The 57671-nt window shown below is 61.1% G+C and carries 53 protein-coding genes and 1 riboswitch (2 of these 54 running past the window's edge); of the genes, 19 read left to right on the top strand and 34 right to left on the bottom strand.

The window, feature by feature from the left end; all coding sequences use genetic code 11:
* Positions 1–117: the start of an alanine--tRNA ligase gene (gene alaS, locus ACIQAL_RS02710; RefSeq protein ID WP_401142085.1), read on the bottom strand. The gene continues 2502 nt to the left of window position 1, outside the view; 117 of the gene's 2619 nt are visible here — the first part of the coding sequence; it begins with the start codon at positions 115–117; its stop codon lies off the left edge, out of view.
* A 144-nt stretch (positions 118–261) separates the two neighbouring features.
* Positions 262–1266 (bottom strand): low-specificity L-threonine aldolase, encoded by a 1005-nt coding sequence (ltaE, locus tag ACIQAL_RS02705; RefSeq protein WP_401142082.1) that lies wholly within the window; start codon positions 1264–1266, stop codon positions 262–264.
* Positions 1267–1450: 184 nt separating this feature from the next.
* A riboswitch (FMN riboswitch) is annotated at positions 1451–1595 on the top strand.
* Positions 1596–1722: 127 nt separating this feature from the next.
* Between ltaE and ACIQAL_RS02700 the strand changes: the two genes are divergently transcribed.
* Positions 1723–2217 (top strand): 6,7-dimethyl-8-ribityllumazine synthase, encoded by a 495-nt coding sequence (locus ACIQAL_RS02700; RefSeq protein ID WP_166593293.1) that lies wholly within the window; start codon positions 1723–1725, stop codon positions 2215–2217.
* A 55-nt stretch (positions 2218–2272) separates the two neighbouring features.
* On the opposite strand, the gene astE is transcribed toward ACIQAL_RS02700, so the two are convergent.
* From astE to acs, 14 genes are all read right to left on the bottom strand, one after another.
* Complete coding sequence (gene astE, locus ACIQAL_RS02695) at positions 2273–3280, bottom strand: succinylglutamate desuccinylase (RefSeq protein WP_401142080.1); 1008 nt, start codon at positions 3278–3280, stop codon at positions 2273–2275.
* Positions 3281–3295: 15 nt separating this feature from the next.
* Positions 3296–3586 carry a topoisomerase II gene (locus tag ACIQAL_RS02690; protein WP_166593295.1) on the bottom strand — a complete coding sequence of 97 codons (291 nt, stop codon included), beginning with the start codon at positions 3584–3586 and terminating at the stop codon, positions 3296–3298.
* Between the two features lie 75 nt (positions 3587–3661).
* Positions 3662–5008 carry an N-succinylarginine dihydrolase gene (gene astB, locus ACIQAL_RS02685; protein ID WP_401142077.1) on the bottom strand — a complete coding sequence of 449 codons (1347 nt, stop codon included), beginning with the start codon at positions 5006–5008 and terminating at the stop codon, positions 3662–3664.
* A gap of 176 nt (positions 5009–5184) precedes the next feature.
* A complete protein-coding gene (gene astD, locus ACIQAL_RS02680; protein WP_401142075.1) occupies positions 5185–6654 on the bottom strand; it encodes a succinylglutamate-semialdehyde dehydrogenase in 1470 nt (489 codons plus the stop codon).
* Positions 6651–7676: an arginine N-succinyltransferase gene (gene astA, locus ACIQAL_RS02675; RefSeq protein WP_341959405.1), complete on the bottom strand. Its 1026-nt coding sequence runs from the start codon at positions 7674–7676 to the stop codon at positions 6651–6653. The genes astD and astA overlap by 4 nt, the downstream gene beginning before the upstream one ends.
* 90 nt (positions 7677–7766) lie before the next feature.
* Complete coding sequence (gene aruF / locus ACIQAL_RS02670) at positions 7767–8798, bottom strand: arginine/ornithine succinyltransferase subunit alpha (RefSeq protein WP_166593299.1); 1032 nt, start codon at positions 8796–8798, stop codon at positions 7767–7769.
* Between the two features lie 199 nt (positions 8799–8997).
* Positions 8998–10218 carry an aspartate aminotransferase family protein gene (locus ACIQAL_RS02665; RefSeq protein ID WP_401142071.1) on the bottom strand — a complete coding sequence of 407 codons (1221 nt, stop codon included), beginning with the start codon at positions 10216–10218 and terminating at the stop codon, positions 8998–9000.
* A 487-nt stretch (positions 10219–10705) separates the two neighbouring features.
* A complete protein-coding gene (gene argR, locus ACIQAL_RS02660; RefSeq protein WP_401142069.1) occupies positions 10706–11695 on the bottom strand; it encodes a transcriptional regulator ArgR in 990 nt (329 codons plus the stop codon).
* A gap of 149 nt (positions 11696–11844) precedes the next feature.
* Positions 11845–12609 carry an ABC transporter ATP-binding protein gene (locus ACIQAL_RS02655; protein ID WP_081569194.1) on the bottom strand — a complete coding sequence of 255 codons (765 nt, stop codon included), beginning with the start codon at positions 12607–12609 and terminating at the stop codon, positions 11845–11847.
* A 21-nt stretch (positions 12610–12630) separates the two neighbouring features.
* The gene (locus tag ACIQAL_RS02650) at positions 12631–13743 is read right to left on the bottom strand and encodes a succinylglutamate desuccinylase/aspartoacylase family protein (protein WP_401142065.1); all 1113 of its coding nucleotides are present in this window, start codon (positions 13741–13743) and stop codon (positions 12631–12633) included.
* 1 nt (position 13744) lies between these two features.
* On the bottom strand, positions 13745–14443 hold the full coding sequence (locus ACIQAL_RS02645) for an ABC transporter permease (RefSeq protein ID WP_341959415.1): 699 nt from the start codon (positions 14441–14443) through the stop codon (positions 13745–13747).
* Complete coding sequence (locus ACIQAL_RS02640) at positions 14440–15129, bottom strand: ABC transporter permease (protein WP_401142062.1); 690 nt, start codon at positions 15127–15129, stop codon at positions 14440–14442. Before ACIQAL_RS02640 ends, ACIQAL_RS02645 begins: the two co-directional genes overlap by 4 nt.
* Before the next feature lie 90 nt (positions 15130–15219).
* Positions 15220–15996 carry an ABC transporter substrate-binding protein gene (locus ACIQAL_RS02635; protein WP_401142060.1) on the bottom strand — a complete coding sequence of 259 codons (777 nt, stop codon included), beginning with the start codon at positions 15994–15996 and terminating at the stop codon, positions 15220–15222.
* Positions 15997–16718: 722 nt separating this feature from the next.
* Entirely contained in the window at positions 16719–18674 is a 1956-nt protein-coding gene (gene acs, locus ACIQAL_RS02630; RefSeq protein WP_401142057.1) for an acetate--CoA ligase, read from the bottom strand.
* 450 nt (positions 18675–19124) lie between these two features.
* Between acs and ACIQAL_RS02625 the strand changes: the two genes are divergently transcribed.
* Positions 19125–19391, top strand: coding sequence for a DUF2790 domain-containing protein (locus ACIQAL_RS02625; RefSeq protein WP_166593307.1), 267 nt, complete (start codon positions 19125–19127; stop codon positions 19389–19391).
* A gap of 94 nt (positions 19392–19485) precedes the next feature.
* Here the strand turns inward: ACIQAL_RS02625 and ACIQAL_RS02620 are convergent, their stop codons facing one another.
* Positions 19486–21039 (bottom strand): sigma-54-dependent transcriptional regulator, encoded by a 1554-nt coding sequence (locus ACIQAL_RS02620; RefSeq protein WP_401142054.1) that lies wholly within the window; start codon positions 21037–21039, stop codon positions 19486–19488.
* 282 nt (positions 21040–21321) lie between these two features.
* On the opposite strand from ACIQAL_RS02620, the gene phhA reads away from it, so the two are divergent.
* The 6 genes from phhA to ACIQAL_RS02590 all read left to right on the top strand — a co-directional run bounded on the left by phhA (position 21322) and on the right by ACIQAL_RS02590 (position 25810).
* The gene (gene phhA, locus ACIQAL_RS02615; RefSeq protein ID WP_401142051.1) at positions 21322–22140 is read left to right on the top strand and encodes a phenylalanine 4-monooxygenase; all 819 of its coding nucleotides are present in this window, start codon (positions 21322–21324) and stop codon (positions 22138–22140) included.
* Between the two features lie 14 nt (positions 22141–22154).
* Complete coding sequence (locus tag ACIQAL_RS02610) at positions 22155–22511, top strand: 4a-hydroxytetrahydrobiopterin dehydratase (RefSeq protein ID WP_166593310.1); 357 nt, start codon at positions 22155–22157, stop codon at positions 22509–22511.
* A complete protein-coding gene (locus ACIQAL_RS02605; RefSeq protein WP_401142047.1) occupies positions 22512–23708 on the top strand; it encodes an amino acid aminotransferase in 1197 nt (398 codons plus the stop codon). It abuts the gene before it with no gap.
* Between the two features lie 314 nt (positions 23709–24022).
* Positions 24023–24160, top strand: a complete 138-nt coding sequence (locus ACIQAL_RS02600; protein ID WP_341959434.1) for a hypothetical protein — start codon at positions 24023–24025, stop codon at positions 24158–24160.
* Between the two features lie 80 nt (positions 24161–24240).
* The gene (locus ACIQAL_RS02595) at positions 24241–24420 is read left to right on the top strand and encodes a hypothetical protein (protein ID WP_401142044.1); all 180 of its coding nucleotides are present in this window, start codon (positions 24241–24243) and stop codon (positions 24418–24420) included.
* Positions 24421–24595: 175 nt separating this feature from the next.
* Complete coding sequence (locus tag ACIQAL_RS02590; RefSeq protein WP_401142041.1) at positions 24596–25810, top strand: MFS transporter; 1215 nt, start codon at positions 24596–24598, stop codon at positions 25808–25810.
* Positions 25811–25987: 177 nt separating this feature from the next.
* Here ACIQAL_RS02590 and arfB read toward each other — a convergent pair whose 3' ends face one another.
* The 8 genes from arfB to ACIQAL_RS02550 all read right to left on the bottom strand — a co-directional run bounded on the left by arfB (position 25988) and on the right by ACIQAL_RS02550 (position 33301).
* Positions 25988–26401, bottom strand: a complete 414-nt coding sequence (gene arfB, locus ACIQAL_RS02585; RefSeq protein WP_341959436.1) for an alternative ribosome rescue aminoacyl-tRNA hydrolase ArfB — start codon at positions 26399–26401, stop codon at positions 25988–25990.
* Positions 26402–26560: 159 nt separating this feature from the next.
* On the bottom strand, positions 26561–27985 hold the full coding sequence (locus tag ACIQAL_RS02580; protein ID WP_401142038.1) for an amino acid permease: 1425 nt from the start codon (positions 27983–27985) through the stop codon (positions 26561–26563).
* A gap of 412 nt (positions 27986–28397) precedes the next feature.
* Positions 28398–29615: a 23S rRNA pseudouridine(2605) synthase RluB gene (rluB, locus tag ACIQAL_RS02575; protein ID WP_341959438.1), complete on the bottom strand. Its 1218-nt coding sequence runs from the start codon at positions 29613–29615 to the stop codon at positions 28398–28400.
* A 184-nt stretch (positions 29616–29799) separates the two neighbouring features.
* Positions 29800–29988, bottom strand: a complete 189-nt coding sequence (locus ACIQAL_RS02570) for a DUF1289 domain-containing protein (RefSeq protein WP_401142035.1) — start codon at positions 29986–29988, stop codon at positions 29800–29802.
* A gap of 176 nt (positions 29989–30164) precedes the next feature.
* Positions 30165–30962 (bottom strand): SMC-Scp complex subunit ScpB, encoded by a 798-nt coding sequence (gene scpB, locus ACIQAL_RS02565; protein WP_401142033.1) that lies wholly within the window; start codon positions 30960–30962, stop codon positions 30165–30167.
* Positions 30963–30979: 17 nt separating this feature from the next.
* Positions 30980–31678, bottom strand: coding sequence for a segregation and condensation protein A (locus tag ACIQAL_RS02560; protein ID WP_401142395.1), 699 nt, complete (start codon positions 31676–31678; stop codon positions 30980–30982).
* Between the two features lie 116 nt (positions 31679–31794).
* The gene (locus ACIQAL_RS02555; RefSeq protein ID WP_401142030.1) at positions 31795–32427 is read right to left on the bottom strand and encodes an L-threonylcarbamoyladenylate synthase; all 633 of its coding nucleotides are present in this window, start codon (positions 32425–32427) and stop codon (positions 31795–31797) included.
* 13 nt (positions 32428–32440) lie between these two features.
* Positions 32441–33301 carry a PHP domain-containing protein gene (locus tag ACIQAL_RS02550; protein ID WP_341959441.1) on the bottom strand — a complete coding sequence of 287 codons (861 nt, stop codon included), beginning with the start codon at positions 33299–33301 and terminating at the stop codon, positions 32441–32443.
* A gap of 65 nt (positions 33302–33366) precedes the next feature.
* On the opposite strand from ACIQAL_RS02550, the gene ACIQAL_RS02545 reads away from it, so the two are divergent.
* From ACIQAL_RS02545 to ACIQAL_RS02520, 6 genes are all read left to right on the top strand, one after another.
* Positions 33367–33975 (top strand): septation protein A, encoded by a 609-nt coding sequence (locus ACIQAL_RS02545; protein ID WP_166593323.1) that lies wholly within the window; start codon positions 33367–33369, stop codon positions 33973–33975.
* Position 33976: 1 nt separating this feature from the next.
* Positions 33977–34276 (top strand): YciI family protein, encoded by a 300-nt coding sequence (locus ACIQAL_RS02540; protein ID WP_341959443.1) that lies wholly within the window; start codon positions 33977–33979, stop codon positions 34274–34276.
* A gap of 340 nt (positions 34277–34616) precedes the next feature.
* Positions 34617–35036, top strand: coding sequence for a translation initiation factor 2 (locus ACIQAL_RS02535; protein ID WP_401142025.1), 420 nt, complete (start codon positions 34617–34619; stop codon positions 35034–35036).
* 7 nt (positions 35037–35043) lie between these two features.
* On the top strand, positions 35044–35721 hold the full coding sequence (locus tag ACIQAL_RS02530; protein ID WP_401142023.1) for a response regulator transcription factor: 678 nt from the start codon (positions 35044–35046) through the stop codon (positions 35719–35721).
* 235 nt (positions 35722–35956) lie between these two features.
* Positions 35957–36403, top strand: a complete 447-nt coding sequence (locus tag ACIQAL_RS02525) for an LTXXQ domain protein (RefSeq protein ID WP_166593327.1) — start codon at positions 35957–35959, stop codon at positions 36401–36403.
* A gap of 95 nt (positions 36404–36498) precedes the next feature.
* Positions 36499–37827 carry an ATP-binding protein gene (locus tag ACIQAL_RS02520; RefSeq protein WP_401142020.1) on the top strand — a complete coding sequence of 443 codons (1329 nt, stop codon included), beginning with the start codon at positions 36499–36501 and terminating at the stop codon, positions 37825–37827.
* Between the two features lie 225 nt (positions 37828–38052).
* Here the strand turns inward: ACIQAL_RS02520 and ACIQAL_RS02515 are convergent, their stop codons facing one another.
* Positions 38053–38613 (bottom strand): nitroreductase family protein, encoded by a 561-nt coding sequence (locus tag ACIQAL_RS02515; protein WP_401142018.1) that lies wholly within the window; start codon positions 38611–38613, stop codon positions 38053–38055.
* Between the two features lie 174 nt (positions 38614–38787).
* Here ACIQAL_RS02515 and ACIQAL_RS02510 point away from each other — a divergent pair, with 174 nt between their 5' ends.
* Positions 38788–40242: a TrkH family potassium uptake protein gene (locus ACIQAL_RS02510; RefSeq protein ID WP_401142015.1), complete on the top strand. Its 1455-nt coding sequence runs from the start codon at positions 38788–38790 to the stop codon at positions 40240–40242.
* Positions 40243–40365: 123 nt separating this feature from the next.
* Here the strand turns inward: ACIQAL_RS02510 and ACIQAL_RS02505 are convergent, their stop codons facing one another.
* Positions 40366–41373 carry an AraC family transcriptional regulator gene (locus ACIQAL_RS02505; protein WP_401142013.1) on the bottom strand — a complete coding sequence of 336 codons (1008 nt, stop codon included), beginning with the start codon at positions 41371–41373 and terminating at the stop codon, positions 40366–40368.
* Between the two features lie 135 nt (positions 41374–41508).
* Here ACIQAL_RS02505 and ACIQAL_RS02500 point away from each other — a divergent pair, with 135 nt between their 5' ends.
* Positions 41509–41820 (top strand): Mpo1-like protein, encoded by a 312-nt coding sequence (locus tag ACIQAL_RS02500; protein WP_401142010.1) that lies wholly within the window; start codon positions 41509–41511, stop codon positions 41818–41820.
* Between the two features lie 14 nt (positions 41821–41834).
* Here ACIQAL_RS02500 and ACIQAL_RS02495 read toward each other — a convergent pair whose 3' ends face one another.
* The 6 genes from ACIQAL_RS02495 to recQ form a co-directional block, all read right to left on the bottom strand.
* Positions 41835–42650: a UDP-2,3-diacylglucosamine diphosphatase gene (locus tag ACIQAL_RS02495; RefSeq protein WP_401142007.1), complete on the bottom strand. Its 816-nt coding sequence runs from the start codon at positions 42648–42650 to the stop codon at positions 41835–41837.
* Between the two features lie 250 nt (positions 42651–42900).
* Positions 42901–43800 (bottom strand): bestrophin family protein, encoded by a 900-nt coding sequence (locus ACIQAL_RS02490; protein ID WP_401142004.1) that lies wholly within the window; start codon positions 43798–43800, stop codon positions 42901–42903.
* 3 nt (positions 43801–43803) lie between these two features.
* Positions 43804–44103 carry a SelT/SelW/SelH family protein gene (locus ACIQAL_RS02485; protein ID WP_401142002.1) on the bottom strand — a complete coding sequence of 100 codons (300 nt, stop codon included), beginning with the start codon at positions 44101–44103 and terminating at the stop codon, positions 43804–43806.
* 3 nt (positions 44104–44106) lie between these two features.
* Positions 44107–46431 (bottom strand): FimV/HubP family polar landmark protein, encoded by a 2325-nt coding sequence (locus tag ACIQAL_RS02480; protein WP_401141999.1) that lies wholly within the window; start codon positions 46429–46431, stop codon positions 44107–44109.
* Positions 46432–46568: 137 nt separating this feature from the next.
* Positions 46569–47006, bottom strand: coding sequence for a MarR family transcriptional regulator (locus tag ACIQAL_RS02475; protein WP_166593337.1), 438 nt, complete (start codon positions 47004–47006; stop codon positions 46569–46571).
* A gap of 290 nt (positions 47007–47296) precedes the next feature.
* Positions 47297–49423 (bottom strand): DNA helicase RecQ, encoded by a 2127-nt coding sequence (gene recQ, locus ACIQAL_RS02470; RefSeq protein ID WP_341959454.1) that lies wholly within the window; start codon positions 49421–49423, stop codon positions 47297–47299.
* Between the two features lie 353 nt (positions 49424–49776).
* Here recQ and ACIQAL_RS02465 point away from each other — a divergent pair, with 353 nt between their 5' ends.
* Together ACIQAL_RS02465 and ACIQAL_RS02460 are read left to right on the top strand one after the other, a co-directional pair.
* Positions 49777–50364, top strand: a complete 588-nt coding sequence (locus ACIQAL_RS02465) for a YecA family protein (protein ID WP_166593339.1) — start codon at positions 49777–49779, stop codon at positions 50362–50364.
* A 10-nt stretch (positions 50365–50374) separates the two neighbouring features.
* Entirely contained in the window at positions 50375–50788 is a 414-nt protein-coding gene (locus ACIQAL_RS02460) for a YbaN family protein (protein ID WP_401141994.1), read from the top strand.
* A 614-nt stretch (positions 50789–51402) separates the two neighbouring features.
* On the opposite strand, the gene ACIQAL_RS02455 is transcribed toward ACIQAL_RS02460, so the two are convergent.
* Positions 51403–57243, bottom strand: a complete 5841-nt coding sequence (locus ACIQAL_RS02455) for a retention module-containing protein (RefSeq protein WP_401141991.1) — start codon at positions 57241–57243, stop codon at positions 51403–51405.
* Positions 57244–57664: 421 nt separating this feature from the next.
* Here ACIQAL_RS02455 and ACIQAL_RS02450 point away from each other — a divergent pair, with 421 nt between their 5' ends.
* Positions 57665–57671, top strand: the beginning of a protein-coding gene (locus ACIQAL_RS02450; RefSeq protein WP_401141988.1) for a TolC family outer membrane protein. Its footprint extends 1349 nt past the window's final position; the window shows 7 of its 1356 coding nt (coding positions 1–7); it begins with the start codon at positions 57665–57667; the stop codon falls past the right edge of the window.

Below are 57671 nucleotides of genomic sequence, written 5' to 3'. Positions count from 1 at the left end.
GTTGGTGAACAGCAGGGTCGGGTCGTTGCCCGGAATCAAGGAGCTGGAGGCTACTCGGGTGTGGCCTTGCTCTTCGAAGAAGCGAAGGAAGGCTTCACGGATTTCTGCGCTTTTCATAGGTTCTTCCACGGGAACTGCGGCCGGAGCCAACTGCATAACGTCATTCGACGAAACGACGGCAAAGGGCCGCATTATATAGGCGTTACTGCCACGGTACAGCGTCTTTGTACGATAGATGCCGCCAATTGGATTATCGGTCGGTTAGCGGCTACCGAATTCGGCAAACGCGGCGACCACCCGCTCCATTTGCGCCGCCGAGGCGTCAAGGTGCGTGACCATGCGCAAACGCGGGGCAGCACTGAGGACGATACCTCGCTCGGCACAGAAGGCTTTGAAACGTTCGGCACGGTCGCCGATGTGCACGTAGACCATGTTGGTTTGCACGGGCTCGACCTCGAAACCCAGTTCGCTCAGCGCCTTGCCAAGAAACGCCGCGTTGGCGTGGTCGTCGGCCAGACGCTCGACCTGATGCTCCAGCGCGTATAGGCCTGCCGCTGCAATCGATCCGGCTTGACGCATGCCGCCGCCGACCATCTTGCGTAACCGGCGTGCCTTGGCGATGAACTCCGCAGAGCCACACAGCACCGAGCCAATCGGCGCGCCGAGGCCTTTGGACAGGCAAACCGACACCGAATCGAAATGCTGGGTGATTTCTCGGGCTTCCACGCCCAGCTTGACGGCGGCGTTGTAAAGACGTGCGCCATCCAGATGCAGGGCCAGGCCCTTTTCGCGGGTCAACTTGCGGGCCGCCGCCAGATACTCCAGCGGGAGCACCTTGCCCTGCATGGTGTTTTCCAGGGCCAGCAGGCGGGTGCGTGCGAAATGGAAATCGTCGGCCTTGATCGCGGCCACCACCTGATCGAGGTCCAGCGTGCCGTCGGCCTGGTTGTCCAGCGGCTGAGGCTGAATCGAGCCCAACACCGCCGCGCCGCCCCCTTCGTATTTGTAGGTGTGCGCCTGCTGCCCAACGATGTATTCATCGCCGCGCTCGCAGTGCGCCATCAGGCCGAGCAGGTTGCTCATGGTGCCGGTGGGAACGAACAGCGCCGCCGCGAAGCCCAGACGCTCCGCCAGCCATGACTCCAGTTTGTTGACCGTCGGGTCTTCGCCGTACACGTCGTCGCCCAGAGGCGCACGGGCCATGGCGTCGCGCATGCCTGCGGTGGGTTGGGTCACTGTGTCGCTGCGCAGATCGATAACCGTCACGATGAAGCTCCCTGAAAGATGATTCGAACCTCAGTCTTGAGGCCGGGACCTCAGATAATCAAGGCTTCGGGCCGCGATGCCAAGATGGGCTTATAAGAAAAGCTGATGAAAACCATCAAAAAGGCTCCATGCACATTCTGAAAATCTGTGTTACAAACTGCACGCCGACGAATTATGCAGTCGGCAACGTTCTCAGGGCGGGGTGCGATTCCCCACCGGCGGTAATGGCGTGCAAAGCGTCTAGCCCGCGAGCGCTCGCGTTGCGAGGTCAGCAGATCTGGTGTGATTCCAGAGCCGACGGTCATAGTCCGGATGAAGAGAGAACGGGATAGGCACCACAGGATCGTCTCGCAGCCGTGTCACGGGCGTATGTTGCCCGGACGGTTGACGCTCGTACCCTGGCATCCCCTTCGATCCAAAGCGCCCTGTTTTTTAATTAAACAGGAGTCAGAACACATGCAACCTACCGCTATCCACGCTCACGAGCGCATCGCTTTCATTCAAGCTTGCTGGCACAAAGATATCGTCGATCAGGCGCGCAAAGGCTTTGTCGCCGAGATGGCCAACCATGGTTACGCCGAGAGCGACATCGATTTCTTCGAAGTCGGCGGCGCCTTTGAAATCCCCCTGCACGCCAAACTGCTGGCCAACAGCGGTCGCTACGGCGGTATCGTGGCCGCCGGCCTGGTGGTCGATGGCGGGATCTACCGTCACGAATTCGTGGCTCAGTCAGTCATCTCCGCATTGATGCAGGTTCAACTGGAGACCGAAGTGCCGGTATTCTCGGTGGTCCTCACCCCGCATCACTTCCACGCGGGCGAAGAGCATCACAATTACTTCTTCAATCACTTCGTGCACAAGGGCCAGGAAGCGGCGAAGACTTGCGCGGACACCTTGGCGAAGCTGCGTGCAGTGCGTCGTTTGGGCGAATCGCAAAAAGCGGTGGGATAAGAGAAACGTCTGTAGGAGCGCGGCTTGTCCCGCTCCTACAAGCCCACCCACTGCTTCAGCCCAACTGCTCATCCGTCGTCGGCACGATCAGAATCCCCGCCCGCAAACCGTTCTTGACCTTCGGGTTCGGGAAGATGATGCGGGCGCCCTCTTCTTCGACCACCCAGCGTGAATTGGACGCGTCCTCGGCCAGCAGGAAGCCTTTATCCAACTGGGTGAAGTTCTCGATGTCGTCTGGCAGGTGCAGACGAAACGCATCGCTGCGCTTGATGACTTCCCGCGCCACGCTGAACAGTTTCAAGCCATCGATCTGATCGCCCACCAGAGGCTCTGAGCCCTTGATCAGTAGCTCCAGCGTTGCCTTCAACGGCGCGAGGTTGACCTGCTGGTTTTGCCCGAACGGCCGCGCCTTGCCCAACTCCAGCGTGAAAGCCTCGGCCCCCAGCTTGTCGTAGGTGTAGGCACTGAACACAATCGACGGCTTGTTCTGCAACAACACCGCTTCCATGCCCGCCTTATGGAGACGCACCAGTTCACGGCGTGAATGCTGGCGCCCTTCCTTCCACGGGTAAAGCGCGAACTGCTCGATCTTCGAGCCACGGATCGCCGTGTGCAGGTCGTAATGCAGTCGATAACGGTCGGGAAGGCTGAAAAAGCTCGCAGCCAGACGTTCCAGCTCGCAGGCCCGCAGCGCTTCATTGCCTTCGGTTTGCTCGTGACGGCCATTGAACAGCCGATTGACGTCCTGCTCGACGTAGCGCGCGCCGCGACGCATCGCTTCGGGGTTGCCGAACAGAAACAGAATGCGCGCCCGAGGCTTGAGTTCGCCCCGGGCGATGGCGTGAATCAGCTCATCCAGCAATTCGATGGGGGCTGTTTCGTTGCCATGAATGCCCGCAGACAGCAGCAGGTCGGTGCCATTGTCCTTCGCGTCGGGGGGCCGGACTTCCAGCGCCCCTTCGGCCAGCCAGCGCAAACGCACGCCGTCGACGGTCAGTTGAGTCTTTGCTGCGGGTTCACGACCCGCCAGGGTCAGTTCAAGCAGTTTGCCGAGGGCGAGCATAGGACGAGCTCCTGCTTAGTGATTGCAATCCGGGCCGTGCACATGGCCTTCTTCGTCGTCGCCGCCAACGTCAGCCGGTTCCATTTCCAGCTGCAGACTCACGAGGTTGGTCGCCAGCGGGCGCAGCAGCAGGTTGGCGTATTCGGCGTCGCCCTCCTCGACGTCCACACCGATCAGCAACTGGCCACGGCCGTCTTGCTGAATCCACACTTCTTTGCCCTGCCAGATCACGGCGAAACGCGTGCAGGAGGTTTCCAGCTGAGTGCCGTCGGTGTCTTCAAGGATCAAACGCAGGGCGTCGGTCATAAAAATTCTCTCTGTAAAAGCAACGGCATCGCGGCCTGACGCCGCTTACGGATCAGGCGCGATGGAGGAAATGCATCAATTGAGTTGGAAAGGATAGACCGCGCCCAGCTTCAGGTGCTGCGTCAGTTCATCCAGTGCCGTGCGGCATTCGGTCAGCAGTTGCGGGTCCGCCAGGTCGCTTTCGCTCAGGCGATCGCGATAGTGCTTGTCCACCCACTGCGTCAGCGTGTCGTACAACGGCGCGGTCATGATAACCCCTGGATTGACCGCCGCCAGTTCCGTTTCATTCAGCGCCACCCGCAAACGCAGGCAGGCCGGGCCGCCGCCGTTCTGCATGCTTTGCTTGAGATCGAACACCTTGACCTCGCGAATCGGGCTTTCGTCCGCGATCAGGCGTTGCAAGTAATGCCATACGCGTTCGTTGCTGCGGCATTCTTCCGGCACGATCAGCAGCATCGAGCCATCCGGGCGCGACAGCAACTGGCTGTTAAACAGATAGGAGCGGACAGCGTCTTCCACGCCCACTTCGGTACGCGGCACGCAAATGGCCTGGAAACGGCCGCCGCGACGGCTGAGCTTGTCGTGCAGTTCGCTGAGCATGTGCTCGGTATTGAGGAAGGCGTCCTCGTGATAAAAAAGCACTTCGCCGTTGCCGACCGCGATCACGTCGTTGTGGAACACGCCCTGATCGATCACCGCCGGGTTCTGTTGCGCGTAGACCACGCCTTCATCGCTCAGGCCATGCAGACGCGCGACGGCTTGCGACGCTTCGAGGGTCTGGCGCGCCGGATACTTCTGCGGCGCCGGGAAACGGGTGTCGAACGCCGCACGACCGAACACGAAGAACTCGACGCCCGCCTCGCCGTAACTGCGGCAGAAACGCGTGTGGTTGGCCGCGCCTTCATCGCCGAACTGGGCAACGGCAGGCAAGGCGGCGTGATGAGCGAAGTGCTGCTGATCAGCAAACATGGCGCCCAGCACGCGGCTGGTGGTCGGGTGTTCGATGCTGCGGTGGTATTTGCAGTTGAGGTTCGCAGCGGTGAAATGCACGCGGCCGTCAGCGGTGTCGGCACTCGGGCTGACCGTCGCGGCGTTGGCCACCCACATGCTCGACGCCGAGCAACTGGCGACCAGCAGTGGCATGGATTCCTTGGCCGCACGTTCGATGACCTGGGCGTCGGTACCACCGAAACCCAGCTTGCGCAGGCCCGCGATGTCCGGGCGCTCCTGTGGCGCCAGCACACCCTGGGTGAAGCCCTGCTCCATCAGCGCCTTCATTTTCGCAAGCCCTTGCAGCGCCGCCTCACGGGGGCTCGACGACTGCTGGCAATTGCTCTGGGACGCGACGTTGCCGTACGACAGTCCGCCGTAGTTATGGGTCGGCCCCACTAGACCGTCAAAGTTGACTTCACAGGATTTCATCGGTGAGGCTCCGTGGATCTGTTTTTATAAACATCAATGTTCGGTTACACCGCGGCCATTGTAGGAGCCGGCTTGCTGGCGAACGGGGTGTGTCATCCAACACACCCGTGCCTGATACTCCGCCTTCGCCAGCAAGCCGGCTCCTATAGATCAACCGCAAGCCCGGTATTCCCGATTCAATTCAAGGTAATACCCGGCGTCAGGCTCGTCGGCAACGCGAGGGTCCCGCTCTCCAGCGACGCCACCGGGTACGCGCAGTAGTCCGCCGCGTAATAGGCACTGGCGCGATGGTTGCCCGAGGCCCCTACCCCACCGAACGGCGCGGTACTCGCAGCGCCGGTCAGTTGCTTGTTCCAGTTGACGATGCCCGCCCGGCTCTGCAACCAGAACTGCTGATAGCGCTCCTGTGAATCCGACAGCAATCCCGCCGCCAGACCGTATTGCGTGGCGTTGGCCTCTTCGATGGCCCCCGCAAAATCCGCATAGCGAATCACCTGCAACAACGGGCCGAACAGCTCCTCGTCCGGTCGATCGCTCACGTCGCTGACGTCCAGAATCCCCGGCGTCAGCAACGCTGAGTTCGTGTCAGGCTGGGTCATTTCCAGCAACGCCACTGCACCATTGGCCAGCAATTGTTCCTGAGCATCGACCAACCCCTGCGCCGCTCGCAGGGAAATCACCGAGCCCATGAACGGTGCTGGTTGCTCGTCGAACGCGCCCACCTGAAGGGTCTTGCTCACCTCGACCAGACGCGCCATGAACGCATCACCCCACGCCCCTTCAGGCACCAACAGGCGACGCGCGCACGTGCAGCGCTGGCCAGCGGAAATGAAGGCCGACTGAATCACGGTGTACACCGCCGCATCGACGTCAGCGACCTGATCCACGACGAGCGGATTGTTGCCGCCCATCTCCAGCGCAAGAATCTTGTCCGGACGCCCGGCGAATTGCTGGTGCAGCGAATTGCCGGTGCGGCTGGACCCCGTAAAGAACAAGCCGTCGATACCGGCGTTGGCCGCCAGCGCGATGCCGGTTTCCCGCGCGCCCTGCACCAGATTCAACACGCCCTTTGGCAGGCCTGCGTCGATCCAGCATTGCACCGTCAGCTCAGCGACTTTCGGGGTCAGTTCGCTAGGTTTGAACACCACGGCGTTACCGGCCAGCAGCGCCGGGACGATGTGGCCGTTCGGCAAATGCCCCGGAAAGTTGTAAGGCCCGAACACAGCGACCACGCCATGGGGCTTGTGCCGCAGCACGGCGGTGGCATCGCCCAGTGGGCCGCTCTTCTCGCCCGTGCGTTCGCGATAGCTCTGAATCGAGATCGCGACCTTGTTGACCATGCTGGTCACTTCCGTCGCCGATTCCCACAGCGGCTTGCCGGTTTCCTCACCGATGCAACGGGCGATGTCGTCGGCACGGCTTTTCAGCGTGGCAGCGAAGGCTTCCAGCACAACGATGCGCTCTTCCAGCGTGCGCGTTGCCCAGGCCGGGAAGGCCTGACGAGCTGCAATTACGGCTGCGTCGACCTGTTCGGCCGTGGCGCCCTGGCCTTTCCAGATCACCTGTTGCGAGACCGGATTCAGCGACTCAAACGCCTCCCCCTGCCCGGCTAGCCAGTTGCCTGCGATATACAACGTGTTCATCACACACCCTCCCGGGCTGGAGACAGCGGCACCGCACGCACCTGATCACCTGCGGTCAGGCGCAGGCGCTTGGCGGTCATCGGATCGACCACCAGCGTTCCGGCTGCGAATCGCGCAGGTGCAGCCGTGATTCGGCAGTCTTCGCGCTTGCGGTTGTGGATAAGGAACGGCGTCGCGTCATCGCCCGGCGTGCCGACCGCAAGGACCAGCGCCTGGCTGTCGCGAACGGCGCGGATCTTGGTGGTCTCGCACTCAATCGCAGGCCCTGCGTCGAAGATGTCGACGTAACCCTGATAGCTGAAGCCTTCGGCTTTGAGCATGGTCAGCGCGGGTTCGGTGCTGGTGTGCACGCGACCGATGACGTTGCGCGCCGCCTCCGACAGGAAGCAGCTGTACAGCGGGAATTTCGGCATCAGCTCGGCAATGAACGCTCGGTTGCCCACGCCGGTCAGGTAATCGGCCTGGCTGAATTCCATCTTGAAGAAGTGACGACCCAGGCTTTCCCAGAAAGGCGAATGGCCCTGCTCGTCCGACATGCCGCGCATTTCAGCGATGATCTTGGCGCCGAACAATTCAGGGAATTCGGCGATGAACAGCATCCGCGCTTTCGACAGCAGGCGGCCGTTAAGGCCGTTGCGGAAATCGGCGTGCAGGAACAGCGAGCACAGCTCTGAATTGCCGGTCAGGTCGTTGGCCAGAAACAGCGTCGGGATTTCACGATAGATGTTCAGTTCTTGAGAGGCGCTGACCGTCAGGCCGACCCGGTAGTTGTACCAGGGCTCACGCAGCCCCACCGCCCCCGCGATGGCGGAGATACCGACCACGCGCTCATCATCGTCTTCAAGCACGAACAGGTAGTCGGTGTCGCCCCGCTCGGCGTCGCCACGAAAGGTTTTTTCGGCCCAGCCGACCCGGTGCGCCAGGCGCTCTTCATTGGCTGGCAGCGTGGTCAGGCCTGCGCCGGTGCTGCGCGCCAAATCGATCAGCGCCGGTAGGTCACTGCTACGTACGGGACGAACGATCATGCTTTCTCCTCAAGCCGGTCTCGATCAGACACCGGCGAACTCGCGAACCTGCGACACGGCAACCGGTAGCGGTCGCCAATGACTCAACTGTCAAACCGGGACAATGCGCACGCTGGCGCCTTCACCCACACCCAAAGCCTCGGCGGCCGTCAGGCTCAGGGTCACGGGCTTGCCAGGGACCCAGTCCAGTTCCAGCATCACGGCGCGGTAATCCTGCAATTGGTTGTTGGCGACCAGATAAGGACGCCCGCCTTTCACGGCGTCGCCGCTGTCCACGGTGTCGACTTTCACCGGCACCACGCGGCTTTGCGCAATCGAACGAATCCCCGACACGCGGGCATGCAGCGTCGGACCGCCGTCAAAGATGTCGATGTAGTGATCGGTTTCGAAGCCTTCGCGCATCAGGATGTCGAACGTGATCTGGGCGCGAGGATGCACTTGGCCCATGGCTTCTTGCGCCTCATCAGGCAGCAGCGGCACGTAGATCGGGTAATGGGGCATCAGCTCCGCGAGGAAGGTCCGGCTTTTCAAGCCACAGATGCGCTCGGCCTCGGCGTAGTTGAGGTCGAAGAAGTTGCGACCGATGGCATCCCAGAACGGCGAATCACCGTTTTCGTCGCTGTAGCCGACGATCTCGGTCACCACCGAATCAGCGAAGCGCTCAGGGTGCGCCGCGACAAAGAGCAGGCGAGCCCGGGAGTTGAGTTCCGACCACAGCGTGCCCACCAGCTCCGGCAGCACATAGAAGCTGGTCAACAGACTGTTGCCGGTCAGGTCGTGGCACTGGGAAAGCACGTGAATCTTGTTGTGGATCTTCAGTTCGCGGGAGGCATGAACGAAGGTTTCGTTGCGGAAACTGTAGAACGGCTCGGAGTAACCCGCTGACGCGACGATCCCGGAGCAGCCCACCAGACGCCCGGACTCGGTGTCTTCCAGCACGAAGAAATAGGTTTCCTCGCCATTGAAGCTGACTTCGGCGGCGAACGACGCTTCGGACGCGGCGATCTTGTCGCCCAGACGGCCAGCGTCATCCGGCAGGGACGTGACACCAATCGGGCTGTCTGCGGCGAGTCGTTGGACCTCGCTCAGATCAGCCATTTGCGCAGGGCGCATTACCAGCATGGTGTCACTCCTTGAGAAAAACAGGCCGGCGAAATCCGGCATGGGAAAGAAAAAAATAAGGGAAGCTGGCGCCGGCCCCTGTCTTGCGTGGAACCTGTGGGAGCCGACTTGCTGGCGAAGGCGTCGTGTCAGTCAACATCGTTGTCTCTGAACGGACGCATTCGCCAGCAAGCCGGCTCCCACAGTCAAGCAGCGTTGCTTAGGCCTGGGTCAGCTTGGCCACGGCACGTTCAAAACGATCCAGACCTTCGTTGATGTCCGCGTCTTCGATCACCAGGCTTGGCGCGAAACGCACCACGTCAGGACCGGCTTGCAGGATCATCACGCCTTCGTGTTCAGCGGCGTTGAAGAAGTCCTTGGCCTTGCCCTTCCAGGCATCGGTCAGCACACACCCGATCAACAGGCCCATGCCGCGCACTTCGCTGAACACACCGTATTGCTGGCCGATCTTCTCCAGGCGCGCCTTGAACAGTGCATGTTTGGCATTCACGCCATTGAGGACTTCAGGGGTGTTGACCACGTCGATCACCGCCTCGCCCACCGCGCACGCCAGCGGGTTGCCGCCGTAAGTGGTGCCGTGAACGCCGACGGCCAGGTGCTTGGCCAGTTTTTCGGTGGTCAGCATCGCAGCCATCGGGAAACCGCCGCCGATGCTCTTGGCGCTGGAAAGAATGTCCGGCACCACTCCGTAATGCTGGTACGCGAACAGGTGACCGCTGCGACCCATGCCACTTTGCACTTCGTCGAAGATCAGCAGCGCGTTGTGTTCGTCACACAATTTTCGCGCGCCTTGCAGGTATTCCAGCTCGGCGGGCAGTACGCCGCCTTCGCCCTGAATTGGCTCCAGCACGACCGCGCAGGTCTTGTCGCTGACCGCCGCTTTCAACGCGTCGAGGTCGTTGAACGGCACGTGGGTGATGCCGGTGATTTTCGGGCCGAAACCGTCGGAGTATTTCGGCTGACCGCCGACACTCACGGTGAACAGGGTACGACCGTGGAAGCTGTTCAGCGCGGCGATGATTTCGTACTTCTCGGTGCCGTACAGATCGTGGGCCACGCGACGGGCCAGCTTGAAGGCCGCTTCGTTGGCTTCGGCGCCGGAGTTACAGAAGAACACGCGATCGGCGAAGGTGGCGTCTACCAGCTTCTTGGCCAGGCGCAGCGCCGGCTCGTTGGTGAACACGTTGGAGACATGCCACAGCTTGTTGGCTTGCTCGGTCAGGGCGCCGACCAGCGCCGGATGGGCGTGACCCAGCACGTTGACCGCGATGCCGCCGGAGAAATCGACCAGTTCACGACCCGCCTGATCCCAGACGCGGGAACCCTGACCGCGCACCGGGATGAACGCCGCAGGGGCGTAGTTGGGGACCATCACCTGGTCAAAATCGGCACGTTGCACCGGAACTTGCTCAACGGACATCGGAGTCTCCTGAAGAGGAACGCCTGCCTGGGACTGGCGAGCGATGGAAGGATTGTAAGGACTGATTTCGGTCCGGCCTTGCCGCCAAGCGACAACTTCTTATAGCGCAAAACCGGCTTTTTCCGAGGCTTTCGGCAATGCGACAAATAGCGTCGGAAAGGCGCAGTTTAAACGTTGGGAGGGCAGGATGCTCGTCTCAGTCACACGAGACGGGGCGCATACACACATGACGCGAACATCCCGCCCGCTTCTGCCGAAGGCGTGGGAGCTGCCGGGGTGGCGCTCCACCTTGCCTGCGATCTGGCGCGAAGCGGCAGTGAAACCAACCACCTCGTTGTGTCAGGTTGAATAAGTCGTCAGGTCTTACTGCCGCTGCGCAGCAGATCGCAGGCAAGGTGGAGCGCCACCCCGGCACTCCCACGGCCTCCGGCCAGAATCAACGGCGGACCGGGCTGTAGCAGCTACATCTTACGGCCTGAGACCGTGATCAACCGCGCTCGGCAGGCACCGACGACAGTTCAAACGGGCTGCTGCTGCGTCGCTGGTTGCGGTCTTCGCGGGGGGTGGCGCCGAAGAAGTTGCGGTAGGCGCTAGAGAAGTGCGGGCCGGAGGAAAAGCCGCAAGAAAGGCCGATCTGGATGATCGATTTGCTGGTCTGCATCAGCATCTGCCGGGCCTTGTTCAGGCGCAGCTCCAGGTAATACTGGCTCGGCACGCGATTGAGGTATTGCTTGAAAATCCGCTCCAGCTGGCGTCGGGACACGCACACATGCTGGGCAATTTCGTCGGTGGTCAGCGGCTCTTCAATGTTGGCCTCCATCAACAACACGGCCTGGGTCAGCTTCGGATGGCTGGACCCCAGTCGGTTTTGCAACGGAATGCGTTGACGCTCGCCCCCTTCCCGGATGCGCTCGACGACCAGCTCTTCCGAGACCGCGCCCGCCAGCTCGGCGCCGTGATCGCGAGCCAGCACGGCCAGCAGCAGGTCCAGCACCGACATCCCGCCACACGCGGTCAGGCGATCGCGGTCCCAATCGAACAGATGGCTGGTGGCGATGACCTTCGGGAAGCGCTCGGCGAAATCGTCCTGCCAGCGCCAGTGCACGGCCGCGCGGTAACCGTCGAGCAAGCCCAGTTGCGCCAAGGGGTAAACACCCGCTGACAGCCCGCCGATCACACAGCCTGCCCGCACGAGCTGCTTGAGCGCCCCGGCCAAGGCGGAAGCCATGGGCGCAGGGGGTTCGTCGGCAATGAGGAAAACTTTCTGACAGCCTTCAAGGCGACCGCCCCACGGCTCACCCGGCAATTGCCAACCAGCGCCAGCGCCTTCGGCGGTTGGCTCGGCTTGCATGAACGTCAGCTCATACACCACCTCGGGGTGAACGCGCTGAGCGACACGCAGGGCTTCCTCCGCCAGCGCCAGGGTCAAGGCTTTGGTGCTGGGCCAGATAAGAAATCCGATTCGATGGGCAGTCATGGCGTGCAATCCGAAACGTGTCGCTGTTGGGGGTCACACGCCGGGCGTGTGAAGTGAATCTGTTGCGTTCAGTTCATGGCAGCGGTCAAAGTGACGCGCAGCATGAACTGTTCCGAGACAAAACGCACCGTTCGAGACGGCACCAATCGTTACTTCAGGCTGCCCGAAAGAAACTGCTGAAGGCGCTCCGATTTCGGGTTGACCAGCACTTCGCGGGGGTCGCCGCTTTCTTCGACCAACCCCTTGTGCAGAAAGATCAATTGGTTCGACACCTCACGGGCAAAGCCCATTTCGTGGGTCACCACCACCATCGTGCGGCCTTCTTGCGCCAGGGCTTGCATGACTTTCAGTACGTCGCCCACCAGCTCCGGGTCGAGGGCCGAAGTCGGTTCGTCGAACAGCATGACTTCAGGCTCCATCGCCAACGCCCGGGCAATCGCCACGCGCTGCTGCTCGCCACCGGACATGTGCCCCGGAAAGGCATCCTTGCGGTGAGCGACGCCGACTTTGTTCAGGTAGTGCTCGGCCTTTTCCAGCGCCTCTTTCTTCGGCACGCCCAAAACGTGAATCGGCGCCTCGATGATGTTTTCCAGCGCTGTCATGTGGGACCACAGATTGAAATGCTGAAAGACCATCGACAGGCGCGAACGCATGCGTTGCAGCTGTTTCGGGTCCGCCGCCTTCAAGCCGCCGTCCTTGTTGGCCACCAGTTTCAGCTCTTCGTTGTTGAGCAGAATGCGACCGGATTTCGGCTGCTCCAGCAGGTTGATGCAGCGCAAAAACGTGCTTTTGCCCGAGCCGCTGGAGCCGATGATGCTGATCACATCACCCGCCTTCGCGGTCAGCGAAACGCCTTTGAGCACTTCGTGACTGCCGTAGCACTTGTGCAGGTCCTGGACTTCCAGTTTGTTCATGATGTCGGTTCTCACAAGTAATCAGTCACTGAGCAGGCGGCCGCTGCGCAACGGGGTGCGCCCCGCCACTTTGGCCATCCAGAAGCCCGGCTGGGCGTAACGCAGTTTTTCGATGGCGAACAGCACGCCGGCCGTGCCCGCGCAGACCGTGGTCACGCGGTCGGTCAGTGGGTCGATGACCTCGAACAACGGCTCGCCGGGCTCGACCCAGGCACCTGCCGGACGCAGAAAGGTCAGCACGCCGGGGTGCGGCGCGTAGATCATTTCGGTGCCTTCGAACGGCATGCCTTCACAGGCCTCATGGGCCGGTTGCGGCCACTCGCCGCTGATCAGGCCCTGCTCGCCCAGGAATGCCAGAATCCCCTCGGCGTACGCTTCGGCTTCGGCCTTGCCGGTGTTGGACTGGCCACCCAACTCCAGGGTGGTGGACATGCAGGCCAACGGAATCTGCGCGTCGGGAAACTGCTTTGCCAACCGTAACCATGGCAACGAACAGGCTTCGTCGAACGAGCTGCCGCCGGAGTCTTCCGCCAGCAAGCCGACGCTGACACCCAGACGCGCCGACAGGGATCGCCATTGCGGCCAATGCTGCGGCAGCGCGTACATGTGCAGAGACGCGTCGGTGTCGCAGTGCAGATCGAGGACGATATCGGCGTTGCAGGCGTGGCTCAACAGCACACGCTGCATGCCGGCCAACTCGCTGCCCGCAGGCGACAATTCGGCCAGCACATCGGCCATGGCCTGACGAATCAGCCGGACGTTGGCATGAGGATCATCGCCCAGTTTTCCTGCTAGCCGCTCGGCCACCGGCTCGCTCAGTTCGGTGAAATCACGGTTGAAATTCTTGCCACTGCCGTACTCGAAACGGCCCTGATGATTGCCTTGCAGCAATTGCCCCAGACCGATCGGGTTGGCCACCGGCACCAGTTCGATCACACCGTTCAACCGACCTTGCTCTTCAAGCTGTGTCAGACGCTTTTTCAGCTCCCAAGCGGTGCGCATGCCCGGCAATTCGTCGGCATGCAGGCTGGCCTGGATGTAGGCCTTGCGCTCGCCCTGACCGAAACGGAACACGCTCAACGTGCGCTGGGTGCCCAGGTTGCCCCACGGCAAATCATGATCGATGCGTTGCATATCAGTGCTTCCTCGGTGCGAGGTAACTGAGCCAGCGGCGCTCGGCCAGCTTGAACAGTTTCACCAGAATGAAGGTCAGGCACAGGTAGAACACGCCCGCCGTGATGTACGCCTCGAACGGCAGATAGAACTGCGCGTTGACCGTGCGCGCCGCGCCGGTGATGTCGATCAGCGTGACGATGGACGCCAGACTCGTGGTCTGCAGCATCATGATCACTTCGTTGCTGTATTGCGGCAGTGCCCGGCGCAGAGCCGAAGGCAGCAGGATGCGGCGGTACATTTTGGCCTTGGACATGCCCATCGCCCGCGCCGCTTCGATTTCGCCCGGTGGCGTGGATTTAAGGCTGCCCGCGATGATTTCTGCGGTGTAGGCACTGGTGTTGATGGCGAAGGCCAGGCAGGCGCAAAAGGTTGCGCTCGACAGCCATGGCCAGAAAATGCTCTCGCGGACGGCTTCGAATTGCGCCAGGCCGTAGTAGATCAAGAACAGTTGCACCAGCATCGGCGTGCCGCGAATGACGTAGGTGTAACCCCAGGCCAGCAGGTTGACCCAGGCGACTTTGGAGACGCGCATCAACCCAAGCGGCAAAGCAGCCAGCAGGCCGAAAAACAGCGACAGCGCCAACAGTTTGAGGGTGATCAACAGGCCACCGAAGTACAGCGGCAGGTTATCCCAGACGACGTTGTAATCGAAGATCATAGGTCAGCCACCCTGACGCCAGCCGAGTAGCGTTTTTCGATGTAACGCAGCACCAGCAGCGAGACGCTGGTGATCACCAGGTACATGGCTGCCACGGCAAGGAAAAAAGTGAAGGGTTCGCGGGTGGCATCGGCCGCCTGCTTGGCCTTGAACATCATGTCTTGCAGGCCGACGACGGAAATCAGCGCGGTCGCCTTGGTCAGCACCAACCAGTTGTTGGTGAATCCTGGAATCGCCAGACGAATCATCTGCGGCACCAGGATGCGGAAAAACACCCGACCGCTGCTCATGCCATAGGCCATGCCGGCTTCGGCTTGCCCTTTGGGAATGGCCATGAACGCGCCGCGGAAAGTTTCGGAAAGGTAGGCACCAAAGATGAAACCCAGCGTGCCGATACCGGCCATCAGCGGGTTCAAATCGATGTAATCGTCGTGGCCGAGCAACGGCGCGACGCGGTTGAGCACGTCCTGACCGCCGTAGAAGATCAGCAGGATCAGCACCAGGTCGGGAATGCCGCGGATGACCGTGGAATACAGGTCACCCAGCCAGGCGAGCCAACGCACCGGCGACAGGCGCAACGACACGCCGATCAGCCCGAGCACGATGGCCAGCGCCATGGAGCACAGGGCGAGTTGCAAGGTCAGCCATGCACCGTCGAGGATGACGGCTCCGTAGCCTTTCAACATGTTGTTTGGCCCTCGAACACGGGATAGAAAAATGGCGCGATCAGAAGGATGAGGACCCTGCCGATTGCGCCATTACGGACGAACGTCGACTTACTTGCCGTAGATGTCGAAGTTGAAGTACTTGTCCTGGATCACCTTGTATTTACCGTTCTCACGGATCGCTGCGATGGCGGCGTTGATCTTGTCCAGATCGGCCTTGTCGCCCTTGCGAACGGCAATGCCCACGCCGTCGCCGAAGTAGTTGACGTCGGTGAACGCCGGGCCGACGAACGCGTAGCCTTTGCCCGATTCAGTGTTCAGGAAGCCGTCTTGCAGCAGAGTCGCGTCGGCCACGGTGCCATCGAGACGACCGGCGCCGATGTCCAGGTAGATTTCGTTCTGCGAGCTGTACGGCTTGATTTCGGCGCCCAGCGGAGCGAGGACTTCCTTGGCGAAACGCTCGTGGATCGAGCCACGCTGCACGCCGATGTTCTTGCCCTTGAGTTCGGTCAGGCCGTCACTGACGACAGTGCCTTGCTTCATGACCAGACGGGCTGGGGTGTTGTAATACTTGTTGGTGAAGTCGACGGACTTCTTGCGGTCTTCGGTGATGGACATCGAGGACAGGATGGCGTCGATCTTGCGCACTTTCAGCGCCGGGATCAGGCCGTCGAACTCTTGCTCGACCCATACGCATTTGACTTTCATCTCTTCGCACAGCGCATTGCCGATGTCGTAGTCGAAGCCGACGATGCTGCCGTCCGGCGCTTTCGAGGCGAATGGAGGGTACGCCGCTTCGATGCCGATCTTCAGGGGCTTTTCATCGGCGAACACAGGCTGTGCCAATACGGACAACGCCAGCGCACCCAGCAGCATGAGCTTTTTCATTCGTGGAACTCCATCGGTATAACGCGACAAGTGGCAGTGAGCGAAGCGCTCAATGTGCAGAAGGAATAACTGAAATTGCGACGCGAGGTGCCGTCGGGTCTCAGGGCTCGACAGGCCTTCGGCGAGTGGTCGGCATTTTAGCGGCAGGCTGGAAGTCGATATTTCTTCAATGCGACAACTAGTTACAGAAGCACCGAGAAAGCCGATCAGCCTGATTGACAGCCCAGAAAGTTTGTGTCTGAGCCAGTAGCGGCAAACCTATCAACGAAGCAAATAACGCGCCCATTATTGGCAAAGCCTTCTAATCCGGCAAGTCTGGCGTGTCGAACGGTAATTACGTAGCGATGAATTGCACGGATTGCGGGGAGATATGCCTCATTTCGGGGCGCGAGGTTACACGTGCTGACTGGGCGGTAACAAATCGATATATATCTCAGTAAACACCTCGTGCCGACACACCGCTTTCGCTGCCGTCGTAACCTCCGGCGTCTCCCACAGCAATCCAGACAACTCAAAACTCCGTGGCGAACGCAGGACCTGTGGGAGCTTCCGGAGGTTACGACGGTGGCGAAAGCGGTGTGTCAGACAGGACGCCTTCACCACTGTCGTAACCTCCAGAAGCTCCCTCAGGGGCAAGGCGCTCAGGCTGAATTTATGAACGACTGAAAACAAAAACGCCCCGCCCGGCTTTCACCGGACGGGGCGCTTCACAACCGCAAGCGTCAGGCGACGTTCATGGTCTTGTGCGTCTCTACCAGATGCGCCACCACACCCGGATCAGCGAGCGTAGAGATATCACCCAGCGCGTCGTACTCCCCCGTGGCGATCTTGCGCAAGATGCGGCGCATGATCTTGCCGGAGCGGGTTTTCGGCAGGCCCGGCGCCCACTGAATGACGTCAGGCGAGGCAATCGGGCCAATTTCCTTGCGCACCCAGTTGCGCAGTTCGATGCGCAAGGCTTCGTCTGGCACTTCGCCGCCGTTCAAGGTGACGTAGACGTAGATGCCTTGCCCTTTCAGGTCATGCGGCACGCCGACGACTGCGGCTTCCGCGACTTTCGGGTGGGCAACCATCGCGCTTTCGATCTCAGCGGTGCCCATGCGGTGGCCAGACACATTGAGCACGTCATCGACGCGACCCGTGATCCAGTAGTAGCCGTCTTCATCGCGACGGGCGCCGTCACCGGTGAAGTACATGCCACGGAAGGTCTTGAAGTAGGTGTCGACGAAACGGTCGTGATCGCCGTACAGGCTGCGGGACTGGCCTGGCCACGAGTCGAGGATCACCAGGTTGCCTTCGGCCGCGCCTTCGATCAGGTTGCCGAGGTTATCCACCAGCGCCGGGATCACGCCGAAGAACGGCTTGGTCGCCGAACCCGGCTTCAACGCCGTCGCACCCGGCAACGGGCTGATCAGAACACCGCCGGTTTCGGTCTGCCACCACGTGTCGACAATCGGGCAGTTCTGTTTGCCGACGGTGTTGTAGTACCAGTTCCAGGCTTCCGGGTTGATCGGCTCGCCCACCGAACCCAGCAGGCGCAGGCTCGAACCGTCCGCGCCTTCAACGGCTTTGGTGCCTTCGGCCATCATGGCGCGAATGGCGGTGGGTGCGGTGTAGAGGATGTTGACCTTGTGCTTGTCGATGATCTGCGACATGCGGGTGATGTCCGGGTAATTCGGCACCCCTTCGAACAGCAGCGTGGTCGCGCCATTGGCCAGCGGGCCGTAGACGATGTAGCTGTGACCGGTGACCCAGCCCACGTCGGCGGTGCACCAGTAGACTTCGCCCGGCTTGTAGTCGAACACGCGCTCGTGAGTCAGCGCCGCGTACAGCAAGTAGCCCGCCGTGGTGTGCAGCACGCCTTTCGGTTTGCCAGTGGAGCCTGAGGTGTAAAGGATGAACAGCGACTCTTCGGCGCCCATTTCTTTCGGCGCGCAGGTGGTCGAAGCCACTTCCAGCAGCGTGTGGTACCAGATGTCGCGATGGCGGTTCCACTCGATGTCGCCACCGGTGCGCTTGCACACGATGACTTTCTGCACGCTGCTGGTTTCGGGGTTGGTCAGGGCGCGGTCAACGTTGGCCTTGAGCGCGGTGCGCTTGCCGCCACGCAAACCTTCGTCGGCGGTGATCACGACTTTCGATTTGCAGTCAATGATGCGACCGGCCAGGGCTTCCGGCGAAAAACCGCCGAATACCACGGAATGGATCGCGCCGATGCGAGCGCACGCCAGCATGGCAACCACGGCTTCCGGGATCATCGGCATGTAAATGGTCACGACGTCGCCACGGTGCACGTCCTGGCCGCGCAAGGCGTTGGCGAACTTGCAGACTTCTTCATGCAGTTCGCGGTAGGTGATGTTGCGGCTTTCGGAAGGGTCGTCGCCTTCCCAGATGATCGCGACCTGATCGCCACGCTCGGCCAGATGACGGTCCAGGCAGTTGTAGGAAACGTTCAGGGTGCCATCGGCAAACCATTTGATGTCGACGCGGTGATCGTCGAAGGACGTCTGTTTGACGGTGCTGAAGGGCTTGATCCAATCCAGGCGCTTGGCCTGCTCACGCCAGAAGCCATCCGGGTTGACCACCGACTGCTGGTACATGGCCTTGTAGGTCGCCTCGTCAGTCAGCGTATTGGCTGCCACTTCAGGGCGGACGGGGTACAGGGAAGCCGCACTCATCTTTCTTACCTCGGTGGAAATGTTGTTTTTGTATGAAACCGTTGTATCCGCCGAGGGCCACGAAAGCCATTCGACGATGGTCTTACCGGCCTTCAGCATAACGCCGAAACGCGCTCAAGGGCCCGGTTTGTGGCAAATCTTCATCCTAGTCCTACGACCAAAGAACGAGAGCCTTAGTGCGTTGCGGCGCGTAAAGCGCGATTGTTACCAGAATGCTCAACAGTCTTTATCAAAAGGGTTTCTATATAACCCGAGCGCAGACGCCTAGAATTCATTTCGCCAACACGGCAAACGATTGACAACTAACAGCCCTCCACACCGGCCTGTCAATCCGCAACTAAACCTGTAAACAACTGACTTCACACAAAATCCCACAAGGGTTTTGCGCACCCTGCCGAACGGCATTCCTGTCTGGCAGCGTTGACGAAGCAACTTAGAGGAAATACCTAAATGAAAGCTGCACTGGTTGTAATGGCTCTTTGTGGTTTCAGCGCCATGGCAATGGCAGAAGAATCAGGTGCGAAAGTGGCCGCGCAACAGCAACGGGTCGAGCACTACAGCTACTCCACCAAACTGGACATCGCCAAGGTCATTTCCGTGGATGAAGTGCCGAACGTCTGCAGCGTCGTGCCACAGCACATGACCTACGAGGATTCCAAGGGTCAGCGCCATGTCATGGAATACATGGTCATGGGCAACGGGTGCAGTAACGGTTGATCAATAACTGATTGAAAACGGTAGCAGCACGTCTTGCTGGCCGTGGCGATTACAAGGCGCCACCGCCGGCAAGCCGTGCTGCTACCGATCATCGTTACTTCTGCCCTACTTCATACTGTTTTAACTTGTTGGCGATCGTCGTATGTGAAACACCCAATCGTTTCCCCAATAGACGGCTGCTCGGGTGTGCCGCATAAAGTTGCTCCAATACCGCCTTTTCAAAACGCCCGACAATCTCTTCCAACCCGCCCTCTAATGAAAAGTCTCCCAACGGTTGGCGCACGCCATAATCCGGCAAACGAATATGTTCCGCCTTCACCACTCCGCCCTCGCACAGTGAAACCGCCTGAAACAATACGTTCTCCAATTGCCGCACATTGCCAGGCCAGTGATAGTGATTGAGGCGGTCGATCGCGGCGGGTGCAATGCGCGGTAGCGGGCAGCCGATCTGCCGACTGGCCTGATCGAGAAAGTGCTGCACCAGTGGTTGCAGGCCGTCGAGGCATTCGCGCAGCGGCGGGATGTGAAGCGACAGCACGTTGAGCCGGTGATAGAGGTCCTGCCGAAACTCGCCGCGTGCGCACAGTTCGGACAGATCTACTTGCGTGGCGCAGATCACGCGCACGTCCAGAAACACCTCTTCATCACTTCCGACACGGCGAAAGCAGCCTTCTTGCAGGTAGCGCAGCAGTTTCGCCTGCAACCGGGCGCTCATTTCCGCCACGCCATCGAGAAATAACGTACCGCCTGCGGTCAGTTCGAGCAGCCCGAGCTTGCCCTCGGCCCGTGCGCCTTCAAACGCGCCCGGCCCGTAGCCGAACAGCTCGGTCTCGGCCATGGACTCGGACAATCCCGCGCAGTTGAGCGCCATCATCGGCGACTGACCGCGAGGGCTCGCCAGATGACAGGCCCGCGCCAGGAGTTCTTTGCCGGTGCCGGTTTCGCCTTCTATTAATAACGGGGCATCGAGAGGCGCCATCCGCCGCGCCTCTCGCACGACCGCGGCCATCACCTTCGAACTCTGGAAGATGCTGTCGAAGCCCCGCAGTTCCTGCTTGCGCACGTTATAGATGTGTTCGCCTACGCGGTCTGCCCGGTGCAGCGTCAAGACCGCGCCGGCCATGGCTTCACTGTCTTCGTGCTCGGACTGCAGGGGGGCGATGTCGGCCAGAAAGACATCGCCCTTCACCTTGACCCTCAGGCCATTGATCCGTGACCGGTTGGCACGGACCAGTTGCGGCAGGTCGAAATCTTCGGCGTAACGGGACAGCGGAATGCCGGGGACTTCATCGACGCGCACCCCGAGCAACTGCGCGGCCGCTCGATTGGCCGCAACGATGGACCCGCCCATGTCGATGGACAGGACCGGAAACTCCAGCGCGCCCAGCAACGCATTCAACTCCATGTGCCGACGCTCGCTGGGCATCAATCCCACACGCTTGACGCCGAATACCCCCGGAATCGTTTCGAACTTGGGCACCAGCGCCTGGAATTGCAGGTTGATCAGATTCGGGCAGCGCAGGTAGATCGCATCGCCGTGCTCGCCGCCCACCTCGCCGCCCGAGACGTTGACGCCGTAAGAAACCAGCAATTCGAGGATGTCGCGCAGGATTCCGACGCGGTTCTGGCAGTGCACTTTGATACGCATGGCAGGTCGACTCTTGTCATCAGGCTGACTTTTTTGTGATGCGCGAAGTTTATCGTCAAGAATACGTTACAGCGCAAGCGGCCAAGCGCCCTGAATAGCGCAGATTCCGGGCTTTTCACATTCAGCTGTCAGGTTTTCTTTACGACGCGGCGCATTCACTGACCTCCACTTCCCTTGCAACGCGGCGGCACACGGCGTGAAACCGGGTATCTATAGCCTTACGCGGGCCATCGACCTGCAACCGAACGCTCCATATAAGAACAAGCCATTCAGGAGAGCAGCATGAGCACGCAGTACGTCGCCCGTGAACCGGACGCCAGCGGCTTCATCAAATATCCCGACGCTGAACATCGGGTGTGGAACACCTTGATCACTCGCCAATTGAAGGTGATCGAAGGCCGCGCCTGCCAGGAATACCTCGACGGCATCGAACAGCTCAACCTGCCCCATGATCGAATCCCGCAACTGGCCGAGATCAACACCGTGCTGGCCGCCACCACGGGCTGGCAAGTCGCGCGGGTTCCGGCGCTCATCCCCTTTCAAACCTTTTTCGAACTGCTGGCCAGCAAGCGATTTCCCGTGGCCACCTTTATTCGCACTGAAGAAGAACTCGATTACCTGCAAGAGCCTGACATCTTTCACGAAGTCTTCGGACACTGCCCGCTCCTGACCAACCCATGGTTTGCAGAATTTACCCACACCTACGGCAAGCTCGGTCTGGCAGCCAGCAAAGAGCAACGCGTGTACCTTGCCCGCCTTTACTGGATGACCATCGAATTCGGCCTGGTGGAGACCGCACAGGGGCGCAAGATTTATGGAGGTGGCATTCTCTCGTCACCCAAGGAAACGGTATACAGCCTGTCCTCGACGCCGGAACATCAGGCCTTCGACCCGATAGAGGCCATGCGCACGCCATACCGCATCGACATCCTGCAACCGTTGTATTTCGTGTTGCCGGACTTGAAGCGCCTGTTCGACCTGGCCCACGAAGACATCATGGGCATGGTCCAGACCGCAACTTCCATGGGCCTGCATGCGCCGCGCTTTGCGCCCAAGCCGCAGACGCCCAAAGCACAACCTTCCAAAACAACAGCCGCCTGAAAAAGGACCCTTGTATGACTGCTCTTAGCCAAGCCCACTGTGAAGCCTGCCGCGCCGACGCCCCGCAGGTCAGTGAAGCCGAACTGCCAGAATTGCTGCGTCAGATTCCGGACTGGAACATAGAAGTCCGTGATGGCGTGATGCAATTGGAAAAGGTCTATCTCTTCAAGAATTTCAAATTTGCGCTGGCGTTTACCAACGCGGTCGGCGAAATTGCCGAGGCCGAAGGTCACCACCCCGGTCTGCTGACCGAATGGGGCAAAGTGACCGTGACCTGGTGGAGCCACTCCATCAAAGGGCTGCACCGCAACGACTTCATCATGGCCGCCCGCACCGACGAGGTGGCCACAGGCGCCGAGGGCCGTAAGTAAATGCATTTTTCACAGATTCAGCGCGTACCCGATGATCCGATCCTGGGCTTGATCCAGGCTTATGCCAAAGACCCGAACCCAAACAAGTTCGACTTGGGCGTGGGCGTGTACAAGGACGCGCAAGGCCTGACCACCATTCCTCGTGCGGTCAAATTGGCCGAGCAGCGTCTGGTGGACTCGCAGCCGACCAAGACGTACATCGGCGGTCACGGCGAGCCACGCTTCGGCACGCTGATCTGTGAACTGGTAATGGGGGCCGATTCGCCGCTGATTCAGCAAAAACGTTTCGGCGCGACCCAGACGCCGGGCGGAACAGGCGCACTGCGTCTGTCCGCTGACTTCATCGCCAATTGCCTGCCAGGCAAGGGCATCTGGCTCAGCGACCCGACCTGGCCGATTCACGAAACCATCTATGCCGCTGCGGGCTTGAAGGTCAATCACTACCCGTACGTGGGCAGCGACAACCGCCTCAACGTGCCGGCCATGCTGGAAACCCTGAACACCGTGCCGGAAGGCGATGTCGTGCTGCTGCACGCCTGCTGCCACAACCCGACCGGTTTCGACCTCAGCCACGACGACTGGCATGAGGTGCTGAAGATCGTTAAACGCCGCAATCTGTTGCCGCTGATCGACTTCGCTTACCAGGGTTTCGGTGACGGGCTGGAGGAGGACGCGTGGGCCGTTCGCCTGTTCGCTGCCGAATTGCCCGAATTGCTGATCACCAGTTCCTGCTCGAAGAACTTCGGCCTGTACCGTGAGCGTACCGGCGCGCTGCTGGTGTGCGCGGACAACAGCGAAAAACTGGCCGACGTTCGCAGCCAGCTCTCCGCGACTGCCCGTAACCTGTGGTCCAACCCGCCCGATCACGGCGCGGCGGTGGTGGCTGAAATCCTCGGCGACCCGGAACTCAAGGCACTTTGGGCCGATGAAGTCGAAGCCATGCGCAGCCGCATCGCGCAACTGCGTCAGGGGCTGGTTGAAGCGCTGACACCGCTGGGCCTCGGTGAACGCTTCGCCCACATCGGTGTGCAACGCGGCATGTTCTCCTACACCGGGATGAATGACGACCAAGTCGCACGTCTGCGCAACCAACACAGCGTGTACATGGTTGCGGCAGGCCGGGCCAACGTGGCGGGGATCGATGCCACTCGGCTGGATGAACTGGCAGCGGCGTTCGCGGCGGTATGTAAGGATTGATCCGGCGCGACGCCGCTGCCCGGAGGGCGTGGGAGCTGGCTTGCCTGCGATCTACTGCGAAGCAGTAGTAAATTCTGTGCATGCGGTGTGTCTGACACTATCAAAGCGCCCAGATTTGCTGCCGCTACGGTCAGACGCGACCCCGGGCAGAAGCAGATCAGTCTACGGAATCCTGTAACGGGGGTAATACGCCACTACATGACCAACGGCCATCAATTAAAAGTCTGTTTGTCATTTGTTGTGGGGTATCCTCCGTTTGCGTTTTTTGGACGCGCTGTTCAAACCAGCCGCAACAAACTTGTGAGGAGCGATCTATGCACGAAATCCCAAACTTCCCCTTCCCAAGCCAAACCCAGCAAAGCGCAGCAGCCCGTCAAGAACTTGGTCAGCCGATCGAGATGAAAGCCGGTGCGAAACAGAGTGATAGCAAGAAAGCCCAAGGCCAACGCTAAGGGTTGAATGTTCAGCCCCTATGCAAGAGCGTCTTCCAGGCGTACTTCCATAAGGGCTGAATGCTCCGAGACCAGAACCCATGACTGAATTCAAAGACCCCCAGGCCCAGGCCCTCATCGGCGCCGCCGAGAAGATGATCGAAATCTGGACACGCCTCACCCCGGAAAAACAGCAAGCGTTGCTGGCGCGCTTCGGCACCCAGGAAAACGCCCTCGCTGCCTTGATCACGACTCAGCTTGTGACACCCGCCGACAAATAATCTCAAGCATCGGCGCTGCAACACTCGCGCTTGATTCAGCGCAGCTTCAACCTTCGACTGCCCTGAACGGGAAACCCTCGTTATCATGTGGCATCGCTTGGCTTTCAAGCGTCTACGCTTCATTCAGTTTCTGCCCCCGCTGCACTTCCCCAGTCGTAACCGTGGATCTAGCCCCATGCCAGACGCTTCAAGCGCCGAAACACAACGCCCTATCAAAGTTACCTTGCAGGTCGTTTCCATCGTTTTGTTCACCTTCATCGGTTACCTGAACATCGGTATCCCGCTGGCCGTGCTGCCGGGCTACGTGCACACCGACCTGGGCTTTGGCGCGGTGACCGCCGGTCTGGTGATCAGTGTCCAGTACCTCGCGACCCTGCTCAGCCGCCCCTACGCCGGGCGCATCATCGACAACAAAGGCCCGAAGAAAGCCGTGATCATCGGCCTGTTCGGTTGCGGCCTGAGCGGCGTGTTCATGTTGCTGGCGGGTTGGCTCGATGCGTGGCCAATAGTGAGCCTGATCAGCCTGTTCGTGGGCCGACTGGTGCTGGGCAGCGCCGAGAGTCTGGTGGGTTCGGGTTCCATCGGCTGGGGCATCGGCCGTGTGGGAGCAGCGAACACTGCCAAGGTGATTTCCTGGAACGGCATTGCTAGCTACGGCGCGCTGGCCATCGGCGCCCCGCTTGGCGTGTTGATGGTCAACGCGCTGGGGCTGTGGAGCATGGGCGTCAGCATCATATTGCTGGCCACGCTCGGCATTGCGCTGGCCTGGAAGAAGACACCGGCGCCCATCGTGCATGGCGAGCGGATGCCATTCCTGCACGTGCTGGGTCGGGTGTTGCCTCACGGCACCGGCCTGGCGCTGGGCTCGATCGGCTTCGGCACCATCGCGACCTTCATTACCCTGTATTACGCCAGCCACACCTGGCCGAACGCGGTGTTGTGCCTGAGCCTGTTCGGTGCCTGTTTCATCGGGGCGCGGCTGCTGTTTGGCAACATGATCAACCGCATTGGTGGATTTCGTGTCGCCATCGCGTGTCTGTCGGTTGAAGCGTTGGGCTTGCTGCTGTTGTGGCTGGCGCCAAACCCTAATCTGGCGCTGGCCGGTGCCGCGCTGACCGGTTTTGGTTTCTCGCTGGTGTTCCCGGCTCTAGGGGTTGAGGCCGTGAACCTGGTGCCCGCTTCCAGCCGAGGCGCGGCAGTGGGGGCTTATTCGCTGTTCATCGACCTGTCACTGGGCATCACCGGACCGGTCGCTGGCGCCGTGGCGTCGGGCTTTGGCTTCGCCTCGATCTTCTTGTTCGCGGCGTTGGCGTCGCTGGGCGGATTGGGCTTGAGCGTGTACCTGTACAAGCAGGCGAAGGTGATGCGGAACAAGGCCACCGACCTGTAGGAGCCGGCTTGCTGGCGAAGGCGTAGGAACAGCCCTGAAACCCTCTCGCGTATGAGTGTCAGGAATTTCCGAGATGACCCAATCTGCTGGCGCTTCGCACCAGATCGCGAGCAAGCTTGCTCCTACGGCCTTCGGCCAGAATCAACAGCAGACCGCGTTCAGATCACGAGCAAACGGCTAAAAATCCACCTTCCCTCGCCCCGCCTTGATCGACCCGCGTTTGGATTTGGATTCCAGACGACGGGTCTTCGACCCCAGTGTCGGCTTGGTCGGGCGCCGCTTCTTCTCGACCTTTCCTGCGCTGACGATCAACTCGCTCAGTCGCTCCAACGCATCGGCTCGGTTCTGTTCCTGCGTCCGGTATTGCTGGGCCTTGATGATGACGACGCCGTCGGCGGTGATCCGGCTGTCACGCAGCGCCAGCAGCCGCTCTTTGTAGAACGGCGGCAATGACGATGCGTTGATGTCGAACCGCAGGTGCACCGCGCTGGACACCTTGTTGACGTTCTGCCCGCCCGCGCCCTGTGCGCGAATGGCCGTCAATTCGACCTCGCTGTCGGGCAGGTGAACGTTGTTCGAGATGATCAGCATAGGATGCCTGGCTAGAGATTCATGTTGCGACTGTAGGAGCGAATTCATTCGCGAGAAGATCGTACAGCCGATGCATCTATATCGTCTGTGCCTAGTCTCGCGAATGAATTCGCTCCCACAGGGTTCAGCGGCGTACTGAAATCAGTGCACCGCCGTCAGCTACTTAATGATTGACGTCCTTTGAGCCATCGATTCGGCTTCGGCGTGGCGTTTGTTCTTGATGAGGTAGAACACCCACATCGCCACCAGCCACACCGGAATCGCATACACCGAGACCTGAATGCCCGGAATCATCAGCATGATCCCAAGGATCAGCACCACGAACGCCAGGCACACATAGTTACCGTACGGGTACCACAGCGCCTTGAACAGCGGTTGCAGGCCTTTGTCCGCCATGTGTTGACGGAACTTGAGGTGGGAATAGCTGATCATCGCCCAGTTGATCACCAGCGTCGCGACCACCAGCGACATCAGCAGCTCCAGCGCATTCTGCGGGATCAGGTAGTTGAGCAGTACGGCGATCACGGTCACCGCCGCCGACACCAGAATCGCCCGCACCGGGACGCCCCGGCCATCGACTTTGGCCAGTGAACGTGGCGCATCGCCCTGCTCGGCCATGCCGAACAGCATCCGTGCGTTGCAGTAGGTGCCGCTGTTGTATACCGACAGTGCGGCGGTCAGCACCACGAAGTTGAGAATGTGCGCCGCCGTGTTGCTGCCCAGCATCGAGAACACGTGCACGAACGGGCTGCCGCTGTAGGCATCGCCCGAAGCGTTGAGGTCTGTCAGCAAGGCGTCCCATGGGGTCAGCGACAACAGCACGACCAGCGAACCGATGTAGAAAATCAGGATGCGATAGATCACCTGATTGATCGCTTTAGGGATGATGACCTTCGGCTGATCGGCTTCAGCGGCAGTGAAACCGAGCATCTCCAGGCCGCCAAACGAAAACATGATGAACGCCAGCGCCATCACCAGACCGCTGACGCCGTTGGGGAAAAAGCCGCCGTGTTCCCAGAGGTTGCTCACCGATGCATGAGGCCCGCCGCTGCCGCTCACCAGCATGTAGCTGCCCAGGGCAATCATGCCCAGAATGGCCACGACTTTGATGATCGCGAACCAGAATTCGGCCTCACCGAACACTTTGACGTTGGCCAGGTTGATGACGTTGATCATTACGAAGAACACGGCCGCCGAGGCCCAGGACGGAATTTCCGGCCACCAGTACTGCACGTATTTGCCGACGGCTGTCAGCTCGGACATACCGACGAGGATGTACAGCACCCAGCAGTTCCAGCCGGACAGAAAGCCCGCGAAACCGCCCCAGTAAGTGTGTGCGAAATGGCTGAACGAACCGGCGACCGGCTCTTCGACGATCATTTCGCCCAGTTGACGCATGATCATGAAGGCGATGAAGCCGCACAGGGCATAGCCGAGAATCATCGACGGACCCGCCGACTTGAGCACCCCGGCCGATCCCAGGAACAGGCCTGTGCCGATGGCACCGCCCAAGGCAATCAGCTGGATATGGCGGTTTTTGAGACCACGCTTCAAATCTCCCGAATGGGACATGTTTTCACTCATTGAATAGTCACCTTGTTGTTCTTGTCTGTGACGGAATCGAACCCGACGCGCTCATGACGCGGCGGAATGAAACGGAGTGGGTAAACCCCGAATTGGCTGGCGTCCATACGCCGATGAATCACAGAAAAAACGCGCGGCATTGTACACCCTCAACCGCGCAGGTGGCCGTCAAAAAGCTGTGCGTCCGATCAGGTATGGAGTTGAACTGCCTATTCCCTGTGGGAGCGAATTCATTCGCGAAACGGCAGTACAGCCGATGCATGTCTATTGACCGAACGATCTTTCGCGAATGAATTCGCTCCCACAGGGGATAGCGCGCGCCGGGAGAGCACGGTTGAGCAGGGAACGAGAAACGGGCCGCAAAAAAAAACGCCAGTCACAGGGACTGGCGTTTTTTGACTTCAAGCCACGATCACTCAGGCTTGCGGCGACCGAAGCCTGGACGCTGACCTGCACCGGCCGGGGCGCCGCGACGCTTGCCCGATGGGGTCTTGTCGTCGTCGACCAGCTTGATGCCGGGACGCGAGGTCTTCGGTTTCGCCGGGCGCTTGTTCATCTCGCTCGGACGTTCCGCGACTGGCGTGCCACGGCTGCTGTCGCCACGGCTGTCACCACGACCGCCTGCGGCCGGACGCGGCGTGCGGGCCGGACGACCGCTTTCGGCAGGCTTGCGCGCTGGACGTTCGCCGTCAGCCACACGTGGCTCGCGAGGTGCACGCTCAACCGGTGCAGCATCCTTGGCCGGACGCAACTGACGCACGCGCTCGCCTTTACCCAATGGACGTGAAGACTGGCGCTGCAAACGCTCCAGCTTGTCCTTGGTCTTCGCGGTCATTTGCGGCATGGCGACGGGTTTCAGGCCAACTTCGGCGCTGAGGATGTCGACTTCCTGCTGACTCATTTCGCGCCAGCGGCCCATCGGCAAGTCGGAGTTCAGGAACACCGGACCAAAGCGCACGCGCTTCAGGCGGCTGACCACCAGGCCCTGGGATTCCCACAGGCGACGCACTTCACGGTTACGGCCTTCCATCACCACGCAGTGATACCAGTGGTTGAAGCCTTCACCGCCCGGCGCTTGCTGGATGTCGGTGAAACGGGCCGGGCCGTCTTCGAGGATCACGCCGTTCTTCAGACGCAGCAGCATGTCGTCGTCGACTTCGCCACGGACGCGCACGGCGTACTCGCGGTCCATTTCGAAGGACGGGTGCATCAGGCGGTTGGCCAGCTCACCGTCGGTGGTGAACATCAGCAGACCGGTGGTGTTGATGTCGAGACGACCGATGTTGATCCAGCGGCCTTCTTTCGGGCGCGGCAGGCGGTCGAACACGGTCGGACGGCCTTCCGGGTCGTCACGGGTGCAGATTTCGCCGTCGGGCTTGTTGTACATGATGACGCGGCGGACCGTTTCGGCAGCTTCTTCGCGTTTGATCACGCGGCCGTCGACGGTGATGGCGTCGTGCAGATCGACGCGCTGACCGAGGCTGGCCTGTACGCCGTTGACCTTGATGCGGCCTTCGCCGATCCAGGATTCGACGTCACGGCGCGAGCCCACGCCAATGCGCGCCAGCACCTTTTGCAGCTTTTCGCCTGCTGGGCCGATCTCTTTGTCCTGCTTGTCTTGTTCACTCATCTGGGCACCTCCCGGTGTGTCGAATCAGGGCGTGCGCGAGTGGGCACGGCCTGTTGCCCTGCTCCTGAACAGAAGCGCGGGGCGGAAACTGGAAACACTTTGGCGAGTAGGGATCGCCAAAAGGTCGAGAATTATACGCTCATGGCGCGCGTTGCGCATCAGAGAGTAGATGAAATCCGTCGGCTCATTTCTTTTTCCGCCGACCGGAGGATTTGAGCGTTTTCAGGCGCGAGGCCGATTCGGCAAGGACCGAGCGTTTCTCGTCCTTGTCCATCTTCTTCCACGACTTGATCTCGCGCTTGCTGCGCCCGCAGCCGATGCAGATGTCGTCGTCGAATTTACAGAGGCTGATGCAGGGGTCTTTGGTGCTCATGGCGTAGTCGGAATCTCTGATAGGCGCCGCGGGAAGAACCTGTGGGAGCGAATTCATTCGCGAAAGGGCAGTACAGCCGACATCTATCCATCGACCGAACGATCTTCGCGAATGAATTCGCTCCCACAGGATCGCGTTTCAAAGACGACATCGCAGGGGTATCGATCTCAAGCGCTTCAGCGAGGATCTTCATCATCCCGATCCTGCGGCTCATCTTCCCATTCAGACCCTTTATCCGGCTCATCGACCCGTAAATCGTCGAAGTCGATTTTCAGGCCGGTTTCCATGATGTCCAGTTCGGCCAACAGGCTGCGGAAACTGGTTTCGTCTCTCGGTGCTTCCGGTTCCGCGTCAGGGTCCGGTTCCAGGCTGGCGTCGGCCAACGCCTGTAAGTGCGCCGGGACCGGGGCGTCGTCGAAGTCGAGGATCGGCTCGGCTTCCATTTCCCGCAGGTCGGCCAGAGGCGGCAGTTCGTCGAGATTCTTCAGGTTGAAGTGATCGAGAAACGCTTTGGTCGTGGCGAACATCGCCGGTTTACCCGGCACGTCGCGATACCCGACGATCCTGATCCACTCCCGTTCCAGCAGGGTTTTGACGATGTTGCTGTTGACCGCCACGCCCCGCACGTCCTCGATTTCGCCCCGGGTGATCGGCTGGCGGTAGGCGATCAACGCCAGGGTTTCGAGCAAGGCGCGGGAATAACGCTGCGGGCGCTCTTCCCATAAACGGCCCACCCACGGCGCGAATTTTTCGCGAATCTGCAGGCGATAGCCCGAGGCGACTTCCTTCAATTCGAAGGCCCGGTTGTCGCAGGATTTGTTCAGCAGCGTCAGCGCCTTCTTGAACACCGCAGGCTCCGGACGCTCGCCCTCTTCGAACAGTTCGTACAGCCGCTCCAGGGATTGCGGCTTACCGGAGGCCAGCAGAAACGCCTCAAGCAATGGCGCAAGATCGCGGGGTTCGTTCAGGTTCATCGATCAGCTCTTGCTCTTTATTCGGCTCGCGCCCGCACATGAATGACAGCGAACGGTTCGTTCTGCACCAGCTCGACCAGTTGCTCCTTGACCAGCTCCAGCACGGCCATGAAGGTCACGACCACGCCGAGACGCCCCTCCTCTGCCGTGAACAACTCGGCAAACGGCACGAATCCCGCGCCTTTCAGACGTTCCAGCACATCGCTCATGCGCTCCCGAGTGGACAGGGCTTCGCGGCTGACCTGATGACTTTCGAACATGTCGCCCCGGCGCAGCACTTCGGCCATGGACACCAGCAATTCTTCCAGCGCCACGTCCGGCAACAGCTTGCGGGCGCGGGCTTCAGGGGCGTCGAGCTTGGGCACCACCACGTCGCGACCGACCCGGCTCAGCGTGTCGATGCCTTCGGCGGCGGCCTTGAAACGTTCGTACTCCTGCAAGCGTCGGATCAGCTCGGCGCGAGGGTCGTCCTCTTCCTCTTCGGCGGTTTCCGAGCGCGGCAGCAGCATGCGCGATTTGATTTCGGCCAGCATCGCGGCCATGACCAGGTACTCGGCCGCCAGCTCCAGGCGCACGGTTTTCATCAGCTCGACGTAACCCATGTACTGCCGAGTGATTTCGGCCACGGGAATGTCGAGGATGTTGATGTTCTGTTTACGGATCAGGTAGAGCAGCAGGTCCAGCGGGCCTTCGAAGGCTTCGAGAAAGACTTCCAGCGCATCAGGGGGAATGTAGAGGTCGAGCGGCATCTGCGTGACCGCTTGCCCATAGACCATCGCAAACGGCAGCTCCTGCTGGGCGTCGGCCTGCGGGTCCAGCGTCTGGGCGTCGGTCACTCGACTTCGACCTCGAACGGCGTCGGATCGCCACAGCCCACGCGCACGACCTGGGGCTCATCTTCTGACAGGTTGATGACCGTGGACGCCGAAATGCCGCCCTCGCCGCCGTCGATGATCAGATCGACATGGTGTTCGAGGACCTGGCGCATCTCGTAGGGATCGCTCATCGGCAGGTCTTCACCCGGCATGATCAGGCTGACGCTCATCAATGGCTCGTTGAGCTCCTGCAACAACGCCTGCGCAATGGGGTGCTGCGGCACGCGCAGGCCGATGGTGCGGCGCTTGGGGTGCAGCAACAGGCGCGGTACTTCGCGGGTCGCGCCGAGGATGAACGTGTACGGGCCGGGGGTGTGGGCTTTCAGCAGCCGGAACGCAGCGGTGTCCACCTTGGCGAACAGCCCCAGTTGCGACAGGTCGCAGCACATCAGGGTGAAATTGTGCTTGTCGTCCAGATTGCGCAGGCGTCGAATGCGATCCAGCGCGCCTTTGTCGCCCATCTGGCAACCCAGCGCGTAGGACGAATCGGTCGGATACACCACCAGCCCGCCGGCCCGAATGATTTCCACGGCCTGTTTGATCAGACGCGCCTGCGGGTTTTCCGGGTGGACCTGGAAAAATTGACTCACGGTATCTTCCTGTTCAGACGGCAGTAGGCTGGTCATGTTTGAATCGTCCCCATAGTGGCGGCAGATCCTCCGGCAACGGGCGGTAGACGCCTATCTCGGACCAGGCGCCAGGCGCATGAAAATCACTGCCAGCACTGACCAGCAGACCGAATTCACGGGCCAGAATGGCCAGGCTGCCCACTTGTTCGGCGGGTTGCAGGCCGTTGACCACTTCTATCGCATGACCGCCCGCCTGAATGAAGTCGGCGACCAGTTTGCGACGCTTGCTGCGGGTAAAGTCGTAATGCCATGGGTGCGCCAGACTGACCCACGCGCCGGCCGCGCGCAAGGTCGCGACCGTGTCTTCGAGGGTGGGCCAATGCTGTTTGACGTCGCCCAGCTTGCCAGCGCCCAGCCATTTGCGGAACGCTTCGGCGCGATCCTTCACGAAACCTTCATTGACCAGAAAGTCAGCGAAATGTGGACGGGCCGGTGCATTGCCGCTGTCACCCAGTGCTTGCTGCACCGCACGGGCACCTTCCAGCGCGCCGGGCATACCTTTCATCGCCAATTTGCGACTGATTTCTTCAGCGCGCAACCAGCGGCCAGTGTGCAATTGCTCAATAGCGTCAAGCAAAGGCCGGGCATCGACATTAAAGCCGTACCCGAGAATATGGATGGTGGCACCGCCCCAAGTGCAGGACAGCTCGATGCCGTTGATCAACTGCATATCGAGTGCACGCGCCGCCGTGCGGGCTTCTTCGAGGCCTTCGATGGTGTCGTGATCGGTCAGCGCGAGCACCCGGACGCCGTTCTCATGGGCACGGGCGACAAGTGCCGCAGGCGCTAGGGCGCCGTCGGAAGCGGTACTGTGGCAGTGCAGGTCGACATTCATAGGGGCGCTTTCGCAGTCATTGATGTTTGTTATTATGCCGCCACATCCAGCTTCTGGCTCTTACTGTGAAACAATTCATCGATTTCATCCCGCTTATCCTGTTTTTCATCGTCTACAAAATCAGTCCCCAAGCCGTCGATATCCTGGGCCACAGCATCATGGTCGGCGGGATTTTCAGCGCCACCGCCGTGCTGATCGCCAGCTCCATCGTCGTCTACGGCATCCTCTATATCCAGCAAGGCAAGCTTGAGAAGAGCCAATGGTTGACCCTCGCCGGGTGCCTGGTGTTCGGCAGCCTGACCCTCGCCTTCCACAGCGAAACCTTCCTTAAATGGAAGGCCCCGGTGGTCAACTGGATCTTCGCGCTGGTCTTCGCGGGCAGCCACTTCATCGGCGACCGCCTGCTGATCCAGCGGATCATGGGCCACGCGCTGACCTTGCCTCAGTCAGTCTGGACCAAACTGAACATCGCGTGGATCGTGTTCTTTCTGTTCTGCGGCGCTGCGAATTTGTACGTCGCGTTCACGTACCAGGATTTCTGGGTCGACTTCAAAGTCTTCGGCAGCCTGGGCATGACCCTGCTGTTCCTGATCGGCCAGGGCATCTACCTGGCCCGTCATCTTCACGATGCCGACCCATCGACCCAGCCTTCCACAAAAAAGACAGAGGACTGACATGCTCTACGCCATCGTTGCAACGGACGTCGCCAACTCGCTGGAAAAACGCATTGAAGCGCGCCCTGCGCATCTGGAGCGCCTGACCGCGCTTAAAAACGAAGGCCGCATCGTGCTGGCAGGGCCGCTGCCTGCGGTCGACAGCAACGATCCCGGCGCTGCGGGTTTCACCGGCAGCCTGATCGTCGCCGAATTCGCCTCCCTCAGCGCCGCACAGGCCTGGGCCGATGCCGACCCGTACATCAAGGCGGGTGTTTACGACCACGTCGTGGTCAAGCCGTTCAAGCAAGTCCTGCCTTAACCTCGCTTTACGACCGGCCTCGCTCCGAGGTCGGATTCCCCTACATTTTTCGTAGACCTGAGCCGAGCCACTCCTCAACGAACGACGCCGCGTCCCTATGGGAGCGAATTCATTCGCGAATGGGTCCGTTCAGTCGATGCCTCTTTGCTGTCCGAAATCGCTTCGCGAATGAATTCGCTCCCACAGGGGGGTCGTCCGTATGCGCTCAGTCACAGCGGGGTGCAACGGCCAAACCTCCACTCCTATTGCTCATTATTCGCATCCCGATGCCGATAGCCTGCCAAACGCCCAATAAAACCGGCGCAGTCATCAGATGCCGCCCGAACAATCAGGAGTTCAGATGCGTCCACGTCAATGGTGTGTACTGGCGGTCGCGCTGACCGTTTCAGCGATCAGCGTCGAAATTCGCGCCGACGATACGAGCGATACCGTCACCCATGCATTGCCTTTGCCCAGCACAGCGAGTCAGCTGACCGACCTGCGTCAGCGGCTGGCCGACAGCGAAAAACAACGGGAAGCGTTGACCCGCCAATTGCAGAATGCCGACACTGAACGTGAAAGTATTCTGGTCGGACGTCTGCGACAGGAGAACCAAAGGCTTAAACTGCAGCTCAAAGAAGCGCAGTCGGTCATGCCTGCGCGCGTACTGACCGAGCAACAACAATGGTTCGTCACAGGGGGCGGCGTTGCAATGATCGCCCTGCTGTGCGGTATCTTTGCCAGCGGCTGGCGTAGACAGCGTCGGCAATGGCTAAATTGAGTGAGTCATGAGCGAGCTGTTACTTATTGATGATGACCAGGAGCTGTGCGAGCTCCTGAGCAGTTGGTTGAGCCAGGAAGGCTTCGTGGTGCACGCTTGCCACGATGGCCAGAGCGCCCGCAAGGCGCTCACCGAATCCTCCCCTGCCGCCGTGGTGCTGGACGTGATGCTGCCCGATGGCAGCGGTCTGGAGTTGCTCAAGCAATTGCGCACCGATCACCCCGACCTTCCTGTGCTGATGCTCTCGGCCCGCGGCGAGCCGCTGGACCGCATCCTCGGTCTGGAACTCGGTGCCGACGATTACCTGGCCAAGCCCTGCGATCCCCGTGAGCTCACCGCCCGCCTGCGCGCCGTGTTGCGCCGCAGTCACCCGACGGCGGTGTCCAGCCAGATCGAGCTGGGCGACCTGTGCTTCAGCCCGGCCCGGGGCGTGGTGACGATCGACGATCAGGAGTTCACCCTGACCGTGTCCGAAGCGCGCCTGCTTGAAGCCTTGCTGGGCCAACCCGGCGAGCCTCTGGAAAAGCAGGAATTGGCGCAACTGGCTTTGGGCCGCAAGTTGACCCTCTACGACCGCAGCCTGGACATGCACGTCAGCAACCTGCGCAAAAAGATCGGACCCCATGCCGACGGCAGACCGCGAATCGTGGCGTTGCGCAGCCGCGGCTATTACTACGCCCCTTAGCGGGGGAGCTGCGAGTTTTAAGCTGCAAGCTGCAAGCTGCAAGCAAGCGCCGTGCGCGGACAGCTTGAGGCTTGCAGCTCGCAACTCGCGGCGCCCCCCTTCTCTTGCATCTGAGTAAATACGCCGGGGCGCCGTCTTTACTCAGGCTTTACCCACGCCTGACCTCGCTTGACCTTGATCTCCCTAAACTGGCCACAACCGGCACAGAGCCGGATTCGAGACAAGGAGATACACCATGCGTAAGACTCTGATGGCTTTGATGTTCGCCGCTGCCCTGCCTGCCGTTGCGATGGCTGCTGCGCCTACCGACGGCGGTCACATGGGTGGCCCTGGCGGTCCAGGCTTTGACGGTCCTGGCATGCACCACCACAAAGGCCCGTTCGACAAACTGAACCTGACCCCGGAACAGCGTCAGCAAGTCGGCAAACTGATGGGCGATCAATGGCACAGCCGTTCCGACATCACCCACAAGTACCTGGCCAAGCTGTCGCCCGCCGACCAGAAAGCGATGAAGGATGAGATCGCGGCCAAACAGGCAAAAACCCAAGCCGACGTTCGCGCCCTGCTGACCCCGGACCAGCAAAAGACGTTTGACCAAATGCAGAAAGATCGCGAACAACGTCGCGCTGATCGCGCCGAGTTCGAAGCCTGGAAAGCGCAAAAGGCGCAGAAGACGCAGTAACCCGCACAGCGGCGCTGCTTTACACTCCCCAACCCGACACGCTCTCCCCGGCGTGTCGGGCTGTTTTCATTGCGGGATCGGACCGAGGGCTACACGTGCGTTCATTATTCTGGCGAATCCTGGCGAGCTTCTGGCTCGCGATCGCGTTGGTGGCGGGTCTGTCGATCCTGCTGGGGCACATGCTCAATCAGGACGCCTGGATTCTCAGCCGCCACCCCGGCCTGCACAACCTGCCGGAGAAATGGACGACGCTGTACGAAGACCAGGGCGAAGGCCCGGCGCAGGACTTTCTGCAAAACCTCAAGCGCAAGTACCACATCGACGTTCAGGTGCTGAACGACAGTGGTGAAGCGGTGATCCCCGGCACCTTCCCTCCCCGCGCGGCGGCCTTCGAAGCCCGTCAGAAGGACGATCCCAGGCAATTGCCATGGCGCCGCCTGACCGCTGAATACACCAGCCCGAAAACCAGCGAAACCTACCTGCTGATCTACCGTATCCCGCATCCCGAACTGGACGCGTGGCATCGAGGCAGTCTGATCTGGCCGCTCAGTGCGCTGGGTATCGCGCTGGTGGTGCTGACCCTGTTCAGCCTGTTCGTCACGCTGTCGATCACCCGCCCCTTGAGCCGTTTACGCGGTGCCGTGCATGACTTGGGACAGACGACGTACCAGCAGAACAGCCTCGCGCAACTGGCCAACCGTCGCGATGAATTCGGCGTGCTGGCCCACGATTTCAACCGCATGGGCGCACGCCTGCAAAGCCTGATCAGCAGCCAGCGTCAGTTGCTGCGCGACGTTTCCCACGAACTCCGCTCCCCGCTCGCACGCCTTCGCATCGCTCTGGCCCTCGCCGAGCGCGCCGGACCGGATGAACGGGAAAAGCTGTGGCCACGGCTAACCCGCGAATGCGATCGGCTGGAAGAATTGATCAGCGAGATTCTGGCGCTGGCACGACTGGACGCTGACATGGGTAACGCCGCGCCGATCGATCTGCCGGGGCTGTTGCATCACCTGAAAGCCGAAACCGAGCTGGGCGGCACCGAGCAAGTGGTGACGGTGGAATCGCAACCGGGGGCGCAGTTGCAAGGCTGGCCCAACGTGCTGGAACGGGCGCTGGATAACCTGTTGCGCAACGCCCTGCGCTTCAACCCGGCCGGACAGCCCATCGAGTTGAGCGCGCGGACCTCCGAGGAAGGATTGCGTATCAGCGTGCGCGATCACGGGCCGGGAGTGAGCGCCGAGCACCTGTCGCAGTTGGGCGAGCCCTTCTACCGGGCGCCGAACCAGACCGCGCCGGGTTACGGCCTGGGCCTGGCTATCGCCAAACGCGCTGCGGAAAAGCATGGCGGGGTTCTGGTGTTCGAGAATCACCCGCAGGGCGGGTTTGTGGCGAGTATCGTGGTGCCAAAAGAGCTGGCAGCCTAACCTCTGTCGCTGTAGCACGTCTTGCCGGCGGTCGCGATTTCAAGGACGCCACCGCCGACAAGCCGTGCGGCTACAGGGGAATGTGAGGCCTGACGGGGACAACCTGTGGGAGCGAATTTATTCGCGATACGGTGGTACAGCCGACGAAGATGTATCGGATGCCCAGGCCTCTCGCGAATGAATTCGCTCCCACAGAAACGCATCCCGTCTGCTACGACCTCAACATTAGCCCTGCCACGACGTGACAAACTCCGCCACATCCGGCTTCTGCGCTTCGCGGGGCGGATTCAGCGGGGTTCCGAGGTACAGAAACGCCACTACCTCTTCATCCGCGGCCAGGCCCAGCCCTTTGGCCACGTGCGCCGAATACGAGAGCTCGCCCGTGCGCCAGACCGCGCCCACACCCAACGCATACGCTGCCAGCAGCACGCCGTGGGCCGCGCAGCCTGCGGTGATCACCTGCTCTTTCTTGGGCACCTTGTAGTGATCGGTCAGCTTGGCGATCACCACGACCACCAGTGGCGCACGCAATGGGCCGAGACGCGCTTTCTCCAGCGCCTTTTCATCCGCCTCGCCATCGCTTTCAAGCAGCGACTGAGCCAGCAGCTCGCCCATGCGGTTGCGTGCGTCACCTTCCACGGTCAGAAAACGATAGGGCCGCAAGCCGCCATGGTCAGGTGCACGCAAGGCCGCGCCGAAGAGAATGTCGCGCTGCGCGGCGTCCGGGGCTGGCTCGACCAGCCGGGGAACAGACACGCGATTGAGCAATACGTCGAGCGCTTCCATTGAGTCGTCTCCTGAAAATTGATGGGGCATTGTAGTGCCGCAAACACGTTCTTGAACTTCAATAACGAATGACAGTAGCAATTACTTACACGACACTCGGAAAAGCCCTCGGTTTACACGATTCGACTGCCGGGTAGAATGTGCCGCCTCCCCTTCACAGATCAGAGCGACTGCATGGCGTTGCCGACCCTCCGCATCATCGGCTTCATTATCGGCATCTTCCTCATCACCCTGGCCATTGCCATGGTCGTGCCTATGGTGACGCTGGTGATCTTCGACCGAACCCGCGACATGCCCTCGTTTCTCTGGTCGAGCATGATCACCTTTATCGCCGGGTTGGCGCTGGTGGGTCAGGGGCGGCCCGAACACGTGCACCTGCGTCCACGGGACATGTACCTGCTCACCGTCAGCAGTTGGGTGGTTGTCTGCATTTTTGCGGCGCTGCCGTTTCTGTTGACCCAGCACATCAGCTACACCGATTCGTTTTTTGAGAGCATGTCCGGCATCACGGCCACCGGCTCTACGGTGCTCAGCGGGCTGGACACCATGTCGCCAGGCATTCTGATCTGGCGCTCGCTGCTGCACTGGCTCGGGGGCATCGGCTTCATCGGGATGGCCGTGGCGATTCTGCCCTTGCTGCGCATCGGTGGCATGCGGCTGTTTCAGACCGAGTCGTCGGACCGTTCCGAAAAGGTCATGCCGCGCTCGCACATGGTCGCCAAGTTCATCGTGCTGGTGTACGTCGGCTTCACCGTGATCGGCAGCCTCGCGTTCTGGTGGGCGGGCATGAGCCTGTTCGACGCGATCAACCACGCGATGTCGGCGATTTCCACAGGCGGCTTTTCCACCTCCGACCTGTCCCTCGCCAAATGGCCACAACCCTCCGTGCACTGGGTGGCGATCGTGATGATGATCCTCGGCAGCCTGCCCTTCACCCTGTACGTCGCGACGTTGCGCGGGCACCGCAAGGCGTTGATCAAGGATGAGCAAGTACGAGGTTTCATCGGTCTGCTGCTGGTGACCTGGCTGGTGATGACCCTCTGGTATTGGGCCACCACCGACCTGCCGTGGTACGACGCCCTGCGCCATGTGGCGTTGAACGTCACGTCGGTGATCACCACCACGGGCTTCGCGCTGGGCGACTACAGCCTGTGGGGCAATTTTTCGCTGATGTTTTTCTTCTACATCGGCTTCATCGGCGGCTGCTCGGGCTCGACAGCGGGTGGCGTGAAGGTGTTCCGGTTTCAGGTCGCCTACATCCTGCTCAAGGCCAACCTCAATCAACTGATTCATCCTCGGGCGGTCATCAAGCAGAAGTACAACGGCCATCGTCTGGACGAAGAAATCGTGCGGTCGATTCTGACATTCTCGTTTTTCTTTACGTTCACCATCTGCCTGATCGCATTGCTCCTGTCGCTGCTGGGGCTGGACTGGATGACCGCGTTGACGGGCGCGGCGAGTACCGTGTCGGGCGTGGGTCCGGGGCTGGGCGAAACCATCGGCCCGGCGGGCAACTTCGCGACCCTGCCGGACGCGGCGAAGTGGATCTTGTCGTTGGGAATGCTGCTGGGGCGGCTGGAAATCATCACCGTGCTGGTGCTGTGCGTTCCGGCGTTTTGGCGGCATTGACCGAGGTGCCGCCCCTTCCCCAGTAGGCGCGAATTCATTCGAGAATCGGTTTTCCAGACGGTGCGTTTCCATCGGATGTACCGGCCTCTCGCGAATGAATTCGCTCCTACAGAGTGAGCACGCTCAGGCGATGGACTTCCTGATCCGATATTCCCCCGGCGTTTCATCGAACCAACGCCGGAACGCCCGGAAGAAGTTGCTCGGATCGGCAAACCCCAGCAGATACGCGATCTCCAGCAGGGTCATCTGCGGTTGAGCCAGATACTGCTCGGACAACTCTCGACGGGTGTCATCCAGCAGGGTCTGAAAACTGGTGCCCTCTTCCTGCAAACGCCGTTGCAACGTGCGCTGGGATAGATGCAGGCTTTGCGCCACGGCCTCGCGTTTCGGCTCGCCTTGCGGCAGCAGCCGGCACAGCACTTGCCGCGCTTGATGGGTCACGCGGTTGCTGGCGAAGCGGGCCAGGAACTCCCCGGCAAACCGGTCGTGCAGCTTGGCCATGGCCTCGTCGGCGGTGGGCAGTGGCGCTTCCATGTCTGCCCGCTCGAACACCAGCGCATCGTACGGCGCGTTGAAGGTCAGGGGCGCGTGGAAGAATTTCTTGTAGGGCTCGACGTTTTTCGGCTGGTCGCCCTGGATCAGCACTTGGCGGGGGTGCAGCGGACGTCCGGTCAACCAGCCGCAAAACGCGAGGGCAAAGGCCAGTGAGGCCTCGGCACTTTGGCGCGTCGGCGGCAGCAGGTCGCCATGCACCGTCAAAATCAGCGCGTAGCCTTCCGGCAGGAGTTTGAAACTCAGGTCGGCGCTGTCGGCAATGATTCGCTGATACTTCACCAGCCGCTCGAAACCCTCTTTCAGGGTGCGACTCGACATCAAGGCATAACCGGCGACGCTGAAGGACGCAGGCCGCACCACTCGGGCCATGTTCAGGCCCACCGCAGGATTGCCAGACAGCTCGACGGCCCGTGTCCAGAGCCGGGTCATGGAATCCTGTGGGAAACGCGCGTCCGGGTTTTCGAGATCGGCGTACACCAACCCCAGTTCAGTGAACAAAGCGCGACAGTCCAGACCGTCCATTTCGAGCGACTTGACGATCCCCATCGCCCAGCTTGAAGAAGTCGTTTTTTCCATGGCTGCACTTCTACTTCCAGACCAGCCGCCCCCTGCGACTGATAGCGGAAGGATACTACGTTGGCACCCATTGTCACTGACTGTCCGGAGTGCTGGTCTAGACTGAGGGCATTAAATCGACAAGAGAAGACCGCAGTGGATAACGTCAAGACGTTTGAGGGGTTCGCCGACTTTTACCCGTATTACCTGCAAGAGCACCGGGACAGCACGTGCCGCCGTCTGCACTTCATCGGCACGACGCTGGTGCTGCTGATTCTGGCGACCGCCCTGCTGAGCGCCAGTTGGCTGCTGCTGTGGGTGCTGCCGTTGGCGGGTTACACCTTTGCCTGGGTCGGTCATTTCTTTTTCGAGAAGAATCGCCCGGCCACGTTCAAGCATCCGTTCTACAGCTTGCTGGGCGATTTCGTGATGTACAAAGACATGCTGATCGGCAAGGTGCCGTTTTAAGCACCGAGCGCCTTTTAAACGGTTTCGGCCGCCGGTTGGGCTTCCAGGCTTTTGGCCTTGACGTGCGCATCGGCCAGACGGAACAGCTCGATGGTGCCGTCCCAGTGCTCGATCAGCGCCGTGCAGGATTCAACCCAGTCGCCGCAGTTGAGGTATTCCACCCCGCCCACCTGACGGATTTCCGCGTGGTGAATGTGTCCGCAGACCACCCCGTCCAACCCGCGCTTTACGCACTCGTGGGCGATGGCTTCTTCGAAGTCGCTGATGAAGTTCACCGCCGTCTTGACCTTGTGCTTCAGGTACGCCGACAACGACCAATAGCCTTTGCCGTACTTGGCTCGCCAGTGGTTGAGCCAGCGGTTGAGGGTCAGGGTGAACTCGTAGGCCGAGTCGCCGAGAAATGCCAGCCAGCGGTGATAGCGAGTGATGACGTCGAACTGGTCGCCGTGGATCACCAGCAGACGACGGCCATCGGCAGTGACGTGTTCGGCCTCGTCCACCAACTGGATATTGCCGAGGATCAGCTTCGAATAGCGGCGCAGGAATTCGTCGTGGTTGCCGGTGACGTAGATCACCTCGGTGCCGCGCTTGCTCATGGTCAGCAGACGACGGATGACGTTGGTGTGCGCCTGGGGCCAGTACATGCCGCCGCGCAGTTTCCAGCCGTCGATGATATCGCCGACCAGATAAATCCTGTCGGCCTGATACTGTTTGAGGAACGCGGACAGGTGCTCGGCCTGACAATCCCGGGTCCCCAGATGTACGTCGGAGATCCACAAGGTCCGGACACGCTGCTTACGGCTGGGTTTCACGCTCTCGGCAATGCTCATGGATAGCCTCCACTCGGGTTTTCACAAGGGTGGACCGAGTGGGTGAAATGAACATGACGGGCAGATTGAAATTTGATGACAGCGACTGCGGTGCCGCCCTCCGGGCACGCCGCAAGACACCTGTAGGAGCGAATTCATTCGCGAATCGGTTTTCCAAACGACGCATCTCCATCGGATGTAACGGCCTCTCGCGAATGAATTCGCTCCCACAGAGACCCCATCCGACCACGGTCAGGGCGCGGCCGACGTGTCACGTCAACACGAAATCCACCGGCGCCAGCATCGGCGGCAGGGGCGTCACGCCCAAAGCATCGAGGACATCGCGCTCGACGACCCGCACCAGCGCGTCCAGCGGCAGGTCGTTTTCGTCGTAGCCGAACGGGTCTTCCAGTTCGTTGCCGATGGCGTCCAGACCGAAGAAGGTGTAGCTGACGATGGCCATGAACAGCGGGGTCATCCAGCCCAGCGGCTCGGCCATGGCGAAGGGCAGCAGAATGCAGAACAGGTAAATCGTACGGTGCAGCAGCAAGGTGTACGGAAACGGCAGCGGCGTGGTCTTGATGCGGTCGCAGGTGGCGATGACGCGACTGAGCACGCTCAGGTGATTGGCCAGCAAGGTGTAGCGCCACTCGTTGATCTCACCGTTTTCACTGGCGTGCGAGCATTGCCGGCCGATCTCGCGCAGGATGCGGTCGCAATAATTAGCGCTGTCCACCGACGGCGGGTGGCTCAGCCAGTGCTGCGTGACCTTCTCGACATCCTGACGGCGCAACGTCGCACAGAGGGCGTGGGCAAAGCCGCACAGGTCTCGCAGGATGCTGCCCCGTAGCGCTTCGTCCTTGAGCACTTGGGTTTCCCGAATGATGGAGCGGGTTTCGGTGATCACGTCCCCCCAGGCCTTGCGCGCTTCGTACCAGCGGTCGTAACAGGCGTTGTTGCGAAAGCTCATGAAGATCGACAGCGACAGGCCGAGCAAGGTGAACGGCGTGGCGCTGACTTTCGCAAAATAGTCCGGGTGCAGGCTCTCGATCAGCACGATGCCGGCCGCCAGAAACGTCACCAGCGCCGCTCGGGAGGCAATGCGCCGGGCGATCGAACCTTTGAGCGTCAGAAGAACGCTCCGCAGATTGGGATGCGGTCGAACAATCATGGATCAATCCGGGGGTGGCGTGGCACTGCGGTCATTGTGTCCAAGGTCGCGATCCGGGTCGATCCGGTCGCGAACACGCTGCTTCAGTACCTTGGCTTCGGGAAAACCGCCGTCAGTCTTGCGCTCCCAAATCTGCACATCATCGCAAGTGATGCGAAACACTCCGCCCGTTCCCGGCACCAGCGAGACCTTGCCCAGATCGTCGCCGTAGGTGCTGAGCAGCTCCTGCGCCAGCCACGCCGCACGCAACAGCCATTGGCATTGCGTGCAGTAGGTGATGGTGATTTCAGCCTTGTCGCCCATGAATCAGCCCAGCCCCGCCAACAAATCGCGGGCTGTCTGTTGCGGACCGTCATCGGACTCGGCGATGACCTCTTCGAGCAGGCGCCGCGCTTCGTCGATGCTGCCCTCGTCGATCAACACCTGAGCTTCGTTGATCTTGCTCAGCGGCGCTTCTTCCTCGATGTCCATCAGATCGAACTCGGTGTCGTCGGTCATGAAACTGTCGAGAAAGGCGTCGTCCATCAAATCGCTGTTGCTCTGCGCCACCGATTCGGGCTCGGATTCGGTCTCGAAGTGCAGCTCCATGTCTGGCGACCCATCCTCTTCGGCAAAGTCGCTGAGGAACTGCTCCTCCGGCATTTCGAAGACCTCCGGCAGTTGTTTGAGGTCCGAGGCGAACAAGGGGTCCAACTCGGGCTCGGCATCCGGCGCAGGCTTGCGCGGGGCCGGGGCGCTGTCGAAGGGATCGACCAGGTCCCAATCGGCGTCCATGGACAAGTCGTCCAGGTTGAGCTGGAAGTCGTCGACCGGTTCGGGGTTGAGCGCTGCAGCCGCATTTTCGTCCAACTGCGCGGGCGCTTTTTCAAGATTGACTGCGGCAGCGGCAGCCGCTGCGACCACCGCCGCCCCCGCCACGGCCGGTACGACCGATGAGGTTTTCTCGACCGAGACAGGCGCCAGGGCCGGTTTGAGTTTCGGATAACGGGCGCGAATTTCCTGCAACTTCTGAGGCTCGATGCCCTGGTTCAACAAGATCTTTTCTTCTTCGTCGAACCCGGCCAGGTCACCTTGCTCGCCAAGCAACTCCAGGATGCGCAGGCGCACGTCGGTGCGTTGCGGCTGCCGATCAAGGGCTTCGCGGAGAATGGCCTGAGCCTCGGCAAAACGGCCATAGGCGATGTAAATGCTGGCGCCGTCGAGGGCATCCGTCGCCGCACCGGCCAGCCGCTGGCCGCCCGACGCAGCCGTGGTGGTAGCCGTTGTGGCCGCTGGACGTGGCGTGACCGCAGGCACTTCAAACACCGGGGTGACCGTTCCCTGTGCAGGTTTGATGATCGGTTCGACAGGCTCAGGCCCTGCTCCCGGCTGAGCCCCTGACTCGACCAGCCGATTCTTGAGCCGATTGCGGCGCACCGACCACCCCAGCGCCAACAACAGCACCAGCAGCAACAGGCCAGCCAGAATCGTCGTCCACGGCAGTTCATCGTCCTCGACCACCGGCGCGGGAGCGGGCGCCGGGGCTGGAGCGGGTGTCGCCGCCGGTTCGGTTTTCTGCACCGGAGTAGTGGCAACGGGCGCAGGCGGTGGCACGGGTCGGGCCGCCAGTGCCTTCATTTCGGCCAGTTGGGTCTGCAATTCAATGATCTGTTTGTTTTTCGCCGCGTCGTCTTCGGAAACCTGCGTGACCTGGGTTTTCAGGTCCTCGACCGTCTTGGCCAGTTGCTGGTTTTCCATGGCGGTGGCGGTCAACTGCTCGCCTGCGCTCTGCTTCACGGCGGGTGCGTTTGGCGCGGACACCGAAACGGAGGTTGGCGCGTTCGCCGCCGGAGCTGCGGCAGTCGCTGCACCCGCTGGCGCAGCTACCTTGGGTTCGGCGGCGTTGTCGGGCAGCAGCAGGCTCTGGCCGACTTTCAACTGGCTGCGGGTGCCTTGAGGGAACGCTTGGGGATTGAGCGCTTGAAGGGCAACGATCAGCTCGGCACTGGACGTCTTGCTGCCCGGCGCCTGAATCTGCCGGGCGATACCGGCCAGGGTGTCACCGGACACAACGGTGTAATGCTTACCCTGCACCGCTTTCGGCGGGGCAACGGGCAGGCGCGACGCATCCGTTTTAGCGGCCGTCGCAGGCGAGTTGGTACGGCTGCGCGTGGCAGCCAGGCCAGCGGGAGAGTTCGGAGGGTCCAGCAGCACGGTGTATTCGTGGAACTGATCGCCGTTGGGGCGCGACAGGCGCACGACGAAATCCAGATAGGGCTCGGTGACAGCCTTGCGTGACTCCACATGGACGATGGCACGGTTGCCTCGGATCACCGGGGTGAAATGCAGGTCATTGAGGAAGAACACCCGCTCCACGCCCGCCTTGGCGAACGCTTCGGTCGAGGCCAGGGTGACCACGATTTCTTCAGGGCTCAGGCCACCCGCCTCAATCAGCTCAATGTCCGCGTTGAAGGGCTGACCCTGCGCGGAATGCAGCGTGATATCGCCCAGGCCCAATGCAGCGGCCGTGGCGCTGTGCAGCATGGACGCTGAGGCGATCGCCAGCGTCAGCAACCCCGTGCGAAGACCCGACTGAACGCGAAATGATCCGTAACTCCCGCGCCGACTACCGGCCTGAAAACTCTTCAGCATGCGAACCCTTATGAGGCAGGCTTCCCTGCAAATTTCGTTGTGCGGACACCATGTCCGGGCAGAATCAGTATGGGTGCAAATAGAACAGGATGTTTCGACAGGTTCAATGTATTTGTCGCTGGCGCAGGGCCATATCGTCAGGATTTTTCCAGATTGGCCAGAATTGTCGAGTGCACACGCATGCAGACCCGTAAATCCTCTTCGTCGATGCCCTCAAACAGCTCATGGCGCAGTGCAGTGGCGATGGTCTCGATTTTTTCGATCAACGGCCGGGCGGTGTCGCTCAACAGGATTTTCTTCGCACGGCGGTCTTCGACGACGGCCTGACGCTTGACCAGGCCCTGGCTTTCCAGGCTGTCGAGCAAACGCGCCAGTGTCGGCCCTTCCACACCCACACTCTGTGCCAGCTCGCGCTGGGTAGGCGCCGCGTCCTTGAAACGCGCCAGATGCAGCAGCACCAGCCAACGGGCCTGGGATAACCCGAGATCGGCCAATCGACGGTCCAGCTCCGCACGCCAGCCACGGGACAGATTGGCCAGTTGCATGCCAAAGCGGTGTTCTTCTGTTAACGGCATAGGTAACTCGATGGTTAAAGATGATTCCTAATTAATAGGCAGCTAATCATGGAGCATGGGACGAGGCAAGAGGCCGAATGTGGCGTTTCGTCGCACAGGGCGTGTTTGGATAAGTCAGGTGCGCCACACATCATGTGGGAGACGCCGGAGGGACGGCGGCAGCGAAAGCGGTGAATCAGTTTCAATGATGCTCCCTGACACGACGCCTTCGCTGCCGTCGTAACCTCCGGCGTCTCCCACGGGTTCAGCGTCGTACCGGATGCTGCTACAGGGTGGGGGCAAAATCGGCGTCAGACTTCGAATTCCGACTGTAACGCCGCACGCACGCAATACAACACGCCTTCTGGAACCCGCCCAGTGAACAGTTCAGCGATGGCGGCCACGGGGGGTAGTTCGCCTTCGCCGTCGAGGAAGGCGTCCTGGATTTCGGTGAGCAGGTCTTCTGGCAGGTCCAGTGCCTGTTCCAGCGACAATTGCTGCTTGCCGATCGCTTCGGCCAGCATCGTGTAGACGTTTTTTTCCGAGCATTGCAGTTGGCCGGCGATCTGCATCGGCGTCATGCCCGCGCGGGCGAGGCTGATCAGCTCGTGACGCAGGTCGGTGACCACCCGTGGCGCCGGGGCCGCGCCGCCCAGCACTTCGAGGAACGCCTCGCCATAACGCTCCAGCTTGCGCGCACCCACGCCGCTGACCCGCGCCATCTCGGCCATGGTGCCGGGCTGGCTGCGGAGCATTTCCAGCAGGGTCGAGTCCGGGAAGATGACGTACGGCGGCACGCCATGTTCTTCCGCCAGCTTGCGGCGCAGCGCACGCAGGGCTTCCCACTGCTCGCGCTCTTCGCCACGCACCAACTGGCTCGCGGGGCTGCCGGACGCTTTCGCGGTAGTCTGGGGTTTGAGGTCGCGACGCAACTCCAACGTGACTTCGCCGCGCAGCAGCGGGCGGCAGGTGTCGCTCAGGCGCAGGCCGCCATAGCCTTCAAGGTCGGTGTCCGCGAGACCACGGGCCACCAGTTGACGGAACAGCGTGCGCCATTCGTTCTCACTGCGGCCCTTGCCGACGCCAAACACAGCCAGCTTCTGATGCCCGAAGCTCTGGACCTTTTCGTTGTCCTTGCCCAGCAACACATCCACCAGATGGCCGACGCCGTAACGCTGCCCCGTCCGATAGATCGCCGACAGTGCCTGACGGGCGGGTTCGGTGGCGTCCCAAGTCTGCACGTCGTCGACGCAGTTGTCGCAGTGGCCGCAGGGGTTGGGCATGTCTTCGTCGAAATAGGCCAGCAGGGCCTGACGCCGACAGCGGGTTTCTTCACACAGCGACAACATGGCATCGAGCTTGTGTTGCTCCACGCGCTTGTGGCGCTCGTCACCCTCGGAGTTCTGCAACATCTGCTTGAGCATCACCACGTCTTGCAGACCGTAGGCCATCCACGCGTCGGCGGGCAGACCGTCGCGCCCTGCCCGACCGGTTTCCTGATAGTAGGCTTCCAGCGATTTGGGCAGGTCCATGTGCGCCACGAACCGGACATTGGGCTTGTCGATGCCCATGCCGAACGCGATGGTCGCGACCATGATCAGGCCTTCTTCATTAAGGAAGCGGCGCTGATTCTCGGAGCGGGTCTCGATGGGCAGACCGGCGTGGTACGGTAACGCCGGATAGCCGTTGTCGCTCAGGAACGCGGCGGTTTCCTCGACTTTCTTGCGCGACAGGCAATAGACGATCCCGGCATCGCTGCGCCGCTCGGACAGGAACGCCAGCAGCTGTTTGCGCGGCTGTTCCTTGGGCACGATGCGGTAAAAGATGTTGGGACGGTCGAAGCTCGACAGGAAACGCTCGGCGTTCTGCAGGTGCAGGCGGGTGACGATTTCTTCGCGGGTACGCTTGTCGGCGGTGGCGGTCAGCGCGATGCGCGGCACGTCCGGGAACAGCTCGGCCAGTTGCCCCAGTTGCAGGTATTCCGGGCGGAAATCATGACCCCATTGCGACACGCAGTGGGCTTCGTCGATGGCGAACAGGGCGATCTTGAGGTTTTGCAGGAACGCCAGCATGCGCGGCTGCACCAGGCGTTCCGGGGCGAGGTAGAGCATTTTGACTTCGCCCAGCCGGATGCGGTTGGCCAGGTCCCGCTGCTGTTCCGCGCTGAGCGTGGAATTCAGCGCCGCCGCCGAGACCCCGAGCTCTTCGAGGGTCGCCACCTGATCGTCCATCAACGCAATCAGCGGCGACACCACCACCGCCAGGCCATCGCGCAACAAGCCAGGCACCTGAAAACACAGGGACTTGCCGCCACCGGTGGGCATCAACACCAATGCATCACCGCCACTGGCCACGCGCTCGATAATGGCACCCTGGCGACCACGGAAGCTGTCGTAACCGAAGATGTCTTTAAGTACGCGTTGAGCCTGGTCGAGCATAAATACCCCGGATGGTGCCACGACAGCGGGTGAAACATCGCTGTTGAAATCGCAAAGCGCGGCAGTATACCGGAGCGCCCCAAGAGATAGGACAGCGGTGACACGAGCGGTCGAAATTATCAAAAAGCCGATTCCACGCGGGCTGTGTAAAACGTCGCGAGCGAAGGCAAGACAAGGCAAAAACAGGCAGGAAAGCGGAGTCTAGGGTTTTCTAAATGAGCATTTCCTGCCTGTTTTTAACGCAGTATTGCCGAGCGCAGCAGTTTTACGCAGTCCGCGAAGGCCTCGGCGCTGGCATCTACAAGCCCCAGAGCCTAGAATTCAGCATCGTTTATTTCCAAGGTAGTCCGTCCATGTCCTTCGCTGAGCAATTACACCGCCTGCAAGCCTTCCTCGATGCCGATGAGCTGCATGACGAAGCGCTGGACTATGTAGCCGCCCACGGCTACCTGACCGCGCTCTCGATCTGTGCTGAAACCGTGCCTGACCGGGAGTGGATCGACGCGCTGTTCGCCGAGCCGCCGCACTACGCGGACAAGGCTCAGCACGAGGAAATCGAATCGACGCTGATCCTGCTCAAGGCGCACATCGCCCGTCAGCTGGCGTCGGATGAAGAATTCGAACTGCCCTGCGATCTGGACCTGGGCGATGACCCGGACGACTCCGAACTGCGTGGCTGGTGCATCGGTTTCATGGAAGGTGTCTTCCTGCGTGAATCGGCGTGGTTCGAGAACGACGAGGAAGAAGTCAGCGAGATGCTGTTGCCGATCATGGTCGGTTCGGGTCTGTTCGACGAGCAGGCCGAGTTCGCCGACATCGCGGCGGATGCCAACCTGATGGACGACATGATCGTGCAGATTCCTGAAGCGCTGACCGCGCTGTATCTGCTGTTGCATGCGCCGGACGAGAAACCGGCGATCCTCAAGCCGCGTCACCATTGAGTCCGCGCCTATGGCGCCAGGTGGTTCCGGTCATTCCCCTTCCCGCACGAGTCGGTCCCGGCTCGTGCGGATTCTGCTGCAGGGTGTCGGCTGGCTGAGTGTGGCGCTCGGCGTGATCGGGATTTTTCTTCCCGTCCTGCCGACGACCCCTTTTCTTCTCTTGGCGGCCGCCTGCTTCGCCCGCAGCTCTCCCCGTTTTTATCATTGGCTGGTCGATCATCCTCGGCTCGGTCCGTGGATTCGTGGGTATCTGGAGGGGGACGGGATTCCGCTGAAGGGCAAGGTCTACGCAATCGGTTTGATGTGGCTGAGCATCGGGTTTTCGTGCTGGCTGGTGCCGATGGTATGGGCGCGGGTCGGGATGGTGGTGTGCGCGGTAGGGGTGACGGTTTATATCGCAAGGCAGAAGACGTTAAAGCGGTAAAGGCGGCGGTACGTCCGGTACATCTCCATCGCCTGAACCTCTTCGCGAATGAATTCGCTCCCACAGGGGTGTTGCGGCGCGTTTGAATCCTGTGAACGACACAATCCCGCCTCAGCAGCACCGCTACAGACTGCACAACCCTTGAACCCTGCGCTCCCACAGGGGTGTTGCGGCGCTTTTGAATCCTGTGAACGACACAATCCCGCCTCAGCACCACCGCTACAGACTGCACAACCCTTGAACCCTGCGCGGTCTCCACTGTGGGAGCGAATTCATTCGCGAAGGCGGCGGTACGTCCGACGCATCTCCATCGCCTGAACCTCTTCGCGAATGAATTCGCTCCTACAGGGGTGTTGCGGCGCGTTTGAATCCTGTGAACGACACAATCCCGCCTCAGCAGCACCGCTACAGACTGCACAACCCTTGAACCCTGCGCGGTCTCCACTGTGGGAGCGAATTCATTCGCGAAGGCGGCGGTACGTCCGATGCATCTCCATCGCCTGCCCATCCGTTCGCGAATGACTTCGCTCCTACAGAGGTGTTGCAGCGTGGCTGAATGGTGCGGTGTTCAAGGCACACCGCAAGCCTTGCCGCCAATCCTCACATCCTGCCGATCACACCGTGTCCACTTTCAGCGAATGATCCCCCAGCATCCCGTTGATGATCGATGCCGTGTCCGCCCCGCCTGCGACAGCGCCAGCCGCCCCTGGCGTGACGCCGTAGTGTTGGGCGAGGTTCACGCCGGCGAGGTCGATGGTTTGCGTTGCCGCACCACCCGCAATGCTGCTGACGTCGATGGTCGAGACCAGCGATGACCCATTCCCGCTCACGCTGAAGTGCAGAAAATTCTCCAGCGAGTTCGCATCCCCATGCTCGCCCTGCAACAGCTGCGAGAGGTCCAGTTTGTCGATGCCGAAGTTGAAATCGGTGATCGTGTCGTGCCCGGTGTTACCGGCCTGGTAAAGGAAAGTGTCGTGCCCCGGCCCACCGGTCAGGGTGTTGTTGCCCGGACCGCCAATGAGGGTGTCGTCGCCAGCCCCGCCGTTCAGCACGTCGTTGCCCAGCCCGCCGTTCAACACGTTGTTACCCGAGTCACCGGTCAGGTGGTCGTTGTAGTTCGAGCCGATCAGATTCTGGATGTTCACCAGTGTGTCGGTGCCCGCCCCGCCTGTGTGCTGCGGCCCGGTTTCGGCGGTACTCACGGTCACGCCTGCCGTCGCCAGCGAGTAGTTGGCGGTGTTGTTGCCCGCGCCGCCGTCGAGCAAGTCGTTGCCCGGCCCGCTGAAGAGCATGTCGTTGCCGTTGTCGCCAAACAGTTCGTTGTTGCCCGGCCCCGCCACCAGCACGTCGTTGCCGTCGCCGCCGTGGAGTTCACTGTTGGCCCCCCCGATCAACACGTCATCGCCTGTCGTGCCCAGGACGGTGTGACCGTCCTGATGGCTGATGTCGATGGGCGCAGTGCTGCTGCCGCCGTGGGCATCGGTGACGGTGTAGGTGCTGTGGACATCCGGCGTGGTGTTGACCGCCGCCGTGTCGATCGACAAATGCAGCTCGTAGTTGCCTTTCAGGTCAGGGTCGCCCTGATTGACCACGATCAGGCGGTACGTCCCGTCTTCGGTCGCGGTGAAGCTGCCGCCGTCGCTGAGGCTGTGCGCCGCGCCGTCTTCGAATTTCCAGGCCATGCCCAGGACGTCGTTGGTCAGGTTGTGATCGACGGTGACGGTTTCCCCCGCTTTCAGCTGCACGCTGTACAGGTCCTGAGCGTTGGAGGGTGATGCGTTGACCGCCCCCAGATAGCCGCTGATCACCAACAGCGCCGTGGTGGCGGTATTGCTGAAGAAGTCGCTACGGCTAAGGTTTTTCAGCTGATTGACGTCGGTGTCGGAGGTGCCGCTGAAGTTAATGGTTTTCAGCGAACCGGCCTTGAAGTCCGCGCCGCGCGACGTCCAGCCCGTGGCGAAACTGCCGGGCGAAACGGTCAACGCACCGCCATTGCCAGGCTGGTCATTGGCCGCCAGCGCCGCGCCGGGAATCACGATGCTCGACCCACTGAGGTTGGTGATGACGTTGTCAGCCACGGCCACCGGTGCGTCGTAGACCGGGGTTGGTGTCACTGGCGCACTCGCTTCGACGTGCACAACAAGATTGGCACCGGCCAGATCGCCGTCGTAGTCGCTGAGCACGTAGTGAATGTTGTCCGTTGCAGACTGCGTCAGGCCCGCCGCTGGGGTGTAGCTGTAGTCGCCGGTGTTCATGTTGACCACCAGCGTACCGTGTTGGCCGGTCACGGTGAGGGTGTTGCTCATGCCCTCGAAGCTGCCGTGGTTCGGGCCGCCGCTGACGGTCACGCCGCCCTGATGGCTGTACGCCTGAGGGTTGAACGTGTAGGTCGTGCCCTCGACGCTGATGGATTTGACGAAGCCCTGATCCGCGCCAAAGGTCCCGCCTTCCAGCAGGCTGCCCTGCACGCCACCCTGCACCGTGCCGCTGAGCACGGCGTTCAACTGGCCGAGGTCGGTAACGATCACCGCGCTGGTGTTGCTGCCCGTGGCGCCGTTGTAGGCGACGGGGTTTAGGTATTGGCTGCTGATGTCAGTACCGACTCCAATCGCGAAAGCGTTGATGCCGTGGCTGTCGAGAAAGTGGGTCCACACCGCTTCTTCGCTTGGGCTGATGCCATCGCCACGAGCCGGGTTCGGCACGCGGTCCGGGTCGGAATGCTGTGGCGATACGGTCGGGTTGCCGTCCGAGAAGAAGTACGCCAGGTTCTGCGCCCCGGCGAGTGCGCCCTTCTGCACGAACGCGGTTTGCGCAGACGCCAGCGCCGCATCGTAGTTGGTGCCGTTGCCGGCAGTGATCGCGTTGACCATGTTTTTGGCCGTGGCCACGTCGACCCACTGATCGCTGGCGATATTGGCCTGGCTGTTGAAGGTCACCAGCTGCACGCGCACGTCGCCGAGGGCTTCGTAGTTGTCGAGCAGCGCGACAATGGCCTGTTTTTCCAGTCCCAGACGGGTCAGTCCGTTGACCCCTGAGGCCTCGTTCATGCTCGCCGAGTTGTCGACGATAAGCATCAGGTTGCTGTTGACCGGGTCAGTGGTGACGGTTTTTTCAAGGTTTGCGGCCTGAGGTTGGTCGTCCACGATGTTGACCACGATCTGCGCCGTCGAAGACTGGCCCAGCGAGTCGGTTACGGTGTAGTTGAAGGCTTCGTGGGTGACGTTGGCCCCATCGTTGGCGGCAGGCGTGGTACTCGGCGGCGAGGTCAGGGTGTAGGTGTAGCTGCCGTCGGTGTTCAGGTGCAGGACGCCGTATTGCCCTTGAACGGTGCCGTTCTGCGCGCCTTCAGCGGTGAAGGTCAGCGCACCGGTGCCGCCCTGCACCGAGTTGGCGACGCTGCCGCTGCCGGTTTCTGCGGTGGAGCCGGGATTGCTGCCGGTCACGATGCCCGGCGCCAGATCCTGCCCGTCTTTGTGGGTGTCGAGGGCGCTTTCCTGCACGGTGACGTCGTTGTCGTTGCAGGCCACCGGTGGGCACGGCGCGGCCACGTTGATATTGACGGTGACCGTCGTGGTGCTGGTGTCGCCGTCGGCATCGCGAATGGTGTACGTAAAGACGTCCTGCTGACCTTGCGGCCCGACGTGGGACGAGTCGCTGTGGTAGGTCGCGTTGCCCTGATTGTCGACGATCAGCGTGCCGTATGCCCCGGTGATCACGGTGTTCAGCCCGCCGATGACAGGCGTGGTGGTGTCGCCACCGGCGCGCACGCCGACGATCAGCCCGTTGGGGCCTGCGCCATCCGCACCCGCGGTATCGTTGAGCAGCAGGTTGCCGCTGGTTTCGCCCCCTGCCACGACGTTGCCGATGTCGCTGTGCGCTTGGGGTGTGTCGTCGAGGATCTTGACCACAAGGGTGCCGTCACGCACGTCGCCATTGGTGTCCACGGCGTGCACGGGGATTGGGTCGCTCAGCGAAGTGCCGTCGCCCTGGTTGTGATTTTCCGCCTCATTCAGCGTGTAGGTGTAAGTCACGTCGCCGGTGGTGGGGTCGTAATGCAGCACGGTCAGCGAGTTGCCCGAGGGCAGCGTGGTGGACTGCGGTGACGACAGCGGCACGCCGTGATCGACCACGACGATGCCGCCAATGATCAGGTTTTGCACGCCGTCCGGCGCGGTCACCTTGATCGTGCCGGTCTGGGTCAGCGCGTCGTGATCCGGGTGCGAGCCGCCTGGCAGGTTGGCTTCGTCGACGGTGCAATCGCCGCCGCCAATCATCGGGCCGTCGTTGTGGTAGACGTTGACGGTGATCGTGGTGGTGCTGGTGTCGCCGTCCGCGTCGCGAATGCTGTAGGTGAAGATGTCTTTCATGTCGCCATGCCCGCCCGAATTCGGGTTGGCCATGTAGGACGCCTGCCCGCTGGCGTCCACGGTCAGGGTGCCGTACAGCCCCTGAATCACGGTTCCGACGCCACCGGTGACCGGTGTCGACGTGTCATCGCCCGCGCGAACACCGACGATCAAGCCACCCGCCCCCGGACCATCGGCCCCGGCGTGGTCGTTAGCGAGGATGTTGCCGCTGGTCTCGCCGCCTTCTTTGACATAGCCAATGTCGGCGGTGGCTTGCGGCACGTCGTCGGTGACGTGGACGTTGATGTTGCCGTCGGCGGTGTCGCCGTCGTTGTCCACGGCATGCACGGCGATCTGTTCGTTGTTGACCGTGCCGTCGCCCTGATTGTGGGTTTCCGCGCCATTAAGGGTGTAGCTGTAGGTGACCTCGCCGGTGGCCGGGTCGTAATGCAGCACAGTGAACGTGCTGCCCGACGGCAAGGTGACGGATTGCGGCGACGTCAGCGGGTTGCCGTTCTCGACGACGTTGATACCACCGACCGTCAGGGTTTGCAGGCCGTCCGGGGCGCTGATCTTGACCGTGCCGGTCTGGGTCAGCGCGGCGGCGTTCGGGTCAGTGCCGTCCGGCAGGTTGGCTTCGTTGAGCGTGCAGTCGCTGCCGCCGATGATCACGCCATCGTTGTGGTAGACGTTGACCGTGACCGTCGTGGTGCTGGTGTCGCCGTCCGCATCGCGAATGGTGTAAGTGAAGATGTCCTTCACGTCGTCGTGGCCACCCGAATTCGGGTTGGCGACATAGGACGCCTGGCCGCTCGCATCCACGGTCAGGGTGCCGTAGAGCCCTTGAATCACGGTGCCAACGCCACCGAACACTGGGGCGGAGGTGTTATCGCCCGCGCGCACGCCGACAATCAAACCGCCCGACCCAGGGCCGTCGGCACCGGACAGGTCGTTGCCGAGGATATTGCCGCTGGTTTCGCCGCCTTCCTTGACGTAACCGATGTCCGGATTGGCCTGAGGCACGTCATCGAGCACGTGCACGTTGATGCTGCCGTTGGCGGCGTCGCCGTTGCTGTCCACCGCGTGCACGGGGATCTGCTCGTCATTGACGGTGCCCGCGCCCTGATTGTGGGTTTCGGGGCCTGTGAGCGTGTAGGTGTAGCTGGCCTCCCCGGTGCTCGGGTTGTAACCGAGGATCGTGAGGGTGTTGCCGGATGGCAGGGTGATGGTTTGCGGCGAGCTCATGGGGACGCCGTTGACCACCACGTCGACGCCGCCGATGGTCAGGGTCAGCAGGCCGTCAGGGGCACTGACCTTGATCACACCGTTCTGGGTCAACGCGCCCGAATTCGGGGCGCTGCCGTCAGCAAGGTTGGCCTCGTTCAGCGTGACCTCGCTGGCGCCCAGCGCGACGCCATAGTTCACGGGCGGCGGTGGCGGCTCGTCAGGCGGTGGCTGATCCGGCGGCGGTTGGTCAGGCGGAGGCTGGTCCGGTGGTGGCTGGTCGGGCGGCGGCTGATCCGGGGGCAGCGTCACCACAGGCGGTTCGTCCGGTGGGGTGACGATCGGCGGCAGGTTGTCGCCTGGGCTGCCATCACCAAAGCGGCCGACTTCGCCCTCAGGCACGAGAAAGGTGGTGGTAATGCCGGCCGTCGGGAAGCCCACGACCGGGTTCACCACGCCAGCGGTTTCAGTCAGCAGCACGAAGGTGTGTCCGCCGCCCAGCGCGGAAGGTGAACCGCCAGGGTTGGCGGTGCCTGCGGCGGGCGCGTCTGTCACTTGGCTCGGGTCGGCACCGGCTGCGATTAGCTGTTGCAGCTGCTGCACATCGGCCAGTTGCGACTGGCTCGGGGCCGTGGCGTCGGGGGTGTCCACATGGGTGGCGTGATTGGCGAGGATTTCCTGCGTCAGCGGCATGCTGCTGTCCCGTCCGAGGGTCAGTTCGCCCCCCTTGGCCAAGTGCACCGCCACGGCACCGGTAGCGCCGGTTTCCAGCAATTCACCGGCGTACACCTTGTCGCCTTCGATCACCAATCGCTTGGTGCCGTTGCTGGCCACCGCAAAAACATCCCCCACGACTGCCCGAACCGTACCGATCAACCTGGCCATATCCACTCCCTTGCTGCGTAAACCGGATCAAAAAATGTTACGAACCCAACAAAGAATGTTCGATCGGCGCACAGAAATGGCTTGGAGCTACTATTCACCGACAATTTTATGTCGCTGAATCTTTTCAAGTTTTTTGCTCGAAAAACCACTTGATCGAACGCCGTCAAATTTCCGTTGAAACTCCCTTCGCAACCGTAAGACGTCTGTAAAACGTTGAATACAGGCAATTCCTAAAATTCACCTTCGCCTGAATTCGTAAAATGACATAAGTTTTTTTTGGAATAAGGGATATGAAAAAAACGTCTGAGCTTTTCCGAAAGTTGTTCTTAGCTGTGATGTTACAAACCTGATACGGTTTTAACAGCACGAATCGCCGGTTTTTTGGCGTACGCAGCACGACAATTATCCAGGGAGAGTTTCCATGCGCG

The sequence above is a fragment of the Pseudomonas sp. NPDC088368 genome, from assembly GCF_044753445.1.
GTDB lineage: Bacteria > Pseudomonadota > Gammaproteobacteria > Pseudomonadales > Pseudomonadaceae > Aquipseudomonas > Aquipseudomonas bambusae.
The sequence above is the reverse complement of the archived record's forward strand: the minus strand, read 5'-3'. Positions and strand labels throughout refer to the sequence as shown.

Coding starts and splice junctions, on each gene's coding strand:
- aruF (WP_166593299.1), bottom strand. CDS start 8,798: ATGCTGGTAATGCGCCCTGCGCAAATGGCTGATCTGAGCGAGGTCCAA.
- scpB (WP_401142033.1), bottom strand. CDS start 30,962: ATGAACCTGAACGAACCCCGCGATCTTGCGCCATTGCTTGAGGCGTTT.
- ACIQAL_RS02635 (WP_401142060.1), bottom strand. CDS start 15,996: ATGAAAAAGCTCATGCTGCTGGGTGCGCTGGCGTTGTCCGTATTGGCA.
- ACIQAL_RS02580 (WP_401142038.1), bottom strand. CDS start 27,985: ATGAGTGAAAACATGTCCCATTCGGGAGATTTGAAGCGTGGTCTCAAA.
- ACIQAL_RS02540 (WP_341959443.1), top strand. CDS start 33,977: ATGCTCTACGCCATCGTTGCAACGGACGTCGCCAACTCGCTGGAAAAA.
- ACIQAL_RS02690 (WP_166593295.1), bottom strand. CDS start 3,586: ATGACCGACGCCCTGCGTTTGATCCTTGAAGACACCGACGGCACTCAG.
- recQ (WP_341959454.1), bottom strand. CDS start 49,423: ATGCTCGACCAGGCTCAACGCGTACTTAAAGACATCTTCGGTTACGAC.
- ACIQAL_RS02610 (WP_166593310.1), top strand. CDS start 22,155: ATGACTGCTCTTAGCCAAGCCCACTGTGAAGCCTGCCGCGCCGACGCC.
- ACIQAL_RS02490 (WP_401142004.1), bottom strand. CDS start 43,800: ATGATTGTTCGACCGCATCCCAATCTGCGGAGCGTTCTTCTGACGCTC.
- ACIQAL_RS02510 (WP_401142015.1), top strand. CDS start 38,788: ATGGCGTTGCCGACCCTCCGCATCATCGGCTTCATTATCGGCATCTTC.
- ACIQAL_RS02665 (WP_401142071.1), bottom strand. CDS start 10,218: ATGTCCGTTGAGCAAGTTCCGGTGCAACGTGCCGATTTTGACCAGGTG.
- ACIQAL_RS02645 (WP_341959415.1), bottom strand. CDS start 14,443: ATGATCTTCGATTACAACGTCGTCTGGGATAACCTGCCGCTGTACTTC.
- acs (WP_401142057.1), bottom strand. CDS start 18,674: ATGAGTGCGGCTTCCCTGTACCCCGTCCGCCCTGAAGTGGCAGCCAAT.
- ACIQAL_RS02505 (WP_401142013.1), bottom strand. CDS start 41,373: ATGGAAAAAACGACTTCTTCAAGCTGGGCGATGGGGATCGTCAAGTCG.
- ACIQAL_RS02620 (WP_401142054.1), bottom strand. CDS start 21,039: ATGCGTATCAAAGTGCACTGCCAGAACCGCGTCGGAATCCTGCGCGAC.
- ACIQAL_RS02530 (WP_401142023.1), top strand. CDS start 35,044: ATGAGCGAGCTGTTACTTATTGATGATGACCAGGAGCTGTGCGAGCTC.
- phhA (WP_401142051.1), top strand. CDS start 21,322: ATGAGCACGCAGTACGTCGCCCGTGAACCGGACGCCAGCGGCTTCATC.
- ACIQAL_RS02605 (WP_401142047.1), top strand. CDS start 22,512: ATGCATTTTTCACAGATTCAGCGCGTACCCGATGATCCGATCCTGGGC.
- astB (WP_401142077.1), bottom strand. CDS start 5,008: ATGAAATCCTGTGAAGTCAACTTTGACGGTCTAGTGGGGCCGACCCAT.
- ACIQAL_RS02600 (WP_341959434.1), top strand. CDS start 24,023: ATGCACGAAATCCCAAACTTCCCCTTCCCAAGCCAAACCCAGCAAAGC.
- ACIQAL_RS02640 (WP_401142062.1), bottom strand. CDS start 15,129: ATGTTGAAAGGCTACGGAGCCGTCATCCTCGACGGTGCATGGCTGACC.
- astE (WP_401142080.1), bottom strand. CDS start 3,280: ATGCTCGCCCTCGGCAAACTGCTTGAACTGACCCTGGCGGGTCGTGAA.
- ACIQAL_RS02455 (WP_401141991.1), bottom strand. CDS start 57,243: ATGGCCAGGTTGATCGGTACGGTTCGGGCAGTCGTGGGGGATGTTTTT.
- rluB (WP_341959438.1), bottom strand. CDS start 29,615: ATGAGTGAACAAGACAAGCAGGACAAAGAGATCGGCCCAGCAGGCGAA.
- argR (WP_401142069.1), bottom strand. CDS start 11,695: ATGACTGCCCATCGAATCGGATTTCTTATCTGGCCCAGCACCAAAGCC.
- ACIQAL_RS02485 (WP_401142002.1), bottom strand. CDS start 44,103: ATGGGCGACAAGGCTGAAATCACCATCACCTACTGCACGCAATGCCAA.
- ACIQAL_RS02655 (WP_081569194.1), bottom strand. CDS start 12,609: ATGAACAAACTGGAAGTCCAGGACCTGCACAAGTGCTACGGCAGTCAC.
- ACIQAL_RS02590 (WP_401142041.1), top strand. CDS start 24,596: ATGCCAGACGCTTCAAGCGCCGAAACACAACGCCCTATCAAAGTTACC.
- ACIQAL_RS02570 (WP_401142035.1), bottom strand. CDS start 29,988: ATGAGCACCAAAGACCCCTGCATCAGCCTCTGTAAATTCGACGACGAC.
- ACIQAL_RS02550 (WP_341959441.1), bottom strand. CDS start 33,301: ATGAATGTCGACCTGCACTGCCACAGTACCGCTTCCGACGGCGCCCTA.
- ACIQAL_RS02480 (WP_401141999.1), bottom strand. CDS start 46,431: ATGCTGAAGAGTTTTCAGGCCGGTAGTCGGCGCGGGAGTTACGGATCA.
- ACIQAL_RS02495 (WP_401142007.1), bottom strand. CDS start 42,650: ATGAGCATTGCCGAGAGCGTGAAACCCAGCCGTAAGCAGCGTGTCCGG.
- arfB (WP_341959436.1), bottom strand. CDS start 26,401: ATGCTGATCATCTCGAACAACGTTCACCTGCCCGACAGCGAGGTCGAA.
- ACIQAL_RS02525 (WP_166593327.1), top strand. CDS start 35,957: ATGCGTAAGACTCTGATGGCTTTGATGTTCGCCGCTGCCCTGCCTGCC.
- ACIQAL_RS02475 (WP_166593337.1), bottom strand. CDS start 47,006: ATGCCGTTAACAGAAGAACACCGCTTTGGCATGCAACTGGCCAATCTG.
- ACIQAL_RS02535 (WP_401142025.1), top strand. CDS start 34,617: ATGCGTCCACGTCAATGGTGTGTACTGGCGGTCGCGCTGACCGTTTCA.
- ACIQAL_RS02700 (WP_166593293.1), top strand. CDS start 1,723: ATGCAACCTACCGCTATCCACGCTCACGAGCGCATCGCTTTCATTCAA.
- ACIQAL_RS02460 (WP_401141994.1), top strand. CDS start 50,375: ATGGCGCCAGGTGGTTCCGGTCATTCCCCTTCCCGCACGAGTCGGTCC.
- ACIQAL_RS02625 (WP_166593307.1), top strand. CDS start 19,125: ATGAAAGCTGCACTGGTTGTAATGGCTCTTTGTGGTTTCAGCGCCATG.
- ACIQAL_RS02515 (WP_401142018.1), bottom strand. CDS start 38,613: ATGGAAGCGCTCGACGTATTGCTCAATCGCGTGTCTGTTCCCCGGCTG.
- ACIQAL_RS02650 (WP_401142065.1), bottom strand. CDS start 13,743: ATGCAACGCATCGATCATGATTTGCCGTGGGGCAACCTGGGCACCCAG.
- astA (WP_341959405.1), bottom strand. CDS start 7,676: ATGATCGTTCGTCCCGTACGTAGCAGTGACCTACCGGCGCTGATCGAT.
- ACIQAL_RS02595 (WP_401142044.1), top strand. CDS start 24,241: ATGACTGAATTCAAAGACCCCCAGGCCCAGGCCCTCATCGGCGCCGCC.
- ACIQAL_RS02465 (WP_166593339.1), top strand. CDS start 49,777: ATGTCCTTCGCTGAGCAATTACACCGCCTGCAAGCCTTCCTCGATGCC.